The organism is Acinetobacter sp. YH12128, from assembly GCF_013418655.1.
Classification (GTDB): domain Bacteria; phylum Pseudomonadota; class Gammaproteobacteria; order Pseudomonadales; family Moraxellaceae; genus Acinetobacter; species Acinetobacter amyesii.
The window spans coordinates 57672-114585 of sequence record NZ_VPBO01000013.1 but is presented as its reverse complement, the minus strand read 5'-3'; the positions used below and the strand labels follow the sequence as shown (position 1 = coordinate 114585).

The 56914-nt window shown below is 42.0% G+C and carries 62 protein-coding genes and 1 pseudogene (1 of these 63 running past the window's edge); 31 read left to right on the top strand and 32 right to left on the bottom strand.

The features are described from left to right. Positions 1 to 379: 379 nt before the first annotated feature. The gene (locus FTU64_RS08545) at positions 380 to 988 is read right to left on the bottom strand and encodes a TetR/AcrR family transcriptional regulator (RefSeq protein ID WP_180002945.1); all 609 of its coding nucleotides are present in this window, start codon (positions 986 to 988) and stop codon (positions 380 to 382) included. A 91-nt stretch (positions 989 to 1079) separates the two neighbouring features. Here FTU64_RS08545 and FTU64_RS08540 point away from each other — a divergent pair, with 91 nt between their 5' ends. Together FTU64_RS08540 and FTU64_RS08535 are read left to right on the top strand one after the other, a co-directional pair. Next, entirely contained in the window at positions 1080 to 2741 is a 1662-nt protein-coding gene (locus FTU64_RS08540) for an acyl-CoA dehydrogenase family protein (RefSeq protein ID WP_180055607.1), read from the top strand. Positions 2742 to 2936: 195 nt separating this feature from the next. After that, entirely contained in the window at positions 2937 to 3137 is a 201-nt protein-coding gene (locus tag FTU64_RS08535; protein WP_078189843.1) for a hypothetical protein, read from the top strand. A 22-nt stretch (positions 3138 to 3159) separates the two neighbouring features. Here FTU64_RS08535 and FTU64_RS16365 read toward each other — a convergent pair whose 3' ends face one another. The 5 genes from FTU64_RS16365 to FTU64_RS08515 form a co-directional block, all read right to left on the bottom strand. Further along, the gene (locus FTU64_RS16365) at positions 3160 to 3444 is read right to left on the bottom strand and encodes a DJ-1/PfpI family protein (protein WP_257222220.1); all 285 of its coding nucleotides are present in this window, start codon (positions 3442 to 3444) and stop codon (positions 3160 to 3162) included. 18 nt (positions 3445 to 3462) lie between these two features. Then, complete coding sequence (locus FTU64_RS16360; protein WP_257222219.1) at positions 3463 to 3741, bottom strand: hypothetical protein; 279 nt, start codon at positions 3739 to 3741, stop codon at positions 3463 to 3465. 67 nt (positions 3742 to 3808) lie between these two features. Further along, the gene (locus FTU64_RS08525; protein ID WP_180059538.1) at positions 3809 to 4282 is read right to left on the bottom strand and encodes a hypothetical protein; all 474 of its coding nucleotides are present in this window, start codon (positions 4280 to 4282) and stop codon (positions 3809 to 3811) included. A 34-nt stretch (positions 4283 to 4316) separates the two neighbouring features. After that, positions 4317 to 6614, bottom strand: coding sequence for a phosphoenolpyruvate--protein phosphotransferase (ptsP, locus tag FTU64_RS08520; RefSeq protein ID WP_180005299.1), 2298 nt, complete (start codon positions 6612 to 6614; stop codon positions 4317 to 4319). A 77-nt stretch (positions 6615 to 6691) separates the two neighbouring features. Then, entirely contained in the window at positions 6692 to 7171 is a 480-nt protein-coding gene (locus tag FTU64_RS08515) for an RNA pyrophosphohydrolase (protein WP_078189729.1), read from the bottom strand. A gap of 182 nt (positions 7172 to 7353) precedes the next feature. Between FTU64_RS08515 and FTU64_RS08510 the strand changes: the two genes are divergently transcribed. The 3 genes from FTU64_RS08510 to FTU64_RS08500 all read left to right on the top strand — a co-directional run bounded on the left by FTU64_RS08510 (position 7354) and on the right by FTU64_RS08500 (position 8916). Continuing rightward, complete coding sequence (locus FTU64_RS08510; protein ID WP_180055609.1) at positions 7354 to 8010, top strand: HAD family phosphatase; 657 nt, start codon at positions 7354 to 7356, stop codon at positions 8008 to 8010. Between the two features lie 93 nt (positions 8011 to 8103). Continuing rightward, complete coding sequence (locus FTU64_RS08505; protein ID WP_180055610.1) at positions 8104 to 8577, top strand: DUF2628 domain-containing protein; 474 nt, start codon at positions 8104 to 8106, stop codon at positions 8575 to 8577. 96 nt (positions 8578 to 8673) lie between these two features. Continuing rightward, positions 8674 to 8916, top strand: a complete 243-nt coding sequence (locus FTU64_RS08500) for a DUF2789 family protein (protein ID WP_078189726.1) — start codon at positions 8674 to 8676, stop codon at positions 8914 to 8916. A gap of 618 nt (positions 8917 to 9534) precedes the next feature. Here FTU64_RS08500 and FTU64_RS08495 read toward each other — a convergent pair. Beyond that, positions 9535 to 10398 carry a LysR family transcriptional regulator gene (locus FTU64_RS08495; protein WP_078189725.1) on the bottom strand — a complete coding sequence of 288 codons (864 nt, stop codon included), beginning with the start codon at positions 10396 to 10398 and terminating at the stop codon, positions 9535 to 9537. Between the two features lie 469 nt (positions 10399 to 10867). Here FTU64_RS08495 and FTU64_RS08490 point away from each other — a divergent pair, with 469 nt between their 5' ends. After that, complete coding sequence (locus tag FTU64_RS08490) at positions 10868 to 11077, top strand: hypothetical protein (protein WP_180005297.1); 210 nt, start codon at positions 10868 to 10870, stop codon at positions 11075 to 11077. A gap of 129 nt (positions 11078 to 11206) precedes the next feature. Here the strand turns inward: FTU64_RS08490 and FTU64_RS08485 are convergent, their stop codons facing one another. Next, positions 11207 to 11443: a DUF2061 domain-containing protein gene (locus FTU64_RS08485; protein WP_078192757.1), complete on the bottom strand. Its 237-nt coding sequence runs from the start codon at positions 11441 to 11443 to the stop codon at positions 11207 to 11209. 356 nt (positions 11444 to 11799) lie between these two features. Between FTU64_RS08485 and leuC the strand changes: the two genes are divergently transcribed. From leuC to leuB, 4 genes are all read left to right on the top strand, one after another. Further along, positions 11800 to 13248 (top strand): 3-isopropylmalate dehydratase large subunit, encoded by a 1449-nt coding sequence (gene leuC, locus FTU64_RS08480; protein WP_180055611.1) that lies wholly within the window; start codon positions 11800 to 11802, stop codon positions 13246 to 13248. A 99-nt stretch (positions 13249 to 13347) separates the two neighbouring features. Beyond that, entirely contained in the window at positions 13348 to 13998 is a 651-nt protein-coding gene (leuD, locus tag FTU64_RS08475) for a 3-isopropylmalate dehydratase small subunit (RefSeq protein WP_180055612.1), read from the top strand. Positions 13999 to 14107: 109 nt separating this feature from the next. Next, a complete protein-coding gene (locus tag FTU64_RS08470) occupies positions 14108 to 14671 on the top strand; it encodes a hypothetical protein (protein ID WP_168377913.1) in 564 nt (187 codons plus the stop codon). A gap of 41 nt (positions 14672 to 14712) precedes the next feature. Further along, on the top strand, positions 14713 to 15792 hold the full coding sequence (gene leuB, locus FTU64_RS08465) for a 3-isopropylmalate dehydrogenase (RefSeq protein ID WP_078192754.1): 1080 nt from the start codon (positions 14713 to 14715) through the stop codon (positions 15790 to 15792). Positions 15793 to 15866: 74 nt separating this feature from the next. Here the strand turns inward: leuB and FTU64_RS08460 are convergent, their stop codons facing one another. The 3 genes from FTU64_RS08460 to infA form a co-directional block, all read right to left on the bottom strand. Beyond that, positions 15867 to 16313 carry a hypothetical protein gene (locus tag FTU64_RS08460; RefSeq protein WP_373685819.1) on the bottom strand — a complete coding sequence of 149 codons (447 nt, stop codon included), beginning with the start codon at positions 16311 to 16313 and terminating at the stop codon, positions 15867 to 15869. 114 nt (positions 16314 to 16427) lie between these two features. Continuing rightward, entirely contained in the window at positions 16428 to 16652 is a 225-nt protein-coding gene (locus tag FTU64_RS16355; protein ID WP_257222218.1) for a hypothetical protein, read from the bottom strand. A 304-nt stretch (positions 16653 to 16956) separates the two neighbouring features. After that, a complete protein-coding gene (infA, locus tag FTU64_RS08450) occupies positions 16957 to 17178 on the bottom strand; it encodes a translation initiation factor IF-1 (RefSeq protein ID WP_001284370.1) in 222 nt (73 codons plus the stop codon). 231 nt (positions 17179 to 17409) lie between these two features. On the opposite strand from infA, the gene FTU64_RS08445 reads away from it, so the two are divergent. Next, positions 17410 to 18417, top strand: a complete 1008-nt coding sequence (locus tag FTU64_RS08445; protein ID WP_078189717.1) for an AraC family transcriptional regulator — start codon at positions 17410 to 17412, stop codon at positions 18415 to 18417. Between the two features lie 129 nt (positions 18418 to 18546). On the opposite strand, the gene truA is transcribed toward FTU64_RS08445, so the two are convergent. The 5 genes from truA to asd form a co-directional block, all read right to left on the bottom strand. After that, on the bottom strand, positions 18547 to 19344 hold the full coding sequence (gene truA / locus FTU64_RS08440; protein ID WP_078189716.1) for a tRNA pseudouridine(38-40) synthase TruA: 798 nt from the start codon (positions 19342 to 19344) through the stop codon (positions 18547 to 18549). A 16-nt stretch (positions 19345 to 19360) separates the two neighbouring features. Further along, the gene (locus FTU64_RS08435) at positions 19361 to 20323 is read right to left on the bottom strand and encodes an asparaginase domain-containing protein (protein WP_180042099.1); all 963 of its coding nucleotides are present in this window, start codon (positions 20321 to 20323) and stop codon (positions 19361 to 19363) included. Between the two features lie 49 nt (positions 20324 to 20372). Further along, positions 20373 to 21671 (bottom strand): fimbrial protein FimV, encoded by a 1299-nt coding sequence (locus FTU64_RS08430; protein WP_180042094.1) that lies wholly within the window; start codon positions 21669 to 21671, stop codon positions 20373 to 20375. 75 nt (positions 21672 to 21746) lie between these two features. After that, positions 21747 to 23180 carry a hypothetical protein gene (locus tag FTU64_RS08425; protein WP_180059561.1) on the bottom strand — a complete coding sequence of 478 codons (1434 nt, stop codon included), beginning with the start codon at positions 23178 to 23180 and terminating at the stop codon, positions 21747 to 21749. 143 nt (positions 23181 to 23323) lie between these two features. Further along, positions 23324 to 24442, bottom strand: a complete 1119-nt coding sequence (gene asd, locus FTU64_RS08420; protein ID WP_180005293.1) for an aspartate-semialdehyde dehydrogenase — start codon at positions 24440 to 24442, stop codon at positions 23324 to 23326. Between the two features lie 185 nt (positions 24443 to 24627). Here asd and FTU64_RS08415 point away from each other — a divergent pair, with 185 nt between their 5' ends. Together FTU64_RS08415 and FTU64_RS08410 are read left to right on the top strand one after the other, a co-directional pair. Then, complete coding sequence (locus FTU64_RS08415) at positions 24628 to 25755, top strand: endonuclease/exonuclease/phosphatase family protein (RefSeq protein WP_180059560.1); 1128 nt, start codon at positions 24628 to 24630, stop codon at positions 25753 to 25755. A gap of 371 nt (positions 25756 to 26126) precedes the next feature. After that, positions 26127 to 26432, top strand: coding sequence for a hypothetical protein (locus tag FTU64_RS08410; RefSeq protein WP_257222217.1), 306 nt, complete (start codon positions 26127 to 26129; stop codon positions 26430 to 26432). Positions 26433 to 26609: 177 nt separating this feature from the next. On the opposite strand, the gene FTU64_RS08405 is transcribed toward FTU64_RS08410, so the two are convergent. The 4 genes from FTU64_RS08405 to FTU64_RS08390 form a co-directional block, all read right to left on the bottom strand. Continuing rightward, positions 26610 to 27722, bottom strand: a complete 1113-nt coding sequence (locus FTU64_RS08405; protein ID WP_180059558.1) for a glycosyltransferase family 4 protein — start codon at positions 27720 to 27722, stop codon at positions 26610 to 26612. Positions 27723 to 27754: 32 nt separating this feature from the next. Beyond that, entirely contained in the window at positions 27755 to 28690 is a 936-nt protein-coding gene (gene lpxL, locus FTU64_RS08400) for an LpxL/LpxP family Kdo(2)-lipid IV(A) lauroyl/palmitoleoyl acyltransferase (protein WP_180059557.1), read from the bottom strand. 87 nt (positions 28691 to 28777) lie between these two features. Beyond that, positions 28778 to 29539: a 3-oxoacyl-ACP reductase gene (locus FTU64_RS08395; protein WP_180048835.1), complete on the bottom strand. Its 762-nt coding sequence runs from the start codon at positions 29537 to 29539 to the stop codon at positions 28778 to 28780. A gap of 186 nt (positions 29540 to 29725) precedes the next feature. Next, positions 29726 to 31630, bottom strand: a complete 1905-nt coding sequence (locus FTU64_RS08390; protein WP_078192744.1) for an ATP-binding cassette domain-containing protein — start codon at positions 31628 to 31630, stop codon at positions 29726 to 29728. 34 nt (positions 31631 to 31664) lie between these two features. On the opposite strand from FTU64_RS08390, the gene FTU64_RS08385 reads away from it, so the two are divergent. From FTU64_RS08385 to FTU64_RS08355, 7 genes are all read left to right on the top strand, one after another. Next, on the top strand, positions 31665 to 31910 hold the full coding sequence (locus FTU64_RS08385; protein WP_078189840.1) for a SlyX family protein: 246 nt from the start codon (positions 31665 to 31667) through the stop codon (positions 31908 to 31910). Between the two features lie 132 nt (positions 31911 to 32042). Next, entirely contained in the window at positions 32043 to 33044 is a 1002-nt protein-coding gene (locus tag FTU64_RS08380; protein WP_180059556.1) for a hypothetical protein, read from the top strand. A 70-nt stretch (positions 33045 to 33114) separates the two neighbouring features. Next, positions 33115 to 33564 (top strand): ammonium transporter, encoded by a 450-nt coding sequence (locus tag FTU64_RS08375; protein WP_180005286.1) that lies wholly within the window; start codon positions 33115 to 33117, stop codon positions 33562 to 33564. A gap of 38 nt (positions 33565 to 33602) precedes the next feature. Continuing rightward, on the top strand, positions 33603 to 36245 hold the full coding sequence (topA, locus tag FTU64_RS08370) for a type I DNA topoisomerase (protein WP_180059555.1): 2643 nt from the start codon (positions 33603 to 33605) through the stop codon (positions 36243 to 36245). A 90-nt stretch (positions 36246 to 36335) separates the two neighbouring features. After that, a complete protein-coding gene (locus tag FTU64_RS08365; RefSeq protein WP_180059554.1) occupies positions 36336 to 37337 on the top strand; it encodes an NYN domain-containing protein in 1002 nt (333 codons plus the stop codon). A gap of 24 nt (positions 37338 to 37361) precedes the next feature. Beyond that, positions 37362 to 38120, top strand: a complete 759-nt coding sequence (locus FTU64_RS08360; protein ID WP_180059553.1) for a hypothetical protein — start codon at positions 37362 to 37364, stop codon at positions 38118 to 38120. A 126-nt stretch (positions 38121 to 38246) separates the two neighbouring features. After that, positions 38247 to 38819, top strand: a complete 573-nt coding sequence (locus FTU64_RS08355; protein ID WP_180010185.1) for an HdeD family acid-resistance protein — start codon at positions 38247 to 38249, stop codon at positions 38817 to 38819. Positions 38820 to 38917: 98 nt separating this feature from the next. Here FTU64_RS08355 and FTU64_RS08350 read toward each other — a convergent pair. Then, positions 38918 to 39346, bottom strand: a pseudogene (locus tag FTU64_RS08350) (carboxymuconolactone decarboxylase family protein); the annotation flags it as partial. 83 nt (positions 39347 to 39429) lie between these two features. Between FTU64_RS08350 and FTU64_RS08345 the strand changes: the two are divergent. Then, a complete protein-coding gene (locus tag FTU64_RS08345) occupies positions 39430 to 40599 on the top strand; it encodes a glycerate kinase (RefSeq protein WP_180059551.1) in 1170 nt (389 codons plus the stop codon). Positions 40600 to 40611: 12 nt separating this feature from the next. Here the strand turns inward: FTU64_RS08345 and FTU64_RS08340 are convergent, their stop codons facing one another. After that, the gene (locus FTU64_RS08340; protein ID WP_180040572.1) at positions 40612 to 41724 is read right to left on the bottom strand and encodes a S41 family peptidase; all 1113 of its coding nucleotides are present in this window, start codon (positions 41722 to 41724) and stop codon (positions 40612 to 40614) included. A gap of 251 nt (positions 41725 to 41975) precedes the next feature. Here FTU64_RS08340 and FTU64_RS08335 point away from each other — a divergent pair, with 251 nt between their 5' ends. The 5 genes from FTU64_RS08335 (at position 41976) to FTU64_RS08315 (ending at position 45670) form a co-directional block, all read left to right on the top strand. Then, positions 41976 to 43964, top strand: coding sequence for an ATP-dependent helicase (locus FTU64_RS08335; RefSeq protein WP_168377891.1), 1989 nt, complete (start codon positions 41976 to 41978; stop codon positions 43962 to 43964). A gap of 86 nt (positions 43965 to 44050) precedes the next feature. Continuing rightward, positions 44051 to 44302, top strand: coding sequence for an RNA-binding protein (locus FTU64_RS08330; protein ID WP_078189697.1), 252 nt, complete (start codon positions 44051 to 44053; stop codon positions 44300 to 44302). 42 nt (positions 44303 to 44344) lie between these two features. Continuing rightward, positions 44345 to 44707 carry an ASCH domain-containing protein gene (locus FTU64_RS08325; protein WP_180059550.1) on the top strand — a complete coding sequence of 121 codons (363 nt, stop codon included), beginning with the start codon at positions 44345 to 44347 and terminating at the stop codon, positions 44705 to 44707. A gap of 75 nt (positions 44708 to 44782) precedes the next feature. Next, the gene (locus FTU64_RS08320; protein WP_078189695.1) at positions 44783 to 45286 is read left to right on the top strand and encodes a DUF6586 family protein; all 504 of its coding nucleotides are present in this window, start codon (positions 44783 to 44785) and stop codon (positions 45284 to 45286) included. A 105-nt stretch (positions 45287 to 45391) separates the two neighbouring features. After that, positions 45392 to 45670, top strand: coding sequence for a hypothetical protein (locus tag FTU64_RS08315; protein WP_078192732.1), 279 nt, complete (start codon positions 45392 to 45394; stop codon positions 45668 to 45670). A 78-nt stretch (positions 45671 to 45748) separates the two neighbouring features. Here FTU64_RS08315 and FTU64_RS08310 read toward each other — a convergent pair whose 3' ends face one another. The 5 genes from FTU64_RS08310 to FTU64_RS08290 form a co-directional block, all read right to left on the bottom strand. Further along, positions 45749 to 45991 (bottom strand): hypothetical protein, encoded by a 243-nt coding sequence (locus tag FTU64_RS08310; protein ID WP_078192731.1) that lies wholly within the window; start codon positions 45989 to 45991, stop codon positions 45749 to 45751. Positions 45992 to 46178: 187 nt separating this feature from the next. Then, positions 46179 to 47897: a cation:proton antiporter gene (locus FTU64_RS08305; RefSeq protein WP_180059549.1), complete on the bottom strand. Its 1719-nt coding sequence runs from the start codon at positions 47895 to 47897 to the stop codon at positions 46179 to 46181. A gap of 142 nt (positions 47898 to 48039) precedes the next feature. Beyond that, positions 48040 to 48195 (bottom strand): 50S ribosomal protein L33, encoded by a 156-nt coding sequence (gene rpmG, locus FTU64_RS08300; protein WP_001205031.1) that lies wholly within the window; start codon positions 48193 to 48195, stop codon positions 48040 to 48042. Between the two features lie 12 nt (positions 48196 to 48207). Beyond that, the gene (rpmB, locus tag FTU64_RS08295; RefSeq protein ID WP_000048256.1) at positions 48208 to 48444 is read right to left on the bottom strand and encodes a 50S ribosomal protein L28; all 237 of its coding nucleotides are present in this window, start codon (positions 48442 to 48444) and stop codon (positions 48208 to 48210) included. 162 nt (positions 48445 to 48606) lie between these two features. Continuing rightward, the gene (locus FTU64_RS08290) at positions 48607 to 50055 is read right to left on the bottom strand and encodes a coniferyl aldehyde dehydrogenase (protein ID WP_180004568.1); all 1449 of its coding nucleotides are present in this window, start codon (positions 50053 to 50055) and stop codon (positions 48607 to 48609) included. A gap of 116 nt (positions 50056 to 50171) precedes the next feature. Between FTU64_RS08290 and FTU64_RS08285 the strand changes: the two genes are divergently transcribed. The 5 genes from FTU64_RS08285 to FTU64_RS08265 all read left to right on the top strand — a co-directional run bounded on the left by FTU64_RS08285 (position 50172) and on the right by FTU64_RS08265 (position 53853). Beyond that, the gene (locus tag FTU64_RS08285; protein ID WP_168377888.1) at positions 50172 to 50873 is read left to right on the top strand and encodes a TetR/AcrR family transcriptional regulator; all 702 of its coding nucleotides are present in this window, start codon (positions 50172 to 50174) and stop codon (positions 50871 to 50873) included. A gap of 79 nt (positions 50874 to 50952) precedes the next feature. Further along, positions 50953 to 51819: a formyltetrahydrofolate deformylase gene (purU, locus tag FTU64_RS08280; protein WP_078192727.1), complete on the top strand. Its 867-nt coding sequence runs from the start codon at positions 50953 to 50955 to the stop codon at positions 51817 to 51819. Positions 51820 to 52030: 211 nt separating this feature from the next. After that, a complete protein-coding gene (locus FTU64_RS08275; protein WP_180040564.1) occupies positions 52031 to 52795 on the top strand; it encodes a TonB family protein in 765 nt (254 codons plus the stop codon). Positions 52796 to 52825: 30 nt separating this feature from the next. After that, on the top strand, positions 52826 to 53449 hold the full coding sequence (locus FTU64_RS08270) for a MotA/TolQ/ExbB proton channel family protein (RefSeq protein WP_078192725.1): 624 nt from the start codon (positions 52826 to 52828) through the stop codon (positions 53447 to 53449). Continuing rightward, positions 53449 to 53853 (top strand): biopolymer transporter ExbD, encoded by a 405-nt coding sequence (locus tag FTU64_RS08265; protein ID WP_078189686.1) that lies wholly within the window; start codon positions 53449 to 53451, stop codon positions 53851 to 53853. The genes FTU64_RS08270 and FTU64_RS08265 overlap by 1 nt, the downstream gene beginning before the upstream one ends. An 86-nt stretch (positions 53854 to 53939) precedes the next feature. Here FTU64_RS08265 and msrA read toward each other — a convergent pair whose 3' ends face one another. From msrA to thyA, 5 genes are all read right to left on the bottom strand, one after another. Further along, the gene (msrA, locus tag FTU64_RS08260) at positions 53940 to 54464 is read right to left on the bottom strand and encodes a peptide-methionine (S)-S-oxide reductase MsrA (protein ID WP_180024449.1); all 525 of its coding nucleotides are present in this window, start codon (positions 54462 to 54464) and stop codon (positions 53940 to 53942) included. 159 nt (positions 54465 to 54623) lie between these two features. After that, positions 54624 to 55082: an META domain-containing protein gene (locus tag FTU64_RS08255; RefSeq protein ID WP_111884063.1), complete on the bottom strand. Its 459-nt coding sequence runs from the start codon at positions 55080 to 55082 to the stop codon at positions 54624 to 54626. Positions 55083 to 55166: 84 nt separating this feature from the next. Then, entirely contained in the window at positions 55167 to 56237 is a 1071-nt protein-coding gene (locus FTU64_RS08250) for a DUF4105 domain-containing protein (RefSeq protein WP_180059548.1), read from the bottom strand. A 27-nt stretch (positions 56238 to 56264) separates the two neighbouring features. Beyond that, positions 56265 to 56777, bottom strand: a complete 513-nt coding sequence (locus tag FTU64_RS08245) for a dihydrofolate reductase (RefSeq protein WP_168377882.1) — start codon at positions 56775 to 56777, stop codon at positions 56265 to 56267. 99 nt (positions 56778 to 56876) lie between these two features. Continuing rightward, on the bottom strand, positions 56877 to 56914 hold the final stretch of the coding sequence (gene thyA / locus FTU64_RS08240; RefSeq protein ID WP_078189681.1) for a thymidylate synthase. The gene runs 805 nt beyond the window's last position; the window shows 38 of its 843 coding nt (coding positions 806–843); the start codon falls outside the window, past its right edge — the gene reads right to left on this strand; it ends in the stop codon at positions 56877 to 56879.

Genomic DNA, 56914 nt, shown 5'->3' with positions numbered 1-56914 from the left:
CGATCACCTTGGTACTCAAAGTTATTACCAGAAAGTGTGCAAATAAAAATTGCCAGCAGTCTATCAGGCGATCCCAAATGGCTATCATCGGGGTGCATTAGGCCATAGTCCAAAATATACGGCTGAATTTTTAAAGAGCTTACAACTGGCCAGCATTGCAAAGGCGTATAAATGAGACAAGTAAGCTGGCAATAAAAGCTTAACTTCTAAAGCACTTTTATTGACGGATGAAACAAGTGATGAATGATTTTCTTCTACCGTAAAAATGAATTTCCTAAATATCTAAAATAACTGGTTTAAGAGCCGATTTTTTGTAAATAACATGACTTTATTTTATTCACCGATGCATTTGAAACATCATTAGACTTGTCCGCGAAGTCTAATCGCGCAACATATGAATTATATCTCGCTTTAATTCATCCCACTCCCCAAAATCAGGCTCAATCAATAAAGTTTGCGACACAAAGCCATAACACACCCGCTGCATATTTAAAGCCATCTGTTTGAGCTGTTCATCATCCTGTATAAATGGCTCAAGCATACTGCGCCACATTTGCACCATCATGGCATAACTCTTACGGTAACTTTCAATATCTGAAATCTGCCGTTCTAACAAAAACACCTGTGACCATAAAAACTGCTGTGCTTGAATTTGCTCAATTTGAAAATGAATAATTCGCTCTAAATAAGTCTGAAACTTCAAATCTGTGGATAACTTGATCAAGCTATGTGCATAACTTTTTAAGCTTTCCGCATTGTGTTTCACATGTAAATGAATGGTTAGCGCAATCAAATCTTCCTTTTTAGAAAAATATTCATAGAACGTTCCCAAGCCCACGCCTGCAAGGTCGGTAATTTCCCGAATGGTAATTTGGCTGGCAGGACGCTCATGCAAAAGCCGAACAAAACTGTCCTGTAAGGCTTCTTGCGTCAGTTTGGCACGTGATTGACGTGGCTTACGCCGTATTTGAATGGCTGAATGCTTCATATTTTTAAGCGCGGAAAACCGAACGTCTATGCTTTAAATTTTCTCTATACTGAAATGAAAAGCCAACAAGAACAAGCGGAAAATATAGACGATGAATACATTAGAACAGACATGGATGACGCATCAAATCAGCAACCAATTTGATGAACTGGAAAACTACAATCTATTTTCAAGTGATACGGTTTTACATGAAATCTTAAAGCGCTATGGCAGCCACGATCAGCCGATCTTATGCGAAATGGGCAAAGTCGCAGGTTCGAGTGAATACTTTCAGCATGGGGCTTTAGCCAACAAACATACCCCAATTTTACATGCCTTCGATGCTCGTGGTCGCCGTACTGACTTTATCGAATTTCATCCTTCATGGCATAAATGGATGGGACTCAACCGTCAGTTTGATACCCATGCGCATCCTTTTAATCAGCCTAACTCCAAGACTAAATGGGTGGAATGGGCAGCACGTTTTTATCTCGCAGGTCAGGTCGAGTGTGGCAATTTATGTCCGAACTCCATGACGCTGGGCAGTATTCCCTTAATTCAACGTGAACCTGAACTATGGGCGAAAATTGGCGAGAAACTATTATCGACGGAATATGATGAACGTGATGTACCCATCGCGAAGAAAAAGTCGATTTGGCTCGGTATGGGCATGACCGAAAAGCAGGGCGGTTCGGATGTACGCGCCAATGAAACCATTGCCGTGCCTGTAGCAGAAACAGGACGAGGCAAGGCTTATTTGCTCACAGGGCATAAATGGTTTTTCTCTGCGCCGATGTGTGATGCGCATTTGGTGGTGGCAAAAACCGAACAAGATGGCTTGGCGTGTTTCTTTGTACCGCGTTGGTTGGAAGATGGCACGAAGAATAATATTCAGGTGCAACGCCTAAAAGAAAAAGTCGGTAACCGCAGTAATTCAAGCTCGGAAGTCGAATTCAAAAATGCGTGGGGCATTATGATTGGTGAGGCAGGGCGTGGCATTCCAACCATTATTGAAATGGCGAATTACACCCGTCTGACCTGTTCGGTCGGTTCGAGCGCCATGCTGCGTCAAGCTTTGGTGCAATGCATTGCCTATACCCGTCAGCGTCAGGCTTTTGGTAAACATTTGATTGATCAACCGCTTATGCGTGCAGTCTTGGCAGATTTGGCTTTAGAAAGTGAAGCAGCGACGCAGCTCAGTTTCCATTTGGCGCAGTGCTATGAATCGGATGATACTTTGTCTGTGGCATGGAAACGCATCATGACCCCAGCAGCCAAGTTTTGGATTTGTAAGCGTGCCGTAGAGCTAACAGGGGAGATGATGGAAGTCTTTGGCGGCAATGGCTATGTCGATAACGGCATCATGGCGCGCATCTTTAAAGAAGCACCTGTGAATACCATTTGGGAAGGTTCAGGCAATGTCATGTGCCTAGATGTGCTGCGTGCGATTGGGCGTGACCCTGAATCTATTGAAGTGCTGTTTAAAGATTTGGCGAGTACAGCAAGTACAGATGAAAGCTTGCAAACAGAATTGCAGGACTTGTTCAGGTTGTTCCATCAATCACCTGAAGATTTACAATTTATGGGGCGCAGTTTGGTCAGTCGTTTAACGGTACTTGCACAAGCGGTGTTATTGAAACGCTATGCGCCTGATTATGTAGCAAATGGTTTTATTCAAAGCCGCTATAGTGCGAAACATGGGCAAGTGGTGGGCATGCTGGATGCTAAAAAGGTCGATGTAGAGCGAGTATTAGAACGGGCTTTTGCTAGCTAAATACAACGTATTTCCCTCTCTCAATGGGAGAGGGTTAGGGAGAGGGAAATAATGTGGCAAAGCAATTTTTTTTTGGCCTTGGGGCTAACTACGCTGTATCAAAAAGCCATAGGAAAGTGCTTGAAAAAATCTAAAAATAGATCAATATATGCACTACAGTACGAGGGTGCTGTATAGGCAAAAAGGTGAATGCAAATGGCAAAGAAAAAAGTCCTGCCTGAAGTTGAAGTTCGCAACTTTGTGGCAAAACACATGAACGATTTTAACAAAAGCCAAACTTTTGTAGATCGAAAGAAAAATGCAAAACGCGGCTATGCAAAGCACAAAAAAGGGGGATATTCGAATGATTATCTCCCTTTTTATTTCAGTGTATTTTTAAGTTTTCTAGTACGTTAAATTATTCTGCGTCAACATCTGCTTAAATAAATTCCGCATCATATTGCATACGTTTCGCTGTTTGCTTTGCAATCTCTAGGCCATGCAATTTGGCTACAATATAAAGCGATGCATTGATGCCCGAAGAAATCCCTGCAGCAGTAATAATTTTGCCATCATCGACATATTTCACATCGCTGAGCACTTCAACTTGAGGGAATTCTTGCGTGAGTCGTGGAATATCCATCCAGTGCGTAGTGGCTTTTAAACCATTCAGCAAACCAGCTTCTGCCAAAATAAAGGCACCTGTACAAATTGAAAATGTCAGTTGAGCCTGTGCATGACGCTACAGCAGCCATTCTCTTAATCGTTGGCTATACATCTCGATAGTCGCCGCACCGAGACCACATGGAATGACCAATAGATCAGTATGCGGGGCTGTGTCTAAGGTGTAATGGCTTTTGACCACCAAACCATTACGTGCCGTAATTTCGGGCTGCTCAGAAACGGTAAATACATTAAATAACTTTTGTTGCTCTGAGCAGCTACAAATTGAGAACACTTCAAAAGGGCCTGCAAAATCTAAGACTTCAACCTCGTTGAATACTAAGATAGCTACGTTCATTCAGATGGTTCCATGCGGCATTTAAAGCATTGGTTTTGAGTTGAAATGTAGAGCCCTAAAACACGACTTATTTTGAAAATAAGTTTTCAAACATTTTGTTGAATGTGGATTTTTGTTGTGGCCTAGATGCTGTGCTTTGATGTTTTACGGCGTTATTAGGTTGCTGAAGTACGTGTTCCACCTGACTGGTCAATTGCTCAAACCATGTTGCGTCGCTGTGCTGCGTCTGATTTAGCTGTTTGGCGCGCTGTGCAGCCAGCACCGATGGATCATTTTTACCTAAGCGGCGCTGCTGTGACGCAGTAATTTCTATACCGAGTAAGGGGGGAATACGAGAGCGGCTGACCGGAGCTTTGGATTTTGTTGGCTTGGTTGGGCGTATATTGACTTGTTGTGCTTGGGACGGTCTAGGTCGAGTTGAGGATACTTTTTCAATCGGTGTATCGTGTTGCAGCTCTAACATTTTTTGTTTGAGTTGCGGATGGATCTTTGTCATATAAAAGGCAATTGCGACAAAAGCCAGAAAAAATAAAAAATCCATCATCACCTCATTTTATTATTTTACATGAGTGTTCTTAAGCACTCACGATTCGGGTTGCCGATTTCACCATATCACCAAGACCATGAGTCTTGAAGTAGTACTCCATCATGCTTTTCACCATCAGTGGATTATTCATGCTCAAAGCACGATCCAAGAGCTCTTTTGCATCTGGCATCGGCACATGGCAGATGGCTTTACGGACTTTGAGGATATTACTCGAACTCATCGATAGGGTATTAAAGCCCATCGCCATCAGTAAAATAGCGGTGAGTGGATCACCGGCCATTTCTCCACAAATACTAATCGGCTTGTCGTATTTATGACATTCTTGCACCAAGCGAGTCAGCGCACGAAGTACGGCTGGGTGTGAGTGTGAATAGACATTGGCAACCCGTGGGTTATTACGGTCAACCGCAAGTAAGTATTGGGTTAAATCGTTAGATCCGACCGAGAAGAAGTCAACCAATTCAGCAAACTCATCGATCTGTAACAGCACACTCGGCACTTCGACCATGATGCCGATTTTGGGTTTGGTAATTTTCACCTGTTCTTCTTCTTGCACCGCTTGCCAGTCACGATCAAGCAAATACAACGCTTCTTCGACTTCGCTGACACTGGTCACCATCGGCAGCAAAATATGCAAGTTGTTCAGGCCAATACTGGCTTTGAGCATGGCACGAATTTGGGCTGAAAAAATCTCAGGATGATCGAGGGTAAAGCGAATTCCACGCCAACCCAGTGCTGAGTTTTCTTCTTCAATCGAGAAATAAGGAAGGTCTTTATCTGCACCAATATCGAGGGTACGCATCACCACTGGTTTATTGGCAAAATGACTGAGCTGTTGACGATAAATAGCGCGCTGTTCTTCTTCACCAGGGAAGCGATCACGCAGCATAAATGGAATTTCAGAACGGTATAGACCGACACCTTTGGCGCCACGTTGTACACCGCGAACCACATCGATCATCAAGCCAGTATTTACAAACAATCGAACTGCAACACCGTCAGGGGTGATGGCATCTTTGGTTTCGTATTGCTTCAGATCTTTAGCAATTTGCTCTTCTTCTTTTTGAATCTCTTTATAACGTGTGCGTAAACGACGAGGTGGATTGATGAATACACGACCTTGATGTGCATCGACAATCATTTCGACATCATCGAGGGTATTAATTGGTAGTTCAGTCACACCGACTACGGTTGGAATACCGAGGGCACGTGCCACAATCACCATGTGTGAGTTCATGGCACCTTCAGTGGTTACAATCGCCGCTATTTTATCGACAGGGAGTTCAACCAAGGCAGCCGTAGAAATTTCCTCACCAATTAAAATGCTTTCATCGGTGATTTCACGGTGACTGGCATCTGCTTCTTGCAAAAAGGCCAAGATACGACGCCCTAGATCTTTTAAGTCTGAAACACGTTCGCGGAGATAGTCATCTTCCATCTGTGCAAAGAGCGCAATATGTTTATCAATAACAATGCGTACCGAACCTTGTGCCCAGTTACCGTCACGAATTTCACTTTTGATTTCCGCGGGGAGGGCATTGGCATCGAGCATCCGCAAGAACACGCTAAATAATGCCCGCTCTTCGGCCATGAGGGCATCTTGCATCTTTTCATCGAGAGACAAAATTTCTTGACGAACTGCGTCTATGGCATTGTCGAGTAATTCGAGTTCTTCACTGATGTCATCGGCTTCACGATCGGGGACTGAAGCCAAATCAGCAGGTGGATACAGGATGACTGCACGACCTAGCGCAATACCGCCTGAACCTGAAATACCTTGGAAAGTTTTATAGGCAGGGAGGTTGTTTGGTTTACGAAAGACTTCAATATTCCCGACGGCATGTGCATGGGCAATCACCCCTGAAAGTTGAGCGCACAGGGTCACGAGGAAAGATTCGGCAGCTTCGCTAAAGTCTTGAGGCTCTTTGTTTTGAACCACCAAGACGCCCATAACTTTACGGCGATACATCACCGGAACACCGAGGAAGGAATTGTAAATTTCTTCCCCCGTTTCTGGCAGATACATAAAGCGTTCGTGTTTGGGTGCATTGTCTAAGTTGACGATTTCTTCACGTTGTCCAACTAAGCCGACCAAACCCTCACTGGTATGCAAAGAGACATGCCCAACGGCTTCAGGGTTTAAACCCTTAGAAGCCATTAGTAAATAACGATGATTTCGTTCATCAAGCAAGTAGATTGAGCAGACATCCACATGCATGGCTTCGGCCACTTGATTGACCATAATGTCTAAAGATTCATGCAAACTGGCCGACGCATTAATCTCTTGGACTATGCGTCTTAAGGTATCCAGTTGCATGTTCGACATCGTGTTTGCTCCAAAATTTATTCTGCTTTATTTATAACAACACTCATCCTAAAAATCTGCATCCATTCTGCAAATTTTTACGGTTTTTGCGGAAGCTGATTGCACAGCTCCACCATGGCTTTACGATATACATCGCGTTTAAAATTCACCACTTGACCCAAAGGGTACCAATAGCTGACCCATTGCCATTGATCAAACTCAGGTGGATCTGACAAATCCAGCTGAATATGCTGTGCTGAAGCTGTCAGTTTCAATAAAAACCACTTTTGCTTTTGACCAATACAAACGGGGTCTGAATCCGTACGTATATACCGATGTGGCAAACGATAGCGCAACCACCCTTGGGTTTGTGCTATCACCTGGACGTGTTCGGGCAGTAAGCCAACTTCTTCTCTCAGCTCACGGTAAAGTGCCTGTTCGGGGGTTTCTCCATGTTGGATACCTCCTTGTGGAAATTGCCAGGCATTGTGACCAATGCGCTTTGCCCATAAAACTTGTCCAATGTCGTTTGCCAAAATGATCCCGACGTTGGGTCGGAAACCTTCTGAATCGATCATTTGGCTACCTAAATATTGTGTAATTTATGACTTTGCTCACGGGGACGTTTTATTTCTGTGTCCATCTCGAAAAAGCAAAGTGTAAAAATGTTAAAATTGTTATGATCTTAACGAATTTCTATCGACTAGCGGAGATAGATTTACAATTTTTTTCTTAAATTTCAGCTTTTACGAGTATTTTCATGAAATTGGCACTGTTTGACCTTGATCACACCTTATTAAATACCGACTCAGACCATTCTTGGGGGGAGTTTTTGGTCAATGAAGGCTTGGTTGATCCAATTCGTCATCGTGCCATGAATGACAAATTTTATGATGATTATAAAAAAGGCCAGCTTGACCCGATTGCTTATAACGAATTTGTATTTGAGTTTTTAACCCAACATGACAATGCCTACTTAACTGAGTTACATCAGTTGTTTATGAAAAAAGTTATTCGTGCGCAAATGCGTCCTGAGGGCTTTGCTGCCATTCAGCGCCATCAAGATGCAGGACATCAATTGGTCGGGATCACCGCAACGTCTGATTTTATTACCGCACCGATTTTTCGTGAATTTGGTATTACTGAAATCATTGCGACCAATGCCGAAGTTGTGGATGGTAAATATACGGGTAAAGTGATTAATACTCCGTGCTACCAAAAGGGCAAATTAGTCCGTTTGAATCAATGGTTAGAAGGTCGTGATGTGACAGAATCTTGGGCCTATTCAGATTCAATCAATGATCGATTCTTATTGGAATATGCGGATCATGCAATTGCAATTAACCCAGATGACCGTTTAGAAGTCCTTGCAAAAGAACAAGGTTGGGACATTCAAGACTGGTCAATTCAAGCCTAAAAATAGATATGATAAAAAAGCATCTTGAGATGCTTTTTTATTTGATGTTCTTTTGATTAACCCTCGACTCACTTATTTGAACTATCGCTCCGTATGCAGACAGAAGCTTCTTTTAAACATTTAATTCAAATCTTTATTGGGCCACGTGCTCAATCTTATTTAAATTTCATTGAACAACAAGTTGGACAGAACAATGGTCTGAGTTGGGCAGGGCTAATTTTTGGACCCTATTGGTTACTCTATCGAAAGATGTACCGCTATTTCTTCTTATTCTTTGCTGTTGGTTTTTTGATTAGCATGTTGGCACTCATCATCGGTGTGCCTGAACAAGTCTTGATGGGGCTGTCATTGATTCCTAACCTCATACTCGCAGGGATCGGAAAGTGGCTTTATAGCGATTTTGCTGTGCAAAAGACCAAAGCCTATATGCAGCAGCCGAAATATAGTGAACAGGTGTTTGCTGAAGAAGGAGGAGTGAACTGGGGGCTGCCTTTATTGTTGGTATTTATTCAATCTGTCGTGATGATTATGCTCAGTTTGCCTTTTATTCAATTTTCACCGCTATAGAATTCTGTAATTGAGTGCGTGTTCGTTCCGTGTTATATCCTTAAAACAGAATAATTTTGTATCCATAAACAATAAGTTTTAACACGGAGAATGACAATGAGTGTACGTCCACGCATGACTCATCTATTTGAACAACTGGGTTTAGATTCGAGTGAAGACGCGATTGCTTTATTTATCGTGACGCATCAACTCAGTGCCCAAACTAAAATTACCGAAGCAGATTATTGGACAGATGCTCAGCGCCAGTTCTTGGCCGAAAAAATTAAGTCAGATGGTGAGTGGGCGATTATTGTCGATCAATTGAATGAATCATTACATGAAGATTCATTGACGAAATAAAACCGACAGGTCTTCCTTGGTTTTTTTAATGGGATCGGCTGAAATAGGCGATCCCATTTTTAATGAAAAACTGATGTTACGTACGTAAAAGTTATTTCGTGTTTTTAAAATGATTTTTAAGTCTATTCAACGAAGTCTTACATCTAGGAATTGAATAAATTGATTGGCCTTCGGCTGGAGGTACTTTTGTTTCGGCAAAAGTACCCAAAACCATTGTCATCCGCAAAACTCGTTCACTACCGTCTAATTATTCAAAGTATCGCAAAAACATTTTTGATGAGAAGTAGTCCTATCTCAAACACTTGCGGATGACCTTGCCGCGTATCGTTCTTATATTTGAATCAAATTGCACTTCTGATGTTACTGTATAACATCAGTGAAAAGAGGTTGAACTTTCACAATAAGTAAGAGCATCTATTGCTGACCTTGAGCCAAGCTACAAATATTGATGGCAGATTTGAAGGTCACTGCATTGTATATGATGACTATTCAACAAGGACTGTTCAACACTTGGCTAATCAAATCATTCGCTTTTTCTAAATGCTCAAACAGATCACTAAAAAAAGCCACCATAACGGTGGCTTGATTAATAATTGAATTTTGTAGGTAAAAATTCAATTAGATGTGTTTCATCAATTCAACCAGCTTTTGTGCAGCAAGTGACTGAGTACGGCCTGGGTGCCATACCATGCCCAATTGACGATTCATGTTTGAAGGTAAATTCAGTTGTTTTAAATCTTGGTTCAATAAGGTTTTAGGAAGGACAGACCAACCGAGACCAATGGAAACCAACATACGAATCGACTCAAGTGAGTTATTGCTCATGGTAACTTTTGGCTTGAGTCCATACTTTTCAAACTCAGCCAAGGTAATTTGACTGGTATAGGTTTGCGCTGCAGGTAAAAGACTTGGGTATTGGATCAAATCCTCTAAGGTCAAATGTTCGACTTGCGCCAAAGGATGGAAAGGCGCAACCACGAATACCAGTGGATCATTCCATGTCGTGATGTATTTTAAACGGCTGTCACCTTGTGGTGGTAAAGTCAAAAATGCCAACTCTAAGTCACCTGCCAAAACTTGCTCATGGGCTTGTTCAGAATCAACAAAGTGTACATCTAAGGTCACTTCTGGAAACTGTTGTACATATTGACGCAAATGCGCCGGTAAATGGTGTAAGCCGATATGATGGCTAGTGCCAATTTTCAGTTTACCTTGAACCTGACCTTGCTCATGGCTGAGCGTATGGTGAATATCGCCCAACTCATTCAGCCAGCTTTTTACTTTTGGCAAGAGAGAGTTTGCCGCATGCGTCGCTTGAACACCACGACCCGCCGATTCAAAAAGTTTGACACCGAAGTATTCTTCTAAACTGTGAATACGCTTGGTCACAGCAGGTTGCGTAATGAAGAGCTGATCTGCTGCCAAAGAGATCGAACCAGTTTCCATGACTTTTACAAAGGCTTCAAAGGCTGCGAGATTCATCTTCATTCCTATAAAGAATTTTTATGCGTAGTCTCATTGTTATAATATTTTAAGAATAAATCAAAGGAAAAGTTGTATCTTTTGATTTAAAACTAGGCGTTCAAGCCAGATGACGCTTTAAATCTGAGGGGATTTTCAGGGTTCAATAGTGTTATTTGAGTACTTGGTCACTGCATGATTTAAGATTGGGCTGTGACATTTTCAGCTCAAATGCGCTGTTACAAAGTTATTTTTTAAACCGAAACCGCAGTTATGCATAATATAAAAAATACAGGGCTGGAAAGTAATTCAACCGTTTGAATTAAAGAGGAGCGATGACGTTTCTTTTTAATTCAGTATTGAACTAAAACAAAAAAATGAACTCAAGTTTTGATGGCTTGGGGAACATACTTTTCAGTGAATAATTATAGCAACAGGTACAGTCATGGCTGCATCGATTAGCAATGTTGTACCTCACAGGGAGAAGGCGATGGATATTAAACACATTAAAAATTTATTGGATATTTTTGAAGGGACAGTCGAAAAGCGCTGTGCAATATATGAAATCGCAGATGACGAAGACGACGAAAACCGTGCAGCTGCCGAGTGTAATGCGGCAAAAAACAAACTGATTCTTGCGATAGAACAATTGATCGAGGCGCATGATCAGCTGGTCTTACAACAAAAACCCAAGCTTTGATGATCTGTCTACAATTGAATCTATAGGATGAAATGAATAGAAAGTTAAAGTGGATAGAGTAAAAGAACGTTTTAAGGTCATTAAAAAAACCACCGTGATGGTGGTTTTTTTACAAGGAGCAGGATTGGATTAAGCGGGGATATTTTCCTCTACAGCTTTATCTTTCTTTTCCCATGCTTTTTCGTGGAAGAAAAAAGCAACCGCTTGAACAGTTGGTTCAAGTAAACTTAAGGTAATGGCCATTGCAATACTGCCTGTCACGTAATAACCAACCAACATCGCAACCGTGATATGCATAATGTAATAGCTCAAGGTTTTTTTGAACATGCGCTGATTATTTTCGACGAACTTGTTAATGTGTGCCATGAGAATGCTCCTTGTTAAATTGATAAATCTTGGCAATGAGTTAATAATAATGATTCTTATTTGCAATGTAAAAGAGAAAATTCAATTTATGATCATTGAATTTCTAAATCACTGCTTAAAAATGGCAGAAAGTGATCAAAAAGTCGGAGAAAATTCTAAAGTTTCATCTGCTGAAAGTATTGAAGTGAGCGTGTTTTGAACGCATCAATGGTGATTAAAATGCAGCGGAAATCAGCAGTTAAATATCATTCCTATAAGTTTTTAAACTAATAAAAATGATAAATTAGATTTATGTGAATACGTGGTTATAATCGATTTAACGAAAGAATTTACCCAGTCCAGTGGAGCAAATCGACATGGCAGGCGAAACCCAAAAAGCGGAAACCCAAATAAAAAAAACCTTGTATGACAAATTGTGGGATGACCATCTAGTAAAACAACGAGATGATGGCTCTTCATTATTGTATATCGACCGTCATTTATTGCATGAAGTGACTTCTCCACAAGCCTTTGAAGGGCTACAACTTGCAGGTCGTAAACCATGGCGTTTAAGCGCTAACGTGGCAACGCCAGACCATAACGTACCTACGTCTACTAAGGAGCGTGCTGAAGGTATTGCGGGTATTGAAGATGATACCTCACGTATCCAAGTGCAAACTTTAGATGACAACTGTAAAACCTTTAATGTTGCCCAGTTTGACATCAACGATGTACGCCAAGGGATCGCGCATGTAGTTGGGCCTGAACAAGGTTTAACGTTGCCGGGTATGACCGTGGTGTGTGGTGATTCACATACTGCAACGCATGGTGCATTTGGCTGCTTGGCACATGGTATCGGCACATCTGAAGTTGAACATGTGTTGGCGACTCAATGCTTAGTTCAAAAGAAAATGAAGAACATGTTGGTGCGTGTTGACGGTCAATTGGGTCAAGGCGTAACTCCTAAAGACGTGGTTTTAGCAATTATCGGTAAAATCGGTACGGCAGGTGGTACAGGTCACGCAATTGAGTTTGGTGGTCAAGTATTCCGTGATATGTCGATCGAAGGTCGTATGACGGTGTGTAACATGGCGATCGAAGGTGGCGCGCGCGTGGGTATGGTGGCTGTCGATGACAAAACCATTGCCTATGTAAAAGACCGTCCATATGCACCGAAGGGCGAACAGTGGGATGCTGCAGTAGAATATTGGAAGACTTTAGTGTCTGATGAAGGCGCGCATTTTGATACTGTTGTGGTGTTGCAAGGTGAAGAGATTGAGCCACAAGTGTCTTGGGGGACTTCTCCTGAGATGGTGATTCCTGTATCTCAAGCAGTGCCAACTTTAGAACAAGCTAAAGATGACGTACAGCGTAATGACTGGACACGTGCATACAACTACATGGGCTTAGAAGCGGGTCAGGCATTGGCTGATATTCAATTAGACCGTGTATTTATTGGTTCATGTACCAACTCACGCATCGAAGATATTCGTGCAGCGGCTGAAGTGGCCAAAGGCAAAAAAGTGGCGGCATCGATTAAACAAGCCATGGTGGTTCCGGGTTCAGGTTTAGTTAAAGCACAAGCAGAAGCAGAAGGCTTAGATAAAATCTTAATTGAAGCAGGCTTTGAATGGCGTGAGCCGGGTTGCTCAATGTGTTTGGCAATGAATGCTGACAAGTTGCAACCGGGTGAGCACTGTGCATCAACGTCTAACCGTAACTTCGAAGGTCGTCAAGGTAATGGTGGTCGTACGCATTTGGTGAGTCCAGCAATGGCAGCAGCTGCGGCAATTGCAGGTCACTTTGTGGATGTGCGTACATTCTAGTTTAAGCCCTCATCTCAACCTTCTCCCTGAGGGAGAAGGAGTTCCCTCTCCTTTTAGGAGAGGGTTAGGGAGAGGTCACGGATTCAGTGAGAAATAAACATGAAAAAATATACCGTTGAACAAGGTATCGTTGCACCATTAGACCGTGCCAATGTGGATACAGATTTAATCATTCCAAAGCAGTTTTTAAAATCAATTAAGCGTACTGGCTTTGGTGCCAACTTATTTGATGAGTTGCGCTATTTGGATGAAGGCTATTTAGGTCAAGACATTTCAAAACGTCCAATTAACCCCGATTTCGAATTGAATAAACCGCGTTATCAAGGTGCGTCGATTTTGATCTCTCGTGCAAACTTTGGTTGTGGTTCGAGCCGTGAGCATGCGCCTTGGGCATTAGAAGAATATGGTTTCCGTACTGTCATTGCACCAAGCTATGCGGACATTTTCTTTAATAACAGCTTTAAAAATGGCATGTTGCCAGTGATCTTGTCTGAAGAGATCGTCGATCAGTTATTTAAAGAATGTACTGCATCTGAAGGCTATCAATTAACCATTGATTTGGCTGCGCAAGAAGTACGTACACCGAGTGGTGAAGCATTTACATTTGAAGTCGATCCATTCCGTAAACACTGCTTATTGAATGGCTTGGATGATATCGGTTTAACCTTACAAGCAGCCGATGATATCCGCGCTTATGAAGAAAAAACCAAAGCATCTCGCCCTTGGGTATTTGCAGACATTAAAGCTTAAGTCAGTGTCATTGTAGAACTTCTTAGTAGTCAGTCGGCTTAAGTCTTGCTAATATCAGGCGAAACAAAATTTATACGTTAGCCAGAATTTATCAGGTTGGGTTCGAAAAATGAAAAAGTTCTTCGGTCAGCTGGTTGTAACGGGAGCGCTGTTCGCAACGCTCTCTGCCTGTCAAAGCTTTGACACGGCACGCATTAAAAATGTGAAAGAAACTGAAAGTACAAAAAATAATGCTCTGATTTACTGTGCAGGTACAGCGCATTGTGAATTTGAGCGTTTTGATCAAATACAGGTGGTTGATCCAAATAATCAACATGTACAACGTGCTGCGATTAAAGCAGGCATTGTACGGTTGAATGGTCGTTCATTGTCTGAGCCTAATCCTTTGTATTTGTCTGTACCTTCAGGTCAGCATGAAGTCGTGATTCGCTATTATCCAATTTCTCAGGAAAAAGCAGAGCGCTTGCATGTCATTCACAACTTTAGGTCCAAACACGAGTACACCTTTAAAATGTACCGAGAGCGTTCAAAAAACACAGGCAGTTTACTGGATAAATCTGCGCCTGATCCGCTCTGTGTAGACTTAAAGCAAGGTGCAAAAACGATTCGACGTTTCTGCCGACCCTACAATGTCCTCACAGGACTTGGTGAGTTTGTAGAAAAGAAACTTTAAATCTGACTGGTAATCAAGCCAGCGTATAAATGGAAAGACTCATGTCAAAACATATTTTGATTTTACCAGGTGATGGTATTGGTCCTGAAATCGTGAAAGCGGCTGAACAAGTGCTGACACGTGTAAACGAGAAATTCAACTTAGGTTTGACTTGGGAACAAGGTCTTTTAGGTGGTGCAGCGATCGATGCGCACGGTTCACCTTATCCAGAAGTAACAGCAGCACAAGCGAAGACTGCTGATGCGATTTTATTGGGTGCAGTGGGTGGTCCTAAGTGGGATACCATTGAGCGTTCAATTCGTCCAGAACGTGGCCTATTAAAAATTCGTTCAGAATTAAATTTATTTGCTAATTTACGTCCAGCAATTCTTTATCCGCAGCTTGCAGATGCGTCGAGCTTAAAACCTGAAATCGTAGCAGGTTTGGATATCTTGATCGTACGTGAGTTAACTGGCGGGATCTATTTTGGTCAACCACGTGGTATTCGTGAACTCGAAAACGGCGAAAAACAAGGTTTCAATACTGACGTATATGCAGAATCTGAAATCAAGCGTATTGCCAAAGTTGCTTTTGAAATGGCGAACTTACGTGGTGGTAAAGTGTGTTCAGTGGATAAAGCCAATGTACTAGAAGTGACTGAGCTTTGGAAACAAACTGTAACTGCGTTAAAAGAAGAGCAATATCCTGAAATTAACTTGTCTCATATGTATGTTGACAATGCTGCAATGCAATTGGTTCGTGCGCCAAAACAATTTGATGTGATCGTGACTGGTAACTTGTTCGGCGATATCTTGTCTGATGAAGCGGCAATGTTAACCGGTTCTATCGGCATGTTGCCATCGGCTTCTTTAGATGAAAATGGTAAAGGCATGTATGAACCTTGCCACGGTTCAGCGCCAGACATCGCAGGTCAAAACATTGCGAACCCATTAGCAACGATTCTGTCTGTTGCTATGATGCTACGTTATACCTTCCGTGAAGAAGCTGCGGCGAAAGCAATTGAAGATGCAGTAGGTAACGTCTTAGATCAAGGCTTACGTACAGGTGACATCATGTCAGAAGGCAGTACTCAAGTCGGTACTGTTGAAATGGGTCAAGCTGTAGTTTCTGCATTGAACTAATGGCGAATCAAAAAACGCAGCGTTTATGCTGCGTTTTTTTGTGCCTAGAAATTATCAATCCTAGAATTGATGCGTTAACAGGTGCGACCAGTTAATCGGACATCAGTTGCAATATTATGCTTTAAGCTAAATTGAATAAGGCAGTTTAACTCAACCTCATAGCGTGTATTTCCACTGGGAATCGGCACAGCAGCGCCGCTGCCCATGCCCATCGCAGGATTTTCCGCCATCGGTAAAGGAATACTGATCGGGCGTGCGACACGATAAAGGAGGTAGTCCGAACTGACCTCTACGGGAGAGGTTCTTTGATAGCCGAGTTTGCTGAGGTCGAGTTCTGCTTGAATCGTTTGGCTCGATTGACCAATAAATGAGGCTAAATAGCGTTCACGTTCAACGGATGAGAGAGTTGAAGTCGTGGTACAGCCAGCCAATAACACAATGCTTAGAACGCAACCCATGCTCAATGTGGGGTGAATAAAATGGTGATCTTCGTAAACCTGATGTTCCAAAATAAATTTCATGGATCAGCTCCTCACGAAATAAATTCAGTTTAGTCAGATTGGTCTGTATAACACTGTAGTCATTTGATACACGGTCATCCGAGCAGGATTAGCCTCTAGTATTCAAATACAGGATCAACAAGCTTTACCGACATAGTCAATGGATTCAACGATTTGGTTGCGTAATTTGAACTCGATTTTACATTCCATATCGACAGTGATTCCACCTTTAGAAGGCGTTGGGATCGGTGCGCCCATGGCTATACTGGTGCCGATATTTGGTGTACCTATTGGGATTGGCATCGAGCGTACAATCGTATAGCTAAGTTTTTCATTGCTTTGTACAGGTGCTCCCATCACTTTGTAGCCCAATTGACTTAAGTTGAGCTCTTTACGAACTTGATCAGCTGGCTGTCCAATATCGTGTTGTAGGGATTGATTGAGTTGCTTTTGGCCTGTCGTGGCACAAGCAACTCAAAAGACAGCACCGACTAATCCTAGATGTTTCATATGATTTTATATCCTTATATTTTAAATTTTTTAATCGAATTTTTATGTTTTTAGACTGTAAAGGAAAGCAAATTTGCAGTCAATTTTTATCATTGCATTGAAATAGATACAAAAAAAAGCCACTTATAAAGTGGCTTTTTCGCTTCGCTAAAACTTAGCGCGCACGGTAAGTGATACGACCCTTAGTCAAATCATAAGGTGTCATTTCTACTTTAACACTGTCGCCAGTCAAAATACGGATATAGTGTTTACGCATTTTGCCAGAGATGTGAGCAATCACTTCATGACCGTTTTCTAAACGTACACGGAACATAGTATTAGGAAGCGTCTCGGTGACAACGCCTTCGAACTCGATGAGTTCCTCTTTATTGGCCATAGCCTACCTGAATGAATAAATTAGCAAGGCGCAAATTATAGTCAATTTTTTTTCAGAATACAAGCCGTAAAAGGCTTTGAACTGATCGACTGTCAGTAAAATAAGCGAACAATTTAGTTAAATATTTTCAACAAAAAATGTGCAGTAACTGTTGTCAGTTTGGTCAATCGCAGTTAATCTAAAATCAATCTTTTTAGGTATAAATGAAGTACATACAAGGAAGGTTCTGGAGTGGGTCAGCTAACTGATGCATCTGTTGTGTTGCGTTTAGGGTATCAAGCGATTCGTCGTGCCGGATTGCCAACAGAAGAAATTTTAACAAAAGCGGGTGTGGCATTAAATCAGGTTGAAACCAATGACCGTACCCCATTGAATGCGCAATTTGCGTTCTGGGTGGCTGCAGAAGAAGTCAGTAAAGATCCTGATATTGGTTTGCATCTGGGAGAGCATTTGCCTTTATATCGAGGGCAAGTGATTGAACACTTATTTATTTCATCTGAGAATTTTGGTGAAGGTTTAAAGCGAGCTTTGGCGTATCAACGCCTCATTAGCGATGCCTTTCATGCGCAATTGGTGATTGAAGATGACCGCTGCTATTTGACCAATGGTCATCAGCCTTGGGCAGAAAATATCGTGAATCGTCATTTTTCTGAATGCGCGATGTCCGGTGTTTTGCGTTTCTTTAAGTTTATTACTGAAGGGCGTTTTCAGCCGATTTATATCGACTTTAACTTTAGTCAGGGCGCGCCAGATGATGAGTATTTCCGTGTCTATGAATGCCCTGTGAGTTTAGGGCAGAAAGAAACCCGATTATATTTTGATCCGGCTATTTTAGAGTATCAATTGTGGCAGGCAGAACCTGAGTTATTACAATTGCATGAGCAGTTAGCGATTGAAAAACTTCAGGAGTTGGCGCGTTATGATTTGGTTGGTGAAGTTCGCCGTGCTATTGGTTCAACGCTTGAAAGTGGTGAAACCACACTCGAAACGGTCGCTGCACAGCTCAACATTACCCCACGTCGTTTACGGACTCAGTTGTCAGAAGCCAATACCAGTTTTCAGCAAATTTTGTCAGACTATCGCTGTCGTTTGGCTAAAAAATTATTGGCCAATACCAATGAAAGTGTGGAGCGCATTGTTTACTTAACGGGTTTTTCTGAGCCAAGTACGTTCTATCGCGCATTTAAACGCTGGACCAATGAAACGCCCGTGGAATACCGTAAGCGGAAGCAGCGTTAAGGTTGATCTTCGATAAAATCCTTCCCTAAACAGAATCCCCCCTTTGAAAGGGGTACTTTCATTTTTAGAACCTAGCAATGGCGAAAATGACACTCATCCCTCTGTGAAAGGGAGGTTGGGAGGAATTTTTTATTCAGGCATATTTAACCAATGAGGTCCCAGCGGAACTTGAGGAAGTTCAAACTGTGCTGGATAGTCTGCATGGATAAAATACAGCCCATCGGGCGGTGCGGTGACACCAGCTGCTTTTCGGTCTTCAGCCGCAAAAATGTCGTCAATATGGTCAACGTCATACATACCTTGCCCAATTTCCAATAAACAGCCCATGATGTTACGCACCATGTGATGTAAAAAACCATCGGCCTGAATATCTAGGACCAAGTAACATCCGTGTTGGATCAAGCGACAATGGCTGACATGACGAACTGGCTGATTGGACTGACAGGCTGCGGCACGGAAGCTTTCGAAATTATGAGTGCCTTCAAATTTGGCCGCGGCACGTTGCATTTTCAGCACATCTAGCTTGGCATAAACATGGGTCACTTGCTTATGTAATAAAGCTGGACGTTGTGGATTATTATAGACCACATAGCGATAACGACGTGCTTGCGCTTTAAAGCGGGCATGGAAGTCCTGATCCATTTCCTTAATCCATTGGATGGAAATATCACGGGGTAATTGGCTATTGCTGCCCATTAACCATCCACGAATGGGACGAATCGCCTGAGTATCGAAATGTGCCACCATATTGGTTGCATGGACACCAGCATCTGTTCGGCCAGCACCGTGCAACATGATTGGCTCATTGGCCACTTTACTGAGGACGGTTTCAATGGTTTCTTGCACGCTTGGTACGCCCGGTTGCTGAGTTTGCCAGCCCTTGTATTGCATGCCACAAAACTCAATCCCAATCGCAAAACGTTGCATAGTTACCTCAAATGACTTAATCGTTCCAATGCGCAGTCCAGTCTGCGTCACTGCCGTATTGTAAATACATTTTCAAACATTTGGCATAAAGATCTGCATGCCCCAAACAATTACTCAGTAAAATTCCGCTGTCTTTGACCCAGTCACTCACAGCATAGCGCTGATCTATACCGCCATGAACAACCTGTGTACTTAAGATAATTTTGCAATTTTTTTGTTGTATGGCTTTCAATACATTGAGTAATTCAGCATCAACGGCAATGTTGCCTGTGCCAAAACCTTGCAGAATCAAAACGTCTGGCGTGTGTGTAAGCAGAGTCGTTAAATTTTGACTGTGTAGCTTGGTTGCAATCGGTTGCCACATCCAATTCAGGCAATTGAAATGAGCCGCTTTGTCTAAATCATTGGCCTGAACAATATAAGGCGATGTCAGCATTGAAAGTGGCTGTGTGGCTGGCAGCCCATCAAAGGCTTTCAGATCGGTTGTATGCACTTTCAGTGCGGATTGAGCATGCATCAATTGATGGTGAAAGGCCAAATAAACCCCAACACTCGATTGGTGTACCGATTCCAATGCAAAATTTAAATTGTCGATGGCATCGGTAAATTCACGGGTGTTGTCACCAGCCACATTAAACAGCGGATATTGGCTGCCTGTTAGCACGATATGAGCAGACTGTCCCATAAAGTGTGCAAGCACTGCGCTGGCATAGCTAAGCGTGTCTGTGCCATGAATAATTACGAAATGCTGAAATTGTTGTAATTGTAAGCTTTGAATTTGTTGGATCAGTGCCAGCCAGTCGGGTGCGGTACAGGCACTACTGTCACGAATGACAGGTGCGACAAAACATTCAATGTTAAGGTGCAGTGGCAGGACATGCTGTAATTTAGGTAAAAACGCATTCGCTGGCATGGGGCTTAAAGGTTCACCGATACAACCAAAGGTACCACCCATATAAATAAGAGCAATTTTTTTCATCATAAAAAAAGCAGCCTTGAAAGACTGCTTTAGTTTAAATCGCTTTTGCTTAAGATGCGATTTGATTCAGTAACTGATCTGCTTGTTGACGTTGAGCTGAAGAAAACTCAGCTTCTTTTTCAGTCAAAATTTCACGTGCAGCGTCATAAGCACCTAGTTTGATGTATTGCGCTGCCAATTCAAGATTCAATTCAATTTCATTGACTTCAACCAGTTCAGGGAAAGATTGAACCAATGGATCGTTTTGGTCTGTAGCAGATGGGGTTGAAGGTGTGCCTAAACCACTAATATCAAAACTCACACCACTTGAAGCAGGTGCGGCAGGTTTATCTTCAGGCGTAGACTCTAGGTTAAACTCTGTTGCAGGAGCGACAACTGCTTCTTCTGTTTTTGCTGTTTCAAAAGCACCTAAGTCAAAGTTTAAGGCTGGAGCTTCAACTTTGTTTTCTTCTACAACCGGTGTTTCTGTTGTAAATGAAAAATCTAAAGGCTCGATTTTTTCTTCTACAGTTTCTGTTTTGGTTTCGACAGCAGCTTCTGTACTTGGGGCAAAATCAATTGGTTTGATTTCTTCAACAGCAGGAGATGGCTGAGCAATCTCTTCGGTTTTCGGTGCTGCTTCAAGTACAGGCTCTGGTGAAATTGAAAGCGTATCAAATTCAAGCGGCTGTATTTTTTCAGCAGGCGCACTTTCAACAGGGGCTGAAATGTCTGCTTTTGCAGGCGTTTCAGTGGTGAAATTAAAATCTAGAGGTTTAATTTCAGCTGCTTTTGGCTCAACAGGTGCAGCAGTTGAACTTTGCATTAAAGCATCAAAATCAGAGGTATTTTGAGCTTTTGATGGAGCCTCTTCAGTGATCGGTGATACAAAGTTAATGGCATCATCTTTCACATTTTGAGAATTTTCAAATTCTACTTTTTTTGCTTCAGCTTGTTCTAAAATTTCATCGAGTTCAAGTGAACGAATATGGCTTAGCAATTGGCTGATGGCAAATTCGTCTTTTTGTAAAATGTGAATATCTAATAGATATAGATATAACTCATGTTGTGAGTTGTCACGTTTTAACGATTGATTGATTTGTGCTTCAGCAGAAAAGAAATTACGTTCTGCAATTAATTTTTCAATTTTGCCACGAGCATCGGTCGTTAATGGCGTCATTGATTTTTTTTCAATGACACTGCTTTCAACTACTTGAGTTTTCTTCGGAGTCGCTTTGGCTGAAACACCCGTTTTCTTGGTTTTAGTGGATGTTGGTTTGGCTTTATCTGATTCTTGATCTTTTTGGCGTTTGTTTAAAAAAACCAATACGATCACTAAGATCACTAATGGAATCACATAAATCAGCATGTTTTAACCCCTTGGAGATAGAGCGATATAAAGTTGCACTCATCCCTATAAAATCTTGATTGGTAACGTTTTAGTTTATTGGCTTCTTTTATCTGCTTGTTGAGCTTTCAACTGTTGTTGCAGTTGAGCAAGACGAGCATTTAATAATTGAATTCTGTGATCCTTTTGATTTAGCGCCAATTCTAATTCAGTTACGTTTCTCTGTAATTTAACGGTTTTTTCACGAGATGTCATAACTTTTAATGACAACTCTTTCGAAGTTTTATTCTTTTCTGCTGCGCTGTTGGCAGAAGATTGTGCCGAATCTTGCGCTTTCTCTGCCACCAGACTCATTTCAGCTTGATTCAAGCGGTATTTGGTTTTGCCTGACTGCTTCGAAGGCACTTTGGCAAGTTCTGCAGCAGAGACTTTTACAGGCTGTTTTGCTTGCTGCATACCATGCAGATTTAAGGCAGCACCACGGCGCAGACGGTTTACATCGCCTTGAATGAATGCATGTTCGTTGCTGTTTTTAATTTGTTGCATGACTTCAGAAACAGGGCAGTTTTGTTCTGTCGCGATACGTGAGGCAATCCCCCAAAGGCTTTCATTTGAGCGAACCACATATTTTGCCGCTGGTGTTGCTGTCGATGAAGCCGCGGTACTTGTTGGTTTTGGTGTAGATGCTTTTTGAGCTGTCGTTGTTGGATTTTCACGTTTTTGTGCTGCCTGCTCCGCAGCAAATTTTTGTGCCAATGGGTCTTTAGATCTTGCAGTTGATGCTGTTGCAGTTTGTGTGGCTTGCATTTCTGAACTGACAGAGCCGGTCGAATTGGTTTTTGTAACTTGCGAAATTGATGTTTCAGAACCAGATGAAGTATTTGCGCTATTTTGCTCCGCAGGTGCAACGCTATAATTTTGTACATGCGTGACAGGTTCAATCGCAACAGGCGTTGAAGTTGCTAATTGTGCTAATTTTGGCGGTGCTTTGGTACTGAGTAATAGGGGTTGTTCTGCAGCTACGGGTGCTTTTGCGGTATACAGTGTGCTGACAGGTAAATTTAAGGCAATATCTTTTTCATTTACAATAACGACAGGTGCTAAAGCACGCTCATTGGCACGTGTTTGATTCGCATTCGACGGCGCTGGATTGCGTTTTAATGGTGTGCGAATTTGTTGCAGGCGTGAAGCATTACCTTCTTTAATATTGACAATAAAATTAAGCTCAGCATCGGTCACTGGACGCGAAGAGGTAATGGTAATTACCCCATTGCCTGCACCATCACGACGTGTAAAGAAGTTTAAATGTCCCGGTGGTTGATGCCCTGTACCCATACTTAATAAATCCTCTGCCGTGGCTAAACTTGCATTGAGCGGCACAGATGTATTTGAGTGGCGAAAATGAATCTCAGCGTACAGCAATTCCCCGGGTGCTGACTGGACTTGTACAGGATCAATGCTGATCGCTTGAATGTTTTGAGATGCAATAACGGCTAAAATGGCGATCTTTAATTTGTTATATACGGTCATCTTAATCTTTAGCTCGAATATATGTCGCATGGCGAAAATTATAGATTAGCGAGTTGTCGAAGAATTGTAAAATATTTACACGACAGTTACATAAAAAAGCCGATCAATTGTGATCGGCTTCTTGTTCAGAGACTTAAAAATGCTTAAGCATTTTTATAATCAATGAGAATTCTTAGCATACGACGTAAAGGTTCAGCAGCACCCCAAAGCAATTGGTCACCCACAGTGAATGCACCTAGGTATTCTTTACCCATGTTGAGCTTACGTAGACGACCAACTGGAACAGACAAGGTGCCAGTTACAGCAACAGGAGTCAGATCAGTCATTGACGCTTCACGCGTATTTGGAACCACTTTAGACCAATCGTTGGCACTTGCGATAATATCTTCGATTTCATCCAGTGGAACATCTTTACGAAGTTTTAAAGTCAATGCTTGTGAGTGACAACGCATCGCACCAATACGTACACAGTGTCCATCGATTGGAACGATTTGCTGGTTGCCTAAGATCTTGTTGGTTTCAACTTGACCTTTCCATTCTTCTTTCGACTGACCGCTTTCAAGCTGTTTGTCGATATAAGGAATGAGCGAACCTGCTAGAGGCACACCGAAGTTTGCAGATGGGAAACCTTCGCCACGTTGTAATTGTGCAATTTTAGAATCGATATCTAAAATTGGTGAACGTGGGTCATCCAGCAAATCTTTAGTATTGTTGTACAAGTAGCCCATACCTGAAATCAGTTCACGCATGTTTTGCGCGCCTGCACCAGAAGCCGCTTGATACGTCATAGACGTTGCCCATTCCACTAAATTATTTTGGAATAGACCGCCTAAACCCATTAACATCAATGAAACGGTACAGTTACCGCCCACGAATGTTTTTGTGCCTTTTACTAAGCCGTCTTTGATGACGTTCATGTTTACTGGGTCAAGTACGATGATCGCTTCATCATCCATACGTAAAGTCGATGCAGCATCGATCCAGTAACCATTCCAGTTTTCAGCTTTCAGCTTAGGGAAAACTTCAGTCGTATAATCGCCACCTTGGCAGGTGATAATGACATCCATTTGCTTCAGACTATCAATGTCCGTTGCATCCATAAGTGCTGGGGCAGTCTTACCACCAAACGCAGGGGCTTCACCACCTGCATTACTGGTAGAAAAGTAAAACGGTTCGAAATGAGCGAAATCGTTTTCTTCAACCATACGTTGCATAAGGACGGAACCAACCATCCCGCGCCAACCGACCAGACCTACTTTCATGTCACTTTGCCTCGGTGCGTTAAAAAAATAAAAAGGGGGTTCGAGTGTACCAAAAGGGCGCATAACTGCAAGCGCTACATAATGAAAACACCAATAATATTGTGCAATATATCTTGTTTATGTTACATGCAAAACTGATATAAATTTATGAATCAATAAAAAATAAAGAATATAAGGGAGGCGTAATGATTTGGATTGAAATACTGGCGGGCTTCGTCATTTGGTTGACATTTTGGTCACTGATCCCACGAGATGAATGGTGGTTTCGTGGTGCAGATTTTCCGCGCCTGCAAATCTTGGCTTTGGGTATATTTGCTTTCATGGGCTTAATTTTATGGAATGCGGAATGGGACTTGGCGCGTGAAATCATTCTAATTGGGCTGATTGCCGCCTTGGCATATCAATTGAAAATGGTATTGCCTTATACGTTTCTGTGGAAAAAACAAGTCAAACAAGTCCGATCAGACCAGTTAGATACACAAAAACAGATTTCAATCATTGTCTCCAATGTACTCACGCCAAATACCCAATATCACTTGTTATTGGCGCAAATACAGAAGCATCAACCGGACTTGGTCCTCACGCTAGAAACCGATCAAACTTGGCAAAATGAATTGGCAGTGATTGAAGCTGATTATCCTTATCGCGTACCCGTACCTTTGGATAATTTGTATGGGATGCATTTGTATACCAAGTTAGAACTTAGTGAAACTGAAGTCAAATTTATTCTCAATGATGAAATTCCTTCGATCCATACCCGAGTCACCTTAGCATCAGGAAATCAGGTTCAACTGTATTGTTTACATCCCAAACCGCCAAGTCCAACAGAAGCCAAAGATTCAACTTTACGCGATGCAGAATTGCTGATTGTGGGCGATCAGATTAAAGATTTAGATGAAAGTTGCATCGTTATGGGGGACCTGAATGATGTGGCATGGTCACGTACTACACGACTCTTTCAACGAATCAGTGGGCTTTTAGACCCGCGTGTTGGACGTCATTTCGTAAATACCTTTCATGCCAATTATCCACTGCTGCGTTGGTCGCTCGACCATATTTTTCATAGTACAGATTTTGCATTGGTACATATGGAACGCTTGCCCAATATCGGTTCAGACCATTTTCCAGTCTATGTGGTGCTGCAAACAGGCAGGGTATTTGAGCAAATCCAAGAAGAATTAGAGCAAACAGATGAAGATGAACAAGAAGCGCAAGAGGCAATTCAGGAGGGTATAGAAAAAGCTGAGGAAGAGGAGAAGATTGTGACTGATGAAATCGCCCGTGATTATAAGGATGGTACGAAGGCACCTTGATTTTGTTTGATTTAAGAGAAAAGTGTAAGAAATAGCTTACACAGCTTTCGGCTTCTGACGAATGGTCAGGTCAAGTGTATTGACTTATTCTTTGTTCATCGGCACATGGAACTGGGAACGGAACATCCCACTAAGGAAGACGAAGCCGATGGAAGCATCACGGAACGGATGCAGGAAAGGAAAGCCAATAAAAAATAAAAAGAATACTTGTGAAAGCACAACCTCATAGACCCGAGTTTTGCAGGATGCAGAACTCGGGTTTTGCTTTTGTGATATAGAATTTTTTGCTTTTCTTTTGATCAATTTCTTTATACAGTGTGCCAAGAAAAAAGCGATGAATTTCCAATAAAAATATAGGTATGAGGCGTTCTATGCTGTCCGAATGGCACCAGAAAATATTGCAGATTACACACTTATCTACGGATGCACTTTCCATTTACCTTGGCTTAATCCTGTTCTTTTTTGTGGCCTTTTGCCATCACCGCCAATTGAAATCACATTATGCGATTTGGACCGTTGTGGTCGTCGCAGTGGGGTTGGAATTGTTTAATGCACGGCATGATATTTTAGATAGAGGTTATTGGCGTATAGGGCAAAGTTTGCAACATATTTTGAATGTCTTGTTACTGCCGCTAATCCTCTGTTTAATGGCTCGATACCGTGTGTGGAAGGGCTAAGTGGAAGCGCGAAATTGAAGGGCTAAATAGTAGGGTTGAATCACCATTGAGTCATTCATAATAAAAAAGGATATTGTGCATTTCACAATATCCTTTCTAGATGCAGATCTAGTTGCTGAATTAAAAATATTTCCAGAGCGTTATCCTGCACAGCAAAGATCTATGGAGTGTAGTCAATCAAGCTGAATGCTGAGAGACCACCTGCGTATACAACTCCAAAGTCTGGTCACACATCTCTTTTAAACTAAACATACTGATAGGCTGCACGTGTTGTGGTTGGTCTAAATGCAACTTTAAGGTGTCGAGTAATTGTGTTTCATCATCGACAGTGACTAAACCTTGCGGATAGACATTGGATAAAATTTCAGCTACGCCACCACGATTCCAACCGATCACAGGTGTACCTACAGACAGTGCTTCAAGTACAGTCCGTCCAAAGGTTTCCGCTTGGCTCGACAAAGATAAAACCAAATCGCTAAAAGCTAACCATTCACGGATATCTGAACGGTGACCGACAAAAGTAATCCGATCACTCAGTCCTTTCGCCGCAATGCTGACTTGCATTTCTTGTAAATAAGCCGCTTTTTTCGGATCTGCACCACCGACCACTACCGAATGTACGTTGGGATACTGTGTTTGTAGCTGTTCCATTAAATGGATTAGGGTTTCATGACCTTTTAAACGGGTAATACGGCCTGGTAAGCATATCAGACGTTTATTTTCCAGTTCAGGGAAGTCTTTTAGGGTTTGATTGAGCCACTGTGCTGAGGGTTGATAGTCATGTGGAAAAGCAGCAGGGTCAATGCCACGATAAATACGCACAATGTCTTCGGTAGGGCAGTTTTTGTAGTTATCCGTGATGTATTTGACAACACTATCCGAGACCGCAATAACTTTTTCAGCTTGCGTCATGATTTGGCTGTAGCGATTAATCGAATAAAAACCATGTACAGTTGAAATCAGGTGAGGTCGCTTGTTAGCTGGAATCCCTTTGAGGGCAAAATGCGTGAGCCACGCGGGGACACGTGAGCGCACATGCACGATATCTGGTTGATGTTGCTCAATCAGTTTACGTAGAGGACGAATTTGCCATAAGCTTGATAAGGCTTTTTTATGGATTGCGAGCGTGAGGTGTGTTGAGCCTTCAGCTTCCAATTGAGCCACCATGCGGCCACCATTTGAAACCACTAAGGACTCATGACCGGCGGTCACTAAAGCACGAGCTATTTCTAAGGTTCCTCGCTCGACACCACCACTGTTCAATTCAGGTAAAAGCTGCATTACTTTCATAGCATTTCTCTTTTATATGTGCTGAGTTGAACTCAATAGATTTTGTCATAACCTTGTGGGCGGGTTTTAAAGCGGCGATGGAACCACATGTATTGTGTCGGTGCGATTCGCAGCTGATTTTCAATAATTTTATTGGTTCGAACAGCATCCGAAACTTCATCGTCACTCGGAAAATTGTCTAAAGCAGGTTCAATCAGCACATGATATTGAGGGTTGCTGATGTCGCCATCTCGATAAAAATACAACGGGATCGCCTCGGCTTTAGCAATTTTTAATAAGCGACGATGTGCAGTAACAGTGGCTGCGGGAGTACCAAAAAATGGTGCCATGACCCCTTGTTTTAAACCAAAGTCCTGATCGGGACTGTACCAAATGGCATGGCTATTTTTTAGATTACGAATTAAGCCACGCATATCATCATGATCGATTTGGTTGGCATAGATGGTGGCACGGCAACGCACAATCAACATATCCAACAGCGGATTATTTTGCGGACGATAAACCACATCCGGCTCAAAGAACTGTGCGCATAAATAGCCACCAGCATCGAGCAGGGTAGAATGTGTGCCGAGGAGCAAAATACCTTTGCCTTCAGCTTGTGCATTTTGAATATGCTCTAAGCCTTCAATTTGCACCCGATTTTTGAACCATTGCGGGCTGTACCATGCATTTAAAGTCTCAAAAATCCCAATCATTTGGTCGATAAAAACCTGTCGTGCATTGGCCTCAACTTGTTCTGACGTCCATTCAGGAAAGCAAACTTCCAAGTTGCGAATCGTGGTTTTACGACGTGACTTAAGATTGTTAAATGCGACAGAACCGAGGAATTGCCCAAGGCGATACTGAATTGCCCACGGAAGAATCGCCAAAATCATAAGAAATACAATCCCTATCCATATTCCCCAATACTGAGGAAGTAAGAAAGACCATTGGAATTTTCCGGGTTGATATGTTGGCTTTTGACTCATAGGGCTAAATCAAAGATTAAAAAATAGGGTTCAGTTTAGCATGAAGCTGAATTGAAAGAGAAAGTTCAACCTCATGCTGCATCAGACTTAACCTTTGACTAAACCGCCATCGACAATCAAATTCTGCCCGGTGACTGCACGTGAGTAAGGGGACAAGAACATCATGATGGCCGCAGCAAATTCTTCAGGCGTGGTCACTGTGCGTAAAGGTGTCGATGCCGCGATTAAATCAAACACGGCATCGGGTGTCGCTTTACTGGCATCGGTGCTTTGTAATAAGCCACCAGAAAGCATATTGACGTTAATCCCAAACTCACCCAGTTCATGCGCCGCTGTGCGGGTGAAGGCCAACAGCGCTGCCTTTGCTGCAGTGTAGTCGTGGTAAGGCACGACAGGGTTTTGTACCAGGTTGGTACCAATATTCACAATGCGACCAAAACCCTGTGCTTTCATCTTGGGAAGCGCCGCTTGAGTGGTGTTGAGTGCAGCGACGACTGCTCCATCAAATTGTTGCTGTAAGTGCTGTGCAGTCAGTTCTTCCATTTTAGGACGGGCATCGCCATTAAATTGAAAATGGATGAGGGCATTATTCACGACAGAGGTGATTGAGGCACCAAAATGTGCTCTTGCTGCGGCAAAAAGCTGTTCTACTTGAGCTTTATCAGTGACATCTGCTTGATAGGCAAACACTTGCTGAGGAAATGCGGTCGCCAACTGTTCTGCCGCAGTTTGACTGGATAGATAGTTCACGACCACGCGTGCGCCTTCAGCAATTAACGTTTGGCTAATTGCCAAACCGAGGCCACGTGCGCCTCCTGTAACTAAAACAATTTGATCTGAAATTTGCATGCTCGTGACTCAATCTTATGTTGAACGTCACCATATCAAGCTTTTCACATTAGCGGAATCGTCTTTACAGATGCTGGATGCTCCAATTTGAAACTGAGTCATCCGATCTAATAATTTAGCCGAGTCATACGACATAAAAAAAGCCGTATCGAAATACGGCTTTTTCTGTGTGAAATATTTGTGGACTTAGCCTTTAGCGAGCGTTTCTAGCTCATCTAAACGTTCCATTTTTTCCAGCATTTCGTCATCAATTTCAGCAAGACGCTGTGATGCTTTGGTCGCAGCATCGGCGTCAGTCATGAACCAAGAACCGTCAGCTAATTTTTCAGACAATTCAGCTTGCTCTTGTTCCAATGCTTCAATTTCAGTCGGCAGTTGTTCTAGGGCACGTTGGTCTTTATAGCTGAGCTTGACTTTTTTAGGCACCGCAGCGGCAGCCGCTGCTTCGGCTTTAGCCATGGCTTTTTTCACATCGCTTTTTTGATCCACGACAGTTTGGTCAGGACGCTGTTCCAAATAGTCTTGGTAACCGCCGATGTATTCATCGATTTGACCTTTACCATCAAAGACCCAAGTTGATGTCACCACGTTGTCCATAAAGGCACGGTCATGCGAAATCAGTAACAGTGTGCCTTTGTAAGCGCTGAGCATTTCTTCCAACAGTTCAAGAGTTACCATATCCAAGTCGTTGGTCGGTTCGTCCATCACGATAAGGTTCGATGGTTTCAGTAGCAGTTTAGCCAACAGAATACGGTTACGCTCACCCCCAGAAAGTGCTTTAACTGGTGTACGTGCGCGTTCTGGAGAGAATAAAAAGTCTTGTAAATAACTGTAGATGTGACGACGGCTACCATTGACATCGACATGGTCTGAGCCTTCAGAAACGTTATCTTTCACTGATTTTTCAAGATCAAGTGCATTTCGAAGCTGATCAAAGTAAGCAACTTCAAGCTGTGTACCTGTTTTCACTGTACCAGTATGTTCTTGCTCACCCAAAATAGCTTTGATGAGGGTAGTTTTACCCACACCGTTGTCACCGACTAAGCCGATACGGTCACCACGTAATACCAGTGCCGAGAAATCTTTGATGATTGGCGCGCTGTTGCCAAATTGCACAGCTAAGTTTTCAATTTCAAAGACCACTTTACCTGAGCGCTGCGCATCTTGCGTTGCCATGCTCACTTTGCCTTGTTGTGAACGGCGCGCTTTAGACTCTTCACGCAATGCTTTTAAGGCACGAACACGACCTTCGTTACGGGTACGACGCGCTTTAATGCCCTGACGAATCCATACTTCTTCTTCAGCGAGTTTTTTATCGAATAGCGCATTTTGCTTTTCTTCCGCTTCCATTTGCTGAGCTTTGAGTTCGAGGTAACGTGAATAGTTACCTTCATAGCTACGCAAAATGCCGCGGTCAAGTTCCACAATACGGGTTGCGATGCTGTCGACAAATGAACGGTCATGCGAAATAAACAACAGGGTTAAGTTGTTTTGATCAAGCAGGAATTTTTCGAGCCATTCAATACTTTCAACGTCCAAATGGTTGGTCGGTTCGTCGAGTAGTAATACGTCGGGCTGCGTCAAGAGAGCACGTGCCAATAAAACACGACGCTTACGACCACCAGACAAATCTGCAAGGTCAGCTTCTGGGTCTAGGCCCATTTTACTGAGGATGGCATTCACTTTAGTTTCAAGTGACCAGCCATCCATTTGATCCATCTGATGTTGTAGGTTACCCATGCGCTCACAGGCGTCCATATCACCGAGTACGCAGGCTTCGCTGGCTTCATGATAAGCACGCAGTACAGTAGCAGCTTCACCTGCACCATCGGCTACAATATCAGCGACTTTGCCCGAATCCATGGGTACATCTTGAGCAAGCATTGAAATCGTAATGCCATTTTGTAATGAAACTTCACCGCCGTCTGGTAATAAAGTTCCCTCAATCAGTTTAAGTAAAGTAGACTTACCTTCACCATTACGACCGATTAGACACACTCGCTCGCCACGTTCTAAACTGAAGTTCGCGCCGTCGAGTAGGGAAGGTCCGCCAAATGCAAGCTGGACGTCCCTTAAAGTAATATAGGCCATAATGTTTCCTGAAATCTTATATGAGGAGTGTAAATTGACTACACAACAAAATCTTGATGAACAGGCGTCATTTTCCGCACCCATTGAAGATTTGCAAGTCCGAATTGCATTTTTAGATGATTTAGTTGATCAACTGAATGATCAAGTTGCGCGTCAAAACGCCGAAATCGCTGATTTAAAGAAACAAATGCAGATGTTGTATCGTCGTATTGAATCGGCAGATTTATCTGAAGGTATTGCGGCATTTGACCCAATGACCAACCGCCCACCGCATTATTAATGTCACTATTGAATGACAGGCAGATGACGAATCAGCGCCAAAGCTGTGGATTGGTGTAAATTTATTTGACCTTTTGCAGCGTGACAGGTCTAATGCACCGCATCTGCTGATCGAAACCCATTATTTCATCTCATGAGTCAAAAAGTTGTCCTGCTAGATTTGGAAAATAACCCGCCTACAGCAAATCTATTGCGCAATATCATTGAACATTACAGTACTTTGTATGTGTTTAGCTGCAATGGAAAATTTGAATATGCACTTGAAGATTTGACTGAAATTGCAGGGTGGATCGCGAGTGGCCAATTGGTGGTTTTGGATATTCCAGAAACGCCGCAAAAAGAATTTGAATATGCGGTGATTGTGGGGCAACTGATGGCCTTGATGGATCCAGATGCACACATTGAAGTCATTTCAGTGATGCCTGATATTGCATTACTGATGGAACAATTGGATGGCTCTGGACTCAGCGCACATCTTATTCAAATTCAGTCAGAACAAGAAGTTTCACATAAAGTGAAGTATAAAATTCCTGACCTAGAAACCATTCGGAATAAACCTGATTTATTACTGATTAAACACTATTGTGATGGTCTGGAAAAACTCAGTGGCAAACCCAACAGTTTGGATAAACTGAAAAACTCATTGATGAATATTTTGCAAGTCTCTAGCGAAAAAGCTCAGCATTTGGTCGGTATGTTGATCAATCTAAAAATCGTCAAACGCTTTGATGAGCAGATTTCGATTCGAAAAAAAGTACTCAAACAATGGGTGCAGCTAGATTTAAATACGACTGCTGAAACAGCATTGCCCATAAAAACAGACCTGAATGCATTTACTGCTTCACTCGAAGAACAAACCTCAAATACTGATGATACGGCATCGATGATTCAGGCTGCACAGCAAGGCTTATTTAAAAATTTCAATAAGATTGATCCTGTGCAAATGGAAGTGATCCGAAAATTGCATGAATTAAAGTCAGATAAACCAAAAGATATCTACGCCTTACGTGATTTATTGGAGCAAATGTTCCCACAATCTGATGTTCGACTATTACTTAAAGAGTTGATCGAAAAAGGATATATCTATTGGAATGGTCACGAAGTGCTGTATAGCCACGAGATGTTCCTGAATTAATTTTATCGAGTGAACTTGCGTTTTATATTGCGCTTATGCAACTCTAATAAAGGAATATAAAGGTTGTGCTATGGAAAATACTGGAATCTGGGTTACTGTTTTTATTGTGGTCTTTGTACTTGGGTCGATTTTTGGACTTCGAGTAAATCCTAGAGAAAAAGCCTTAGGCATTATGCGCGAGAAGGCGCGTAAGATGGGGCTGCACCCACGTTTAGTGGCTGCACCTGCTTGGACCAAGATTCCAATGGCTTCTGAAAAACGTGCCAGTATGGTGGCGTATTACAGTGTGCTGATTCCAGATGCGCGTTTGCCTTTAATGCGTGCTTTAGTGGTCGATGACAAACTTGAACTGGTACATGGTGATGACAAGTTCAAGGATTTAGCCATTACATTAAAGGGCATTTATGCTATTGATATGCAGGCAAACTGTGTAGGACTCTATTGGAACGAAGAATCTGACTTAAGAGCCACACAGCTTGAAGATATGAAAGCATTTTTACATTCATTGGCTGAACTTTAAATTTTAAAAAACCTATTAAACAGGAATGATGGTTAACTATGGCGAACGCTCCTCGGTCCACATCTAAAAGTACCACAGCAAAATCTGCCGATGCTGGGAAAAAGCGTGCGTTAGTGATTGTGGAATCGCCTGCAAAAGCGAAAACAATCAATAAATATTTGGGCTCTGATTACATCGTAAAATCATCGGTGGGTCATGTCCGTGATTTACCTACAGGCGGTTCGAGTAAAACAGCAGAGAAAAAGCCAGTAACTCGTGCGAAATTAACTGAAGCTGAAAAAGCCAAAAAAGCACAAAAAGCTTTGGTTAATCGTATGGGTGTAGACCCTGAAAATGACTGGAAGGCACAGTACGAAGTCCTACCGGGTAAAGAACATGTTGTTGCGGAACTGAAAAAGCTTGCATCGCAAGTTGACGAGGTCTATCTCGCAACGGATATGGATAGGGAAGGAGAAGCAATTGCTTGGCATTTAAAAGAAGTAATTGGCGGTGACGACTCACGTTATCAACGTGTGGTGTTCAACGAAATTACCAAAAATGCCATCCAAGAAGCGTTTAAACATCCTTCTCGCCTGGATACAGATAAAGTCAATGCTCAGCAAGCCCGTCGTTTCCTCGACCGTATTGTGGGCTTTATGATCTCGCCACTCTTATGGGAAAAAATCGCCCGTGGTTTATCGGCAGGTCGTGTGCAATCTGTGGCTGTTAAACTTGTGGTTGAGCGTGAACGTGAAATTCGTGCCTTCGTTCCAGAAGAATTTTGGCAAGTTTTTGCAGATACCAAGTCGAAGAAAGACGATATCCGCTTAGAAGCGGTGAAGCAAAATGGCAAGACTTTAAAACTGCACAATAAAGCTGAAACGGATGCTTTACTGAACCTGATTAAAGATGCCGACTACACAGTTTCAGCACGTGAAGACAAACCAACCAAGGTTAATCCAAGCGCGCCTTACATCACGTCTACATTGCAACAAGCAGCAAGTACACGTTTAGGTTTTTCTGTGAAGAAAACCATGATGTTGGCACAGCGGTTATATGAAGCCGGCTTTATTACCTACATGCGTACAGACTCAACATTCTTGAGTGATGACGCTGTAAATATGGTTCGTGGTCATATTGAAACTGAGTTTGGTCAAAAATATTTACCGGCTAAACCAAATCGCTACGGCAATAAAGCTGGTGCGCAAGAAGCCCATGAAGCGATTCGTCCATCAAATGTCGCGCTAAAAGGCGATAGTTTGGTGGGTGTAGAGCGTGATGCACAGCGTCTTTATGACCTGATCTGGCGTCAGTTCGTTGCATGTCAAATGACCCCTGCAGAATATTTATCATCAACGATTTTAGTTAATGCCAATGGCGTCGAACTCAAAGCCAAAGGCCGTACATTGGTCTTTGATGGTTTCACTAAAGTGCGTGGCCAAAACAAATCGGATGATGATGTACTGTTACCTGCTGTAAAAGTCGGTGAAGTACTGAAACTTGAAAAATTAGATCCATCGCAGCACTTTACTAAACCACCTGCGCGCTTCACTGAAGCATCATTGGTCAAAGAGCTTGAGAAAAAAGGGATTGGTCGTCCATCGACGTATGCTGCGATTATCTCAACCATTCAAGACCGTGGTTATGTGAAGCTTGATAACCGTCGTTTGTTCGCCGAGAAAATGGGTGAAATCGTGACAGACCGTCTCGATGAAAACTTTAATAACTTGATGAACTATGCATTCACGGCAGATCTTGAAGGTCAGCTGGATAAAGTCGCTGATGGTGATCGTAACTGGAAAGAGTTACTCAATAGCTTCTACGGTGATTTTAAAACACGTTTAACCACAGCTCAGGGTGAAAATGGCATGCGCCGTAATTTACCTGTAGAAGTGGATGCGGTGCACTGTAAAGAATGTGATCGTCCGATGCAGATTCGTACAGGGACTACAGGCGTGTTCTTGGGTTGTTCAGGTTATAACTTACCGCCAAAAGAGCGTTGTAAGGGAACTTTAAACCTGACACCTGTAGAATCATTGGCTGCACTGTCTGACGATGACTCGGCAGAAACAGCAGATTTGATGTCGAAAAAACGTTGTCCAATCTGTGAAACAGCCATGGATAGCTATGTGATTGATGGTGGGCGTAAGTTGCATATCTGTGGTAATAACCCAGACTGCGCTGGTTTTGAGCTTGAAGAAGGTGAGTTCAAAATCAAAGGTTATGATGGCCCAACTATTCCTTGCGACAAATGTGATGGCGAAATGCAATTGAAGACAGGCCGTTTCGGTCCATACTTTGCATGTAATAGCTGTGACAATACACGTAAAGTGTTGAAGAGCGGTCAGCCGGCACCTCCACGTGTAGATCCAATTAAAATGGAACACTTACGTTCAACCAAACATGATGACTTCTTTGTCCTTCGTGATGGCGCAGCAGGTTTATTCTTAGCTGCAAGTAAGTTCCCGAAAGTACGTGAAACTCGTGCGCCTAAAGTGGCGGAACTACGTTCTGTCGCAGATCAGTTGGATGCGAAATATCAGTTCATCTTACAAGCACCAGATGTCGATCCTGAAGGAAACCCAACATTGGTGAAATTCAGCCGTAAAAACCAAACGCAATATATTGGTTCTGAAAATGCTGAAGGCAAACAAACCAAATGGTCTTTGGTGTACCAAGACGGTAAGTGGGTTGAGGCTTAAGCTTTAAAACCAATAAAGTGCTGACTTCGGTCGGCATTTTTTATGTCAGAATTAATCAAAATTTAAATGATAAAAATGATTGGGGGAATAGTGGAAATTCAAACAAAAAAGTTTGCTGTACTCATAGATGCGGATAACTCATCGATCAATGCTATTCCATCTGTGTTGGAAGAAGTTGCAAAATATGGAATCGCAAGTGTTAAACGAGTTTATGGAGATTGGAGCAGCGAAACCTTAAAAAATTGGCGTGAAGTCTTACTTCCACATGCCATCACACCTGTTCAGCAGTTTGCTTACACAAAGGGCAAAGATGCAACGGATATGATTTTGATCATTGATGCGATGGATTTGCTGTATGCAGGTGCATTGGATGGCTTTTGTATTGTTTCAAGCGACAGTGATTTTACCCCTTTAGCATCTAGAATTCGTGAAAATGGGCTAAGTGTTTACGGTTTTGGAAAAAAGTCGACGCCAGAGGCATTTAAAAAAGCATGTGATAAATTTATTTATGTTGAAAACTTACTGCAAGATAATGAGCTAAAAAATACTGAAGAAGATCTTATTAATTCACCAATTAAAGAAGTCATTGAAAATACAAAAGTAAGTGAACCAAAGCCATCTGTGCAGATTAAAGAGAATACAATCACTGAAATCATTGATAAACCCACTTTAAATTTGATTTATAAAGCTGTGAAAGATAATGCGGATGACAGTGGTTGGGCATATTTAGGTCTAGTTGGAGGGTATATCAATGCGGTAAAGTCGGATTTTGATACTAGAAATTATGGACATGAAAAACTTTCAGGTCTGGTTAAGGCTTTAGGCGTGTTTGAAACGAAATTAGTTGGGAGCCAAATGTTTCTCAGAAAAAGAAGCTTTAGTACTTTCATACGATTAGTGCAGAAAGCGATTAATCAAAATGCTAATGAAAGTGAATGGGTTGAATTAAGCATAATCATTCAAAATTTAGAAAATTCAGATTTAAATATTCGAAATTATGAAGAAGCAATAGAATCAATAAATAGCGAATGGTTGGATTTTAAAATAGAAAAATCCAAAAAATTCATAAAAATTAAAAGACTAATAGCTTGATTAAGTAGATTGGGTATACCATCAATGTGGAAAAAAATTCGGGTACTGTGCTTATTGCTGATTTTACTAGTGGTCGCAGTCAATGCCTATAAAGACAAAAACCAAGACTGGAGTAAACCGATCTTTGTATTGTTACATCCAATTAATGCAGATGGTCGAGAGAGCACACAAGCTTATATACAGCAGCTCTCTGTCAATGATTTAAACGATGTTCAACAATATTTACAAACGACGGCACAGAAATACCGAGGGCAACCGACTTATGTGTATTTTAAGTTAGGTCGAGAGTTAAAAGTTTTACCTCCCAAAGTACCCAATGATGCTGGCATGTTGGACGTTATCTTATGGAGTTTGAAATTCCGCTACTATGCTTGGCAGCAGCATGAAAATGTAGATGGTGTTTCGAGTGTGACGCTATTTTTAAATTATTACGATCCGACTCAAACCAAAGAACTTAAACATTCCACAGCCTTGGAAAATGGTCGAATTGGATCGGTGAATTTATTTGCATCGAATAAACAGACTGCGCAGAATAAAATCGTTTTAGCCCATGAGTTATTACACGCTTTTGGTGCAACTGATAAGTACGATTTGGCCACAGGTCAGCCAATCTTCCCTGTCGGTTATGCAGAACCCCAGCGGCAGCCTCTGTTTCCACAAAGCAAAGCTGAACTGATGGCAGGGCATATTCCTACCTCACAGACGCAAAGTAAAATGCCTGAAGATTTAGCTGATACTGTGGTGAATGACATCACAGCGATTGAAGTAGGATGGAAAAAATAATGTGGATAAAACCTATCTTATCCACAGTCTAAGTCAGCAGTGTGGATAAGATTTGGACTTTTCTTTTATTTTTCTTCATCATGAAGTTGCATAATCCATTGAATAACGAATAATTTGAGAAAAAACATGAGAACAGTAGGCAACGATTTAATTCGCAGTCAGCTCCATGAAAACCGTAAGTGGTATCTCGGTTTAGGTGCTTTATTGGTGGTCTTCGGATTGGTCCTTTTGGCAGCTTTGCCATTTGCGACACTTACGGTGATTTATATTTTTGGTGTGCTGATGATGTTAGGTGGCGTAATCCATTTCATTGCAGCATTTAAAATTTTTGAAGGCGGTTACCGCTGGTTCTGGGCACTATTTGGTGTGTTGTATTTGGTCGCAGGCTATTATGCATTTTCAACGCCTGTCAAAACGGCCATTGTCCTGACCAATTTATTGGCGATTATTTTGATCATTGCAGGGGTCATTCGTATCTTTAATGCTGTGCTATTTCGAGCATTTCAAGGTTGGGGATGGACACTATTTTCAGGTCTATTGACCTTGATTACGGGTGTGATCATTTTGATGTCGCCTGATGCGCCATTTTGGGTATTAGGATTATTCTTGGCGGTTGATATTTTATTCCAAGGGGTCAACTACCTTACTTTGGCTTCTTATATTCGACGTGAAGTGCCGAAAAGCTCGGCAGAGCAGTAAGCTGCTTGCGGATCTGATAAATAAAAAAAGAGTGCTGAGGCACTCTTTTTTTTATTCACTTTTAATGTGTACAACCCGTTAAGGTTTAACGCTATAGGGCTACTAATTGCAATTCGGTTCCATGTGTTGATCACAATAGCCAGCCATTCCACGGCACTGATTTGCTCATCTGTTAAAAAGGGCAAAGCATCTTCATAAACTGCATCGGGAACTTGGCCTTCAGCAATTAACGTGATCGCTTCGATCAAGCTTAAAGCCGCACGTTCTTTTTCATCGTAGTACGCAGTTTCACGCCATGCATTGAGTAGGCTAATACGTTCAATGCTTTCACCTGTTTTAAGTGCATCTTGCGCATGCATGCGAATACAGAACGCACATTCGTTGATTTGGGATGCACGTAATTTGAGTAAATGAGCTAATCCTTCACTTAGGCCAGCTTCATTTATTTTTTTCATTGCCAGTGCATCAAGTTCTGCGACTTTTTTATATAGCTCAGGTGCAGACTGACCTAGATTGATTCGTGACATTTCGAGCCTTTCTGATGTTTTTAGATATACCTGCTATTTTAAAACCGTTATGGTTGAGGACAAGTTTTATTTTGAGCATTTAGATGACCACTTTTGTTCTTGCGCCCGATTCATTTAAAGAAAGTATGAGTGCTCAACAAGCCTGTGACGCGATGCGGCGTGCAATTTTAAAACTCATACCTGATGCAAATGTCATCGCTGTGCCAATGGCAGATGGCGGTGAGGGAACTGTGGATGCGTTACTCAGTGCTTGCCACGGTCAAAAAGTGCCGATAGCGCTTACAGGTCCTTTGCCCAATCAACGTGTGACGACGTATTTCGGTTTGATTGACGGAGGAAAAACCGCAGTGATTGAAATGTCAAAAGCCAATGGAATTCATCTTGTCGATATGGCTCAGCGAAATCCATTACTGACGTCAACTTATGGTACGGGCGAAATGATCAAGGCTGCTCTAGACTTTGGAGTAAGTAAAATTATCATTGGCTTGGGCGGGAGTGTGATCAATGATGGCGGTGCAGGTATGGCGCAGGCCTTGGGGGCGCAATTTTTAGATGAAAATGGCTTCGAAATAGCAGTTTGTGGTGGTTATCTGGATCAAATTAACAGTCTTGATTTGACGCAGCTCGACTCACGTTTAGCGCATACAGAAATTATCATTGCCAGCGACGTCATTAATCCACTATGTGGTGAAAATGGTGCATCCCATATCTTTAGCCCGCAAAAAGGTGCAACGCAGGAGATGGTGCGTCAGTTAGATCAGAACCTCAGTCATTATGCCGATGTGGTTGAAGCGACATTGGATTGTGCTTTACGTGCTGTCGCAGGTGCAGGCGCTGCAGGTGGATTAGGTTTTGGGTTGATGGCTTTTGCAGGTGCATCGATGCAATCAGGTGTGGAATTGGTCATTGAACAATGTCAGTTGAATGAAAAAATAGCACAGGCAGATTATGTGCTGACAGGTGAAGGGAAAATTGATCATCAAACTAAGTTCGGTAAAACGCCATTTGGTGTGGCGCAAGTTGCAAAAAAGTATAATAAACCTGTGATCGCCTTTACTGGTCTAGTGGGTGAGGGGATAGCAGAACTCTATGATTTAGGTTTCACACAGATTGTTGGGATTAATCCACCAGATTGTAAGTTGAAAGATACATTAAAAAATGCAGAAACATACTTAGAAAAAAGTTGTAAAGATCTCATCAATTCTATATGTAAAAGATCAGAACCTACTCCTCTTAAGATGGATCGGTTCTGAAAAGTGTTATTTCTATAAGCGATTTTCTAAATAGTGCTGTGCAAATGTAACTTCTGCTTGGTACTCGGTTAGATTTTGCGGTTTAGGGAGACGAATATTAGGTGCAATACCAATGTCGTCAATTTGCTGCCCGGTACGGCGGTGGATAAATGTGGTTGCATAATACAGTGTGAATTGTTGAGATGGCGTTTTGATGGTTCGAATATTTGAAGCATCTAAAGCCCCATAAGTGTTACGCCCCATGACTAAAACATTCGGATTTTGACGTGCGGTTAAAATAAACATTTCACACGAACTACCGCATTCTTCATCTGACAGAATAACAACTTTTTGGGGCGTAGCTTTGACGTCTGAATGGGCGATCACATATTTTTCCTCTTTCTGCTTTGTCATCCCAACCCAGCTATTTTTGTTGCTTTCAAGTTTAGCAATCATACGATTAAATTCTACCTTGATTTCTCCATCAGGTAAGGTTTTGGCTGTTTCTTTCCATGATTGAATATTATCTGTAGATGCATAAATTTGGGGCATTTCAAACCAATACTCAGCTGCTCCCAAAAGTGGATAAAGGGGTTGTGCTGATGTATCAAAACCGCCTGAGTTTTTGCGTAGATCAAGAATTAAAAAACGTGCGTCTAACACTTGGTTTTGATTGTCTTGAATGATCTTTTCAAGTTGATTTTGAACAGACAGATCAAAAGTTGGGATGGTAATTAAGGTTGTCTGCTCGGATAATTTTTGCGTGGTCACGAGATTGCTTGATTGTATTGTTGAACTCTCTGTGATGGCTTCTGATATGGTTTTTTGGCCTAAGCTCAGATGGCCTTTACGAATAGATTTGAGAAAGTGATTGGTAATTTCTTTACAGGCATCGACCGAATTTACTTGTGTAATTTTAGTGTTTTGCTCATTTATGACCTTTTGAATATTTTCTGGATAGTTGTCCCAGTTTTTTGCTCGAATACCAGCATCATTTTTGAGTATAAATTCAGAGCTAAAGTTAAAATCTTTTTGGCACTCACTAGGTGTCATGGGACTAAGTCCATCTGCAGCTTGAATACTTGGGCTTAGAAAAAAACTACCACTCAGTACCAACAATGAAAGCTGTGAACATTTATTGAACATGTCATGATTCCTAGAGACGGTTATTTTCTAAAGTTATAAGCCTATGGATTTAAATAGGTCTTTGTTTTTCTAATGATATTGAATTGTAAATCTACTGATTTTTTACTGTATAAACAATGAAAATTTTAAATGAATAGTCATGGTTAAAACGGTGTGTTTCCGCGTCAAGTTGAGTCACTTTGTAGTCGTCTACGCTGTGAATTTAGGGTAGCTCTGTTAAACTACCAATTCACATAGCACGATGAGACACCATGAGTTTAGCCAACCTGATTGATGAATTAAATCCTCAACAAAAACAAGCCGCAACAACAGAAGCACAGCATAGCTTGGTTTTGGCAGGAGCAGGTTGTGGTAAAACCAAAACTATCGTGGCACGTGCTGCTTATTTAATTGATCAAGGCGTGCCTGCCAATCAAATTCAAATTTTGACTTTTACCCGCCGTGCGGCCAGTGAAATTGTCGCGCGTGTTGAACTTGCGCTTGGTGAGCAGGCCAAAGGTTTAAGAGCATCGACCTTTCATACCTTTTGTATGTACCTATTACGCCGCATTCCCAAAGCCTTTGGTCTAGAACAGTTTTCGATTATTGATCGTGATGATCAACTCATGATGTTCCGCCTGATTCGTGGTCGTGATGATAAGAAAAACCCGAACCACTTGCCCAAGCCGAAAGAACTCTGTGATCTGTATTCCTTTGCGCGGAATACGCGTCAAAAACTCAGCATTGCCATGGAAAAGCAAATGCCTGAGTACTTTGCGTTAAAAGATCAAATCGCGGATATCATGAAAGAATACGAAGCTCGTAAACGTGCGCGTAGTTTTTTAGATTATGACGATATCTTGGCGATTGTGGCGAAAGCCTTGGCGGAATCAGATGGACTGGTCGATTATGTCGCTTCAATTTGTCGCCACATGTTGGTTGATGAAATGCAGGATACCAATCCGCTGCAATGGGCGTTACTTGAGCCACTAAAGGAACGTGTCAGTTTGTTCTGTGTCGGCGATGATGCACAGTCAATCTATGGCTTCCGAGGTGCAGACTTTGAAAATATTCATCATTTCAAAGAGCGGGTACCCGACGCACAGATTTTTAAACTTGAAAAAAATTATCGTTCAACCCAAGAAATTTTAGACCTGTCGAATTGGTTGTTGGATGAAAGCGAAATTAAATATGACAAACGCTTAGATGCCTATCGTGGTGAAGGGATTAAGCCGAAAATGCATATTTTCCCGAATGAGTTTGATGAAGCCAAATGGATTGCCATCGACATCAAAGAGCGTCATTACCTCGAAGGCAGCAAATGGTCGGATCATATGGTGCTTGTGCGTTCAAGCTTTGCTGCTCGTCATATTGAAGCAGCTTGTATTGCCGCAAATGTGCCGTATCGCTTTATCGGCGGCATGAAATTACTTGAAACAGCCCATGTAAAAGACTTGCTCAGTGTGCTGCGTGTAGTGGCCAATCCTTTAGATGATATCGCGTGGATGCGCTTTTTAACCTTGTGGAATGGTGTGGGTGATGTCGGTGCGAGTAAGTTATCGCAGCAGATTTTACTTGAGCCAGAAATGCAAGCCATTGCAACCAAGTTGGAAAAGTTTGGCAAAGTACCTGACCAAGCGATTCTGATGATGAAGCAAATGTCGGTGTTGAAAGATCAGGTCAAAGAATGTGTAAGCTTGGCTGTTCAAGCGATTTCTGAGCAGCTGGAAGAAAACTATAAAAAAGATTGGAACCGCCGTGTCGGTGATTTTGATCTGGTGAAACAATTGGCATCCAAACATACGCAGTTGAGTGAATTCTTAGAAGAATATGTCCTTGATCCAGTTTCCATTTCTGAAATTGAACGCCAATCTGACAGTGATGTCGTGACCTTAATTACCATTCATTCGGCAAAAGGAACGGAGCAAAAAGTCTGTTATGTGGCGAATGTCACACCAGGGCAATATCCACATGCACGTGCTCAAGGTAATTTCGATGAAGTGGAAGAAGAGCGTCGTGTGTTATATGTGGCACTGACACGTGCGCAAAATGAATTGATTTTGACTAAGCAAAACTTGAACCATTGGGCACGTGAAACTGTCGATGAGCAAGGGCGTAAAGTAGAAAGTTACTTTATGAATGATTTAACTCGAAACCTATGTAGTTTGGAAACACATTATAAAACCCGTCAGCAAACCGTAAAAAGTGCGTTAATCGAAAGAAAATCGATTAATTTAGATTTTGGTATCGATCTCGATTAAAATAGATTTTTGACGTGATTTACACGCAAGTTAAAAAGCAAAATAGACAAATGCTTTTTGATGATGCTGTCTATTTGGAAGATTGAATGAAAATTTTAGTACGTAACTTAGAGCGTTCAGTTACTGAAGCTGAATTGGTTGAACTGTTTAAACCATTTGGCGCAGTAGAGTCTGCTGTTGTTGTTATGGATGCAAGCACAGGTAAATCGAAAGGGTTTGGTTTTGTCGAAATGCCAAATGGTCGTGAAGCTGTAAAAGCGATTAAGGGCCTGAATACTTTGAAAGTCAAAGGTGCGGGTATTCGCGTAAAAGCGGCTGAAGATAAGCCTAAAGCATAAATTCAAAAAGGAGCGTAACGCTCCTTTTTTTATCGGTGATCTATGAAAAAATGCTACTCGGCTTTGTCGATTGTTGCGCCATCTGGTTCGAACATTGTGTGTGGGCTTAAAACGCTTGAAATCCGCTCATGGCAGCCCGAACATTTGCCTTTAAAAGATTTAGTGATCGTGGAAAATCAACGCTACTTACATGAAAGCGGAGATGAAGATACTGGACGTGCAGTGGCGATGGTCGATGTATATGACGTTCATGCATGGACTGAAACAGAGGTAGAGCAAGCGCAGGCGACCTATTGGGCCGCAGGGTACTGGGCTTGGCGTCTGGAAAATATCAGGATGATTGATTGGGATATACCAGTTCCTGCAAAGCGTGACATTTATTTAATTGAAATCGATCATCCATAATATTTATTGTGAATTTCCTAAAAATCCGTTTAAGCTTATTCATGTAGAAAAACGCCAAAATTTAGGGAATTGTTCATGTCTCGTGTTGCTCGCTTTCATGCTGATCGTACCAATCAAAAATTATATTTTACCCGTCTTGCATGTCAGCAAGCCGAGCAGACCGATCATGTTCAACAAGCTCAGGCTTATCGCGAAGCAGCAGTTTTTCATTTGCATGGTGCAGTACTTGCGTTTTTACAAGAGTTGGTGCGTTACTATCGTTTAAATGATCCTGCGCCCACGTTAAAGTCGATTGAAACGCTGATGGCTGAAAAAGGTCAGGTATCACCTGAAGTGACTGTTATGCAGCAATTGGCAAAGCAGGGCTTTATTGCAGAGCTGAAACGCGCACATCGTATGTGTCAATATGCACCTGAACCGTCTGCACCAGAGCCAGAAGATGAAACGTCTTCAAATTTAATTATTAAAGTTACCCAAACACCGCAAGCATGGTTGCCAGATACCGCTATTTTGCGTGAATGGCATCGTGATCTAACCCAATTGATTGATGGATTTCGTAACGAGATGGTGGAGTTCTAATTGGACTATTGCTACTTGAAATAAATTTATTTAACCCGATATAAGATTATCTAAGTAATACAAAGTGCAGATGCCTTTATCACCATGTTGCGCATGGAGGGATATATGTCTATAGAACAGTTGAAAGAACTCTTTGGGAACCAGGAAGCAATTTTAGAGCTGGTTCAATTGGAAGGTGGTGAGTTGGCATTGCGTAATGCAGGCTCAGAAAAAGAGCCTTTGGTGACTATCCAATTCAATGAAGAATTACGCAATATTTTGGGCGATCAAATGAGTGTGATCGCTCAGCAAATGATTCAGGCTGCATTGTTTGGTTTGTTAGAAAAACAAGTGGATGAATGGCATGCCGAAGTGGTTGATGAAAAGCCCAAATATATGAGCTAATCATATAGCTGCTGACTTTGCGGATCATGATAATGAAAACGCACCTTTCGGTGCGTTTTTTTATGCCCAAAATGACACTTAGACTGTGCCCAGTTCAGTAGGTGAGATCAGTATCGAACCTAAAAATACAATAAAGACCCCGATGAGCTGTAAGAAAAAAGGATTTTTGGCATCTTGCCAATACAGAATCAGAAAGACGATGGAAATGGGATAAAACAATAGACAGCCCAGTCCCCATAAAATACTGGTTTTAAATGCAGCGATGAGAAAGCCCAGACCGCCAATTAAAATAATGGCAAGGCCTAAATAGAGGATGTACATGTTTTTCTCGTTTCTTGTTTGAAGTATTTAACATGATGCTTCGTTTGATGCTCATTTTATCAATATGTTTTTTAAATTCAATTATTTGTAATTTTAAAATTACTGAATTATATCAATTAAAAAAAGGCGATGCTTTAATGCATCGCCTTTTGGGTTTTGCTCATAAGAACTTAATTAGGCACTTAGTTTAGTGTGTCGGAGTTTGGTGATGGGCAATTTGGATTTGATTTAAAATATGATTGCTCATATTTTTCGCCATTTCCTCTTTGGCATAATAAACCTCACCGATATTGTCACGACGAATGACTTCAGCTTCTTCTTTACTTTCCGCACACACCAATACTTGGATAGAAGGATTCAGCATTTTGGCAATATCGACAATTTTATGAATATCTAAAATATCCATAGGTGAAATGACCAAAAGGCGTGCGTGTTGAATATGGGCCTGAATTAAAACACCCGGTTCTGTTGCTACACCGGATACCGCAGCGATGCCTTTTTCCCGCAAGTTTTCCACGATTTCACGGTTTTCTTCAGCAATAACCACTTTAATGTTTTCATTCATTAATTCACGGGTAATACGACGACCGACTTCACCATGACCAATTAGTACCACCTGATCACGTAGATAATCCTGTGAGACCTCATCCGGCAACATGGCTAATGGGTCACTACTACGTTCCAGTAAACGGGCCAAATTCGAGCGCTCACGGATGAGTCGCTGCATAGGCTCGATTGCAGAAAATACAAATGAATTCAGCGTAATCGAGATTAATGCACCTGCCAGTATCAGGTTTTGTCCTTCCATAGAAAGGAGGTTTAGAGATACACCTAAGGTCGCCAAAATAAATGAGAACTCACCAATTTGCGCCAAGCTTGCCCCAACGGTTAATGCGGTATTGATGGGGTAACGGAAGAACAACACCAACGCCATTGCAGCGATGGTCTTACCAATCATGATAATGCCGACCACAGCTAAGACGTGAAGCGGTTGTTCAATCAAGATCCGTGGATCAAACAGCATGCCGACGGAGACGAAAAACAAAATCGAAAAAATTTCACGAAGCGGAAGAGTTTCTTCTTCTGCACGGTGACTAAAGTCAGACTCTTTGACCACCATACCGGCAAAAAATGCGCCCAGTGCCATGGATACACCAAATACCTTGTAGGCACCAAAGGCAATAGATACGGCTGCTGCAACCACGGTGAGCGTGAATAATTCACGTGAGCCTAAGCGCGCAACCACTTGCATAATCATTGGCACTAAGCGTTTACCAATGATCAGCATGAAGGCAATAAAGCCAGCAACTTTGAGTAAAGTTAGACCTAAGGTCAGCCAAATATTTTCATCGGCACTGCCTGATGTGAGCGGTTGACCGCCAAGCAGTACGGCAGTCGCAGGTAGAAGGACCAGGACCAGAACCATCACCAAGTCTTCAACCAAGAGCCAACCCACGGCAATTTTACCATTGACGGAGTTGAGTAAGCCGCGATCACCTAAGGCTTTGAGTAGAACGATAGTACTTGCACACGACAAACTTAAGCCAAACACTAAGGCTGAGCCCATGCTCCAGCCCCAAAGCATGGAAATTCCCATACCGAGTAAGGTCGCCACTGCAATTTGTAAAATGGCACCCGGGAGGGCAATACGACGGACTTGCATCAAATCATTGAGTGAAAAGTGCATACCCACGCCAAACATCAGGAACATGACACCGAGTTCGGCCAATTGGTTAGCGAGATGGATATCGCCAACTACTCCAGGCGTATTTGGGCTAATAATAATACCGGCAATCAGATAGCCGATAAGGGGAGGAAGTCGCAGGCGTGCAGCAATATAGCCAAAAATTAAGGCAAAACCAAAGCCAACAGCAAGTAATATTATGAGTTCTACATCATGAGGCACTAAAAACTCCTTAAGCCTAAGTTAAGGGTAAAAAAGACAAGCACAAAAAGTGCCAAAAAGCATTTTGAAAGTTTAGCAATTCGAATAAAAAAAATGCAAAAAAAAACGACCTAAGTAGGTCGTTTTTTTCAAAAAACTAAAATTATTTGATTTTAGCTTCTTTGAAGATTACGTGTTGACGGATTTTTGGATCAAATTTTTTGATTTCCATTTTTTCCGGCATAGTACGTTTGTTCTTAGTGGTAGTGTAGAAATAACCTGTACCAGCAGAAGAAACTAGGCGAATTTTATCACGCATGTTCGTAGCTCCTTAGATCTTTTGACCTTGAGCACGTAGGTCAGCAACAACCTTTTCGATGCCCAATTTGTCGATAATACGCATACCTTTAGTAGTTAGACGAAGACGTACGAAACGTTTTTCGCTTTCTAACCAAAAACGGTGGTGATGCAGGTTCGGCTCGAACCGGCGTTTAGTTTTGTTGTTGGCGTGTGAGACGTTGTTACCAACGACTGGACGCTTGCCGGTAACTTGGCAAACCTTAGACATGGTGTAACTCCATTGATTTAGCCAACAGCAAATCTGTATGGCCAGTCAAAAAAAACATTGAATTCATTCAAGGGGCGTTTTATATCAAAAATGCGCTTAAAAGACAAGCGATTTTGCATAAAACGAACGATCACCTAGTGTGATCGTTCATGCCTTGATCGTTTATCGAAGAAGTGTCTTCGAAATCAGTTTGTGGATCGGCTTATTGAACGGTGGAAGAATGAATTTCAAACTATAGAGTTTTGGATTCGACATCACCGAGCGTTCATGCGACAAACTGAAGAAACCTTCTGGACCATGATATTTCCCCATACCCGAAGCCCCCACACCGCCAAACGGCAGGTCATCTTGAGCAACATGGGTTAATACCGTGTTTTGTCCGAAATGTCCTGAATGGGTACGTGTTGCGACATAGTCGGCACGTGCCTGATCAAAGTCGAAATAGTATAAAGCAAGTGGACGAGGACGGCTATTAATAAAAGCAATAACCTCGTCAATTTGATCATATTCCATGATCGGAAGGATCGGACCGAAGATTTCATGCTGCATAATTTGCATGTCTGGAGTGACACCCGTTAAAACAGTCGGTGCAATTTTACGTACAGCGTCCACATCTTCATTTTGTGGGTTAAAACTGATGATTTGTGCGCCTTGATCACGCGCATCTTCTAAATAACCTTGTAGGCGGTTGTACTGCTTGTCATTAATAATCGAGGTGTAGTCCTGATTTTGGGCAATACTTGGGTACATGGCTTCAACGCACACTTTATAGTGATCTAAAAATTCAGCTGTTTTACCACGAGGTAAGAACACATAGTCAGGTGCAACACAAGTTTGACCTGCATTCCAAAGTTTACCAACCGCAAGACGCTGTGCGACATCTGCAAGGTCAATAGACGGATGAACCAATACAGGTGACTTTCCGCCTAATTCTAAAATCACCGGAACTAAGTTTTCAGACGCTGCCGCCATGACGGTTTTACCGACATTGGTCGAGCCAGTAAAAATCATTTTGTCGAAGGCAAGGTGACTAAACGCATCTGAAATTGGGCCACCACCGTTGACGACTGCGACCAATTCTTGAGGAAATGCTTCTGCGAGAGCTTTTTCTAGCACATCACCGAATGCCGCAGAGGCACTCGAAATTTTGATCATGGCATGGTTGCCCGCAGCCAAAGCACAAATCAGTGGGCCTATAGAAAGAAGCAGTGGGTAGTTCCATGGCGTAATAATGCCGACGACACCAAGCGGTTGATATTGCACCCATGCTTTTGCAGGTTGGTGAATAATTCCGACATGGCGTTTGGATGGTTTCATCCAGTCTGTCAAATGCTTGCTATAATATTTAATGTGTTCAAGACATGTAAGTAACTCACCAATCTTGGTTTCACCAATAGAACGGTTACCATAGTCTTGATTAATTGCATCAGCAAATTGATCTTGATACTTAACTAAGATACGCTTAAGCCGAGCCAAACGATCAATACGTTCCTTCGCTGTAGGCAATGGGTAACGTAAATACGCTTGTTTCTGCTGTTCCAACATATTGTTGAGATGCTGCTGATCAAAAGAATGTGGTGTCATTGAAGTTGTTTTTGTCTGACTATTCATGTCGCACGACCATATCCAAATTAGCGATTAATTAATTTTTAGAGTAAATACTCTAAATAGTCAAGTTACTTTATGTGTTAGTGTTCTAATGCTTTGAAATAAATGGTTGTTTTAGGATGTCTCACACCAAAACCTTAAAAACGAAAGAACGTATTTTGCAGCTGAGTTTGCAGTTGTTTAATGAGCGTAGCGAGCGTTCAGTGACAACCAATCATATTGCTGCTGAACTGGGAATGAGTCCTGGTAACTTGTATTACCATTTCCGAAATAAAAGTGAAATTATTAAGGAATTAATGGAGCAATATCAGCATGAAACGCTAGAAATGTTAGCGCTTCCTGATGATCGTCAGCTTGATGCCAATGATAAAATTCGCTATTTCCAAGTGTTAAGTAGCCAATTATGGGCTTATCGCTTTTTACATCGTGATGTTTATCACTTGGTCGAAAATAATGAAGATTTCCGCAAAATGTATCCACGTTTTGCCGGTCAAGTCATGCAACAAGGGCAGAAAATTTATCGTGCCTTTGTTGACGCAGGCTTAATGCAGATGACCGATTCTGAAATTGAGGCCTTAACCATTAACTTGTGGATCGTGCTGACCAACTGGACCAACTTCCTTTATATGTCTGGCCATATTACTGACTCAAACACTTTGGAAGAAAAATGGGTGTGGCAAGCACTACGACAAATGGTGTTCTTAGAAGGTGCATATCTACGTGGTGAAAGCCGTGAAACCTATGAGCGATTGCTCGAAACTTTAGGGCCGTCGGACTTATTTGCAAGTCTTTCAAACGCAAAGCATCAGGTTACTGAATAAGACTATTTAGTCTGGCTTTAAAAAGCGTTAGAATACTCGGCTCTTTTTTCAATTTAACTGATTAGTGATATAAACCAACATGAATATGTCGACCGCTAACACAGCACGCTTACTCATTACCTGTGAAGATAAACCGGGGATTGTGCAAGCTGTATCGAGCTTTTTGTATCATCAGGGAGCAAATATTACCGCACTTGATCAATACGCGACTGAAGCTCAAGGGGGGCGATACTTCATGCGTGTTGAGTTCGAATTGGACAATTTACAAAGCCGTAAAGAAAGTCTAACTCAAACATTTGCGAGCAATGTTGCTGAGCGTTACAACATGCACTGGCGTTTAGCTTTAGTCAGTGATGTGAAGAAAGTCGGTATCTTGGTGTCTAAAGTTGACCATGCATTGCTTGAGCTGTTATGGCGTCATGCACGTGGTGGTTTGCCATGTGAAATCACCAAAGTCGTGTCTAATCACGATGCTTTACGTGAATCTGTAGAAAATTTCGGTATTCCGTTTGAAGTGGTTCCCGTGAACAAAGAAAACAAACGTGAAGCTTATGAGCAAATTGATCAATTGATGCAAGGCAATGATTTATTGGTTCTTGCTCGTTATATGCAAATTTTAGACGAAGAATTTGTTCAAAAATGGGAAATGAAAGTGATTAACATTCACCATTCATTCCTCCCAGCCTTTGTTGGTGCGAACCCATATAAACAAGCGCATGAAAAAGGTGTGAAGTTGATTGGTGCGACAGCGCACTATGTGACTGCTGATCTTGACCAAGGGCCGATTATTGAGCAAGACGTAGAGCGTGTAAGTCACGACTTTACTGTTGAGCAATTGCGCGAGTTAGGTCAGGACGTAGAGCGTAATGTGCTCGCACGTGCAGTCAAATGGCATCTTGAAGATCGTATTATTGTCGATGGTAATAAAACTGTTGTATTTCAATAAAACGAGATGAATTTTTGAATAAAAAAGGCATACTTTAGGTATGCCTTTTTTATATTATGATTAAAAAAAGTCATTAAAACTGACGAATTAATAGTTGCAAATGAAAACACTTCTCATTTATTATTGCCGTACTTTAATTGTGCTAACCGATGAGCATGATTGTATTTTTGACAAAATAAATGCAATCGCTTCTTCAAGGTAACTGAGTTTAATGAGTCAATCTCCCGCTCCAATGATGCAATCACCTAACCCGATGAAAAAGAAAATCATTACTGCGCTTCTCGCTGTTGTGGTAGGGCATATGGGGGTATTGTGGGCGGTCAGCAATATGAAAGCACCAGAACTTAAACCGATCGAAAAAGATCCGATTAAAGTTCGCTTTGTGAAGATTGTTGAAGAGAAAAAACCAGAACCTCCGAAGCCAAAACCAGAACCGAAGAAAGAGCCACCAAAGCCAAAAGAAGTTAAAATTGTAGATAAGCCTTTACCACCTCCACCGAAGAAAGTGGAAAAACTGGAACAGGTGAAAAAGAAAGATGCGCCGAAACCAACTGTTGAAGCGGTCAAAAACGTACCACCAACACCTGTTGTTTCAACTGTGGTTTCTGAAACGAAAGTCGTTCGTGTTGAACCAACACCTCCGGCACCTGTTGCACCACCACCTGCGCCTCCAGCACCACCTGCGCCACCGACACCTAAAACTGTGAGCATTGGTAATGGTGTCAGTTGGATTAAGAAACCGAATGTTCAATTTGAAAATGGTGAATTAAAAGCGTCGTGTACAGTTGAAGTTGCGATTGCTGCAAGTGCTGAAGGTAAAGTCGAATCAGCAACGATTAAAAACTCGACTTGTGGCGCTGCTGTAAACCGTAAAGTGACTGATGCAGTGAAGCGTGCACGTTTATCCAAATATATTGATAATGGTGTGGCAACTCCGACGCGAGTTGATCAACCATTCAACTTTAAACTTAATTAAGATTCCGGCTAACCCATTAGGAGTTCGAATATGAACTTTTCAGTTTATTGGCAACATGCAGATGCAGTCAGCAAAACACTGTATTTCGTGTTACTTGCAATGTCGATTGCGACTTGGACGATCTTCGTTCTTCGTATTATGGGCACACGTCAGCTCAAACAAGTGGCGTATAACCACCTTGCAGATGCACTAAGCAAACTGAAAGCGAAATTTGCTCCTTTGGCTTTTGAACAACGTAAGGCTGTGGCTGAACAAGCATTACTACGTCAAATTTCGGTAGAAAAAGCTAATGCTGAAAAAGGCGTATCTGTATTGGGTACGATTGCTTCAATTGCACCGTTCGTAGGTTTGTTCGGTACAGTATGGGGTATTTTTCATGCCCTTGTAGCAGTGGGTAAAAGCGGTCAAGCGGGTTTAGCGCAAGTGGCAACTCCAGTCGGTGAAGCTTTGATCATGACCGGTCTTGGTTTGGCTGTGGCGATTCCTGCGGTATTGGCTTATAACATCTGTGTTCGTTTTAACCGTACACTGTCGAATGAATTGCAAGATCAAGCGCATGGTTTATTGATTGATACTATGTTGCAACAAGAATCTGCAGCGAAGAAAGAAGACGTGAAAACTGCACAGCAAAGTTTAGCTGGAGGTCAAGCTTAATGGCTTTTCAATTGGGTGAAGACAACGATGCTGGCATGAATGAGATGAACCTCATTCCGCTCATCGATATTATGTTGGTATTGATGATCATCTTCTTGGTGACTGCGACTGTTGCCAACCCATCAATTCCATTAACCTTGCCACAAACGACTGCAGAAGTGATTGATCTGCCGCCTGAAAGCGTAACCATCAGTATTAACTCAGCGGGTGATATCGCTTGGAATGGTGATATTGTGACGCTTGAAGATTTAGAAAGTCGTCTTAATACAGCTGGTCAGCAAGAACGTAAGCCTGCATTGGTATTAAAAGCCGATAAAGAATCACGTTATGACACAGTTGCGCAAGTGATGTCGCGTGCGAGTGGAGCCGGACTCAGCGATATCGCCTTTGCCAGTGATAACTAAGCATTGAGCAAAGATAACTAAAAAAAGCGACTGAAATGTCGCTTTTTTTATGTCTCTATTTTGAAAATAGATGCCGTTTAATTAGATCACTCAGATTTGAGTAGGTCTTGAAATTTGCTACGTAATTTCATGAGTTTAGGTGGTATTGAAAAATTACAATAACCTTGGTTTGGGTTACGTGCAAAGAAGTTTTGATGATATTCTTCGGCAGGGTAGAAGGTTGGCATTGGACTCAGTTCAGTCACGATATTGATGCCTTCAGCTTTTAATTCTTCAATACGTTGTTCAGCAAGCTGCTTTTGTGATTCGTCCTGATAGAAAATCACTGAGCGATACTGTGTACCGACATCATTGCCTTGACGGTTCAGCGTGGTTGGATCGTGAGTTGCGAAAAATACATCTAGCAATTGGCTAAAACTGATTTGGCTGTCATCAAAATTGATCTGAATGACTTCTGCATGTTGGGTATTCCCCTCACAAATTTGCTCATAGCTCGGATGCTGAGTAACTCCCCCTGCATAACCACTGACGACTGTTTGCACGCCCTTTAGTTGTAGAAAAACTGCTTCTACACACCAAAAGCACCCACCACCAAATACCGCTTGTTGCATAGTGAAATCCTATTTTGTTCCCTGATGTTTAATATGGGGTTATAGCTAAAAACTGCAATGTACGTCTGTATACTAATCACTAGTTTATGTGCATTAAATGTCTCTGGCATGACTGAACAGTGAATAAAAAAGTCTGCCGAAGCAGACTTTTTTAATGATTTAACGCGGTTGAACAGCGCTTTCATATTGAATTAATAAATTGCCGTGACGGTCTAGCAATTTCAAGGTTTTTCCAAAAACTTGATAATGCGTTACCTTTTCGAGTGCTGCATGGTACTGTCGCTCTAGCCCATTGTTATTGAGACAAGCCATTTGTGTCGCAGCAATCGGGCCAAACGTTATGGTGTCTTTGCCAGCATTATAGCCACCCATTATACGATTACAGCCGTCTGCACCTGAGACACGTTTTGAAGCCGCATCGAATTGAATGCTTGGAATATTATGCGCATTGGGTGCTGTTTTGATTGGAGTGTTACCAATTTGAGTGGCAATCCAAGTACGGTTTTGTAATAGGTTTAAATTTTCAGTTATGGTGTTGTCTTGTGCAGGCATGCTTTCACAGCCTGTCACCACTAAAGTTGAAACCAAAGTTGCAGCAACAAATATTTGTTTTAGCATCGGAATTTCCCCGTGGAAGCATTTCAACTATCTAAGCAAATATCGCACAGATAAGCTAGCCATATTTGTATCATTATTTAAGAATTACAATTGATTGGCGCTTGGATTAGACTGTGAATGCGGCAAACCTTGTCGAATTAATTTGGAATATTGTTCACTGCTCAGTTGCTTGATTTGAGAGACACGAGGGTTAACATGGGCTTTTTGATACCATGTTTTCATATCCCAATTTTGGTCTATGGCATGGAGGTCATATAAATAATTCGGCAAATAACCGGATGCAAATAAGCGGTAATCGGTTGGAAGTTGATGTTTGGAAACGGCTTGAATCATGTCAAACACCAGTGTTGTACAATTACTGGTGAGCGTGTTGTACCATTTAGGTTGAGTCTGCAGTTCATCGGCTTTATGGAGATATTCAATAAACAGCGCCTGCATTTCAGATTTTGGCATGTTTACGGGGAAGAAATAAACCTGTTCTCCGCGTGTATTGCTGCGGGTATAGATAATATCTTTTTCATCTGATGCAATGAGGCTCAGTTCATATTTACGGAAAAAACCACCAATCGCAGAGAATTCTTCGTTTTTCTCTTTGCGAATTTCAATCGAAAATGTCAGCGGTGGTCGGTCAGCAAAATCAAAACTGACCAAGGTATGGGCGATTTGCGGCCCCATCCAATACGAGGTAATGATGTTGACGCCATTGATTTGACTCAGGTCATATTGGCGAGTTTCCCAACGCGGGGTAAAGCTACCATCGGCATGCCAGTCGAAATTACGCACATTGTGTAAGGTGACCAGATTGCCTTGCTTTTCATAATGTAGAATTTCTGCCACTTCAGGATTCCATTCACGATCTTGACGCGCTTCCATGCCAAAATACCAAAATAGACCGCAAATAAAGCCCACTATATAAATCAAGACATCTTTACGACGGCTAAAAAAGTGTTGGGTAATATAGATGCCTAAAATGCTCAGGGCAAAAGCAATCCAGATTCCAATGATAATGCGGCTGCCTAACCAGCCTGCCGGTTGCTGTATCCACAGGGCAGCACAAAGCCAAATCGAAGAACAGAGGACAAACACACTAAATAGAGCATGAAGAATACTTCGCCCTATTTTTTTGAAGATTGCTTGTTGGTCACTCTGTTGCATATTTTTCTTTTAGCTTAAGATTTTTCTTTATTTTCGGTAAGTTGCGAACTCAAAAGCAATCCCAGTTTTGTCGTCGATATGTTGTTCTGACGCCACTTTTTGAAAGTCCGCAGGAATTTCAGGATAATGCGCATCACCTTGAACATCGAGTTCAACATGCGTGAGTTCTAAACGGTCTGCGATGCCGATGGTTTGCTTAAAAATTTCACCACCACCAATAATAAAAAGACTCGTTGGTTTTTCTGAACTTGCGACATCAGCAACAGCTTGCGTTAACGCCTCGTCGATACTATATGCGACTTTGGTGCCTTCAAATGACCAATTGCTATCTCGTGTAATGACCCAATTGACACGCTTCGGAAGGGTACGTCCCATAGACTCTAAGGTTTTGCGTCCCATAACCACTACACCACCTTGGGTGATGGCTTTAAAGTGCTGTAAATCGGCAGAAATATGCCACGGCAAATCATTACCTTTACCAATGCAGCGCTGCTGATCCATAGCGACAACGTGCACGATTTCTAAATTTTGAAATGCCATAGTTTGAACTCAAATAGCCGAATTATTTGTCGTCTATTAGAATGCAAAATCCCGCTTGAGGTAAAGCGGGATTTTGCTTTTCACTTGGGATTTCTGAAATTAAACCGCAACAGGGGCTTTAATCGCAGGATGTGATT

Bases quoted from the DNA above. Each gene is read 5' to 3' on its own strand.
- FTU64_RS08545 (WP_180002945.1), bottom strand. From the start codon at position 988: ATGAAGCATTCAGCCATTCAAATACGGCGTAAGCCACGTCAATCACGT.
- FTU64_RS08540 (WP_180055607.1), top strand. From the start codon at position 1,080: ATGAATACATTAGAACAGACATGGATGACGCATCAAATCAGCAACCAA.
- FTU64_RS08535 (WP_078189843.1), top strand. From the start codon at position 2,937: ATGGCAAAGAAAAAAGTCCTGCCTGAAGTTGAAGTTCGCAACTTTGTG.
- FTU64_RS16360 (WP_257222219.1), bottom strand. From the start codon at position 3,741: ATGAACGTAGCTATCTTAGTATTCAACGAGGTTGAAGTCTTAGATTTT.
- FTU64_RS08525 (WP_180059538.1), bottom strand. From the start codon at position 4,282: ATGGATTTTTTATTTTTTCTGGCTTTTGTCGCAATTGCCTTTTATATG.
- ptsP (WP_180005299.1), bottom strand. From the start codon at position 6,614: ATGTCGAACATGCAACTGGATACCTTAAGACGCATAGTCCAAGAGATT.
- FTU64_RS08515 (WP_078189729.1), bottom strand. From the start codon at position 7,171: ATGATCGATTCAGAAGGTTTCCGACCCAACGTCGGGATCATTTTGGCA.
- FTU64_RS08510 (WP_180055609.1), top strand. From the start codon at position 7,354: ATGAAATTGGCACTGTTTGACCTTGATCACACCTTATTAAATACCGAC.
- FTU64_RS08505 (WP_180055610.1), top strand. From the start codon at position 8,104: ATGCAGACAGAAGCTTCTTTTAAACATTTAATTCAAATCTTTATTGGG.
- FTU64_RS08500 (WP_078189726.1), top strand. From the start codon at position 8,674: ATGAGTGTACGTCCACGCATGACTCATCTATTTGAACAACTGGGTTTA.
- FTU64_RS08495 (WP_078189725.1), bottom strand. From the start codon at position 10,398: ATGAATCTCGCAGCCTTTGAAGCCTTTGTAAAAGTCATGGAAACTGGT.
- FTU64_RS08490 (WP_180005297.1), top strand. From the start codon at position 10,868: ATGGATATTAAACACATTAAAAATTTATTGGATATTTTTGAAGGGACA.
- FTU64_RS08485 (WP_078192757.1), bottom strand. From the start codon at position 11,443: ATGGCACACATTAACAAGTTCGTCGAAAATAATCAGCGCATGTTCAAA.
- leuC (WP_180055611.1), top strand. From the start codon at position 11,800: ATGGCAGGCGAAACCCAAAAAGCGGAAACCCAAATAAAAAAAACCTTG.
- leuD (WP_180055612.1), top strand. From the start codon at position 13,348: ATGAAAAAATATACCGTTGAACAAGGTATCGTTGCACCATTAGACCGT.
- FTU64_RS08470 (WP_168377913.1), top strand. From the start codon at position 14,108: ATGAAAAAGTTCTTCGGTCAGCTGGTTGTAACGGGAGCGCTGTTCGCA.
- leuB (WP_078192754.1), top strand. From the start codon at position 14,713: ATGTCAAAACATATTTTGATTTTACCAGGTGATGGTATTGGTCCTGAA.
- FTU64_RS08460 (WP_373685819.1), bottom strand. From the start codon at position 16,313: ATGAAATTTATTTTGGAACATCAGGTTTACGAAGATCACCATTTTATT.
- infA (WP_001284370.1), bottom strand. From the start codon at position 17,178: ATGGCCAATAAAGAGGAACTCATCGAGTTCGAAGGCGTTGTCACCGAG.
- truA (WP_078189716.1), bottom strand. From the start codon at position 19,344: ATGCAACGTTTTGCGATTGGGATTGAGTTTTGTGGCATGCAATACAAG.
- FTU64_RS08435 (WP_180042099.1), bottom strand. From the start codon at position 20,323: ATGAAAAAAATTGCTCTTATTTATATGGGTGGTACCTTTGGTTGTATC.
- FTU64_RS08430 (WP_180042094.1), bottom strand. From the start codon at position 21,671: ATGCTGATTTATGTGATTCCATTAGTGATCTTAGTGATCGTATTGGTT.
- FTU64_RS08425 (WP_180059561.1), bottom strand. From the start codon at position 23,180: ATGACCGTATATAACAAATTAAAGATCGCCATTTTAGCCGTTATTGCA.
- asd (WP_180005293.1), bottom strand. From the start codon at position 24,442: ATGAAAGTAGGTCTGGTCGGTTGGCGCGGGATGGTTGGTTCCGTCCTT.
- FTU64_RS08415 (WP_180059560.1), top strand. From the start codon at position 24,628: ATGATTTGGATTGAAATACTGGCGGGCTTCGTCATTTGGTTGACATTT.
- FTU64_RS08410 (WP_257222217.1), top strand. From the start codon at position 26,127: ATGCTGTCCGAATGGCACCAGAAAATATTGCAGATTACACACTTATCT.
- FTU64_RS08405 (WP_180059558.1), bottom strand. From the start codon at position 27,722: ATGAAAGTAATGCAGCTTTTACCTGAATTGAACAGTGGTGGTGTCGAG.
- lpxL (WP_180059557.1), bottom strand. From the start codon at position 28,690: ATGAGTCAAAAGCCAACATATCAACCCGGAAAATTCCAATGGTCTTTC.
- FTU64_RS08395 (WP_180048835.1), bottom strand. From the start codon at position 29,539: ATGCAAATTTCAGATCAAATTGTTTTAGTTACAGGAGGCGCACGTGGC.
- FTU64_RS08390 (WP_078192744.1), bottom strand. From the start codon at position 31,630: ATGGCCTATATTACTTTAAGGGACGTCCAGCTTGCATTTGGCGGACCT.
- FTU64_RS08380 (WP_180059556.1), top strand. From the start codon at position 32,043: ATGAGTCAAAAAGTTGTCCTGCTAGATTTGGAAAATAACCCGCCTACA.
- FTU64_RS08375 (WP_180005286.1), top strand. From the start codon at position 33,115: ATGGAAAATACTGGAATCTGGGTTACTGTTTTTATTGTGGTCTTTGTA.
- topA (WP_180059555.1), top strand. From the start codon at position 33,603: ATGGCGAACGCTCCTCGGTCCACATCTAAAAGTACCACAGCAAAATCT.
- FTU64_RS08360 (WP_180059553.1), top strand. From the start codon at position 37,362: ATGTGGAAAAAAATTCGGGTACTGTGCTTATTGCTGATTTTACTAGTG.
- FTU64_RS08355 (WP_180010185.1), top strand. From the start codon at position 38,247: ATGAGAACAGTAGGCAACGATTTAATTCGCAGTCAGCTCCATGAAAAC.
- FTU64_RS08345 (WP_180059551.1), top strand. From the start codon at position 39,430: ATGACCACTTTTGTTCTTGCGCCCGATTCATTTAAAGAAAGTATGAGT.
- FTU64_RS08340 (WP_180040572.1), bottom strand. From the start codon at position 41,724: ATGTTCAATAAATGTTCACAGCTTTCATTGTTGGTACTGAGTGGTAGT.
- FTU64_RS08335 (WP_168377891.1), top strand. From the start codon at position 41,976: ATGAGTTTAGCCAACCTGATTGATGAATTAAATCCTCAACAAAAACAA.
- FTU64_RS08330 (WP_078189697.1), top strand. From the start codon at position 44,051: ATGAAAATTTTAGTACGTAACTTAGAGCGTTCAGTTACTGAAGCTGAA.
- FTU64_RS08325 (WP_180059550.1), top strand. From the start codon at position 44,345: ATGAAAAAATGCTACTCGGCTTTGTCGATTGTTGCGCCATCTGGTTCG.
- FTU64_RS08320 (WP_078189695.1), top strand. From the start codon at position 44,783: ATGTCTCGTGTTGCTCGCTTTCATGCTGATCGTACCAATCAAAAATTA.
- FTU64_RS08315 (WP_078192732.1), top strand. From the start codon at position 45,392: ATGTCTATAGAACAGTTGAAAGAACTCTTTGGGAACCAGGAAGCAATT.
- FTU64_RS08310 (WP_078192731.1), bottom strand. From the start codon at position 45,991: ATGTACATCCTCTATTTAGGCCTTGCCATTATTTTAATTGGCGGTCTG.
- rpmG (WP_001205031.1), bottom strand. From the start codon at position 48,195: ATGCGTGATAAAATTCGCCTAGTTTCTTCTGCTGGTACAGGTTATTTC.
- rpmB (WP_000048256.1), bottom strand. From the start codon at position 48,444: ATGTCTAAGGTTTGCCAAGTTACCGGCAAGCGTCCAGTCGTTGGTAAC.
- FTU64_RS08290 (WP_180004568.1), bottom strand. From the start codon at position 50,055: ATGAATAGTCAGACAAAAACAACTTCAATGACACCACATTCTTTTGAT.
- FTU64_RS08285 (WP_168377888.1), top strand. From the start codon at position 50,172: ATGTCTCACACCAAAACCTTAAAAACGAAAGAACGTATTTTGCAGCTG.
- purU (WP_078192727.1), top strand. From the start codon at position 50,953: ATGAATATGTCGACCGCTAACACAGCACGCTTACTCATTACCTGTGAA.
- FTU64_RS08275 (WP_180040564.1), top strand. From the start codon at position 52,031: ATGAGTCAATCTCCCGCTCCAATGATGCAATCACCTAACCCGATGAAA.
- FTU64_RS08270 (WP_078192725.1), top strand. From the start codon at position 52,826: ATGAACTTTTCAGTTTATTGGCAACATGCAGATGCAGTCAGCAAAACA.
- FTU64_RS08265 (WP_078189686.1), top strand. From the start codon at position 53,449: ATGGCTTTTCAATTGGGTGAAGACAACGATGCTGGCATGAATGAGATG.
- msrA (WP_180024449.1), bottom strand. From the start codon at position 54,464: ATGCAACAAGCGGTATTTGGTGGTGGGTGCTTTTGGTGTGTAGAAGCA.
- FTU64_RS08255 (WP_111884063.1), bottom strand. From the start codon at position 55,082: ATGCTAAAACAAATATTTGTTGCTGCAACTTTGGTTTCAACTTTAGTG.
- FTU64_RS08250 (WP_180059548.1), bottom strand. From the start codon at position 56,237: ATGCAACAGAGTGACCAACAAGCAATCTTCAAAAAAATAGGGCGAAGT.
- FTU64_RS08245 (WP_168377882.1), bottom strand. From the start codon at position 56,777: ATGGCATTTCAAAATTTAGAAATCGTGCACGTTGTCGCTATGGATCAG.